This is a genomic window from Aliiruegeria sabulilitoris, from assembly GCF_001558155.1.
In the GTDB taxonomy this organism is placed as follows: domain Bacteria; phylum Pseudomonadota; class Alphaproteobacteria; order Rhodobacterales; family Rhodobacteraceae; genus Tropicimonas; species Tropicimonas sabulilitoris.
In genome coordinates this window covers 54,922-111,723 of record NZ_LOAS01000011.1, presented here as the reverse complement: position 1 = coordinate 111,723, position 56,802 = coordinate 54,922, and the positions used below count along the sequence as shown (strand labels likewise).

The window sequence follows — 56,802 nt, the reverse complement described above, 5'->3', positions numbered from 1 at the left end:
CTTCATCGTGAAACGATCCAGGCCGACAAGGCCCTGGAGATGCCGGCGCTCTTCGGGGCTCTCTGGCGGGTGCGGGGAACGCCAAAGGTCGAGGACACGCCTTGCCAGACGCCCGGCAGCGCCCAGTTCCTGCGGGCCAGCCGCAAGGTCCGGGCCATTGGCGGACCGGCTAGCTGGCTGCGCTTCAGCCTGAGCAAGACGGCCCCGGAGCCCGATGGCCTGCTCCATGTCGAGCAGGTCGAAATCGCGCCGGAGCAGGTTCTGCTGCGGCTGGACACGGTGACCTTCCCGCCCGGTGCCAATGCCTGGCGCCATGTCCATCCCGGGCCGGGCATCCGCTACCTTTTGCAGGGAGAGCTCGAATTGCAGGCCGACGACCACCGCGCCACGATGCGGACCGGCGACTGCTGGTTCGAGGCGGCGGATTCGCCGGTCAAGGCGACGGCGAGCGACACCCACGGCAAGTCCGGCTTCGTGCGTTTCATGGTGCTGCCGGTCGCGCTGCAAGGGCAGCCCAGCATTCGGATCCTGGACGCGGCCGACGCCGCGAAGCCGCGCATGCAGGTGACCCACCGGCATATCGACCAGGTGGTCCGCCTGCCTCAAGGGTAATGATCCGATAGCGAGGAGTTGCGCCAACCCGGGTCGGGCTCGGCCGGCTCCGAGGCGAGCCCCGCGGCGTGAATGGCCTTGATGGCGCAATACTCGTCCTTGTCCGAGGTGTCGCCGCTGATGCCGACCGCGCCGATGGTGATCCCGTCCGAATCGCGGATCAGAACGCCCCCCGGCACCGGGATCAGGCGGCCGTCGGAGGCCGTCGCGAGCGCGGATTGAAAGGTCGGTCGGTTCGACAGGCGGTCGCGGATCAACCGGCTGGAAATGCCCATGCCGAGCGCGCCCCAGGCCTTGCCGAAGGCCACATCGAACCGGATGATCCCCGAACCGTCCTCGCATTTCATCGCCACCATCTTGCCGCCAGCATCCAGCGCCACCACCGTCAGGGGCAGGAGCGCTTCTTCGCGGCCCAGGCGCAAGGCCTCGTCGACAATGGCGGAAGCGGTTGCAAGCGGCAGGCTGGTTTGCAGGCGCATCGGGAGTTTCCTTCTAGTTTCGCATCAGGTCCGGCAGCCAGGTAACGATCTCGGGGAAGGCCAGCAGCACGGCGATGGTGATGACATCGGCCACGAAAAACAACGCGATCCCCCGGAAAACATCCGTCAGCGCGATATCGGGCCGCACTCCGTTCACAACGAAGCAGTTTAGCCCGATGGGCGGCGTGATCAGGCACACCTCGGCCATCTTCACGACGATGATCCCGAACCAGATCGAGTCGAAGCCGAGCGCGATGACGGCGGGGTAGACCACCGGCAGCGTCAATAGCAGCATCCCGATCGCGTCCATGAACATGCCAAGGACGGCATAGGCCAGCAGGATGCAGATCATGATCACCATCGGCGGCACGTCGAGCGTGGTGATCCAGCCGGTGAAGGCCTCGGGCAGGCCGGAGAAGCCGAGAAACCGGACGAAGATCAGCACGCCCCAGATCAGCGAGAAGATCATCACCGTGAGCTTGGCCGATTCCATCAGAGACCCGCGGATCGACTTGAAGGAGGTGCCGCGCAGGATTGCTATGACGAAGACCACCGCCGCGCCGAGCGCGCCGGCCTCGGTGGGGGTCGCCCAGCCGGCATAGATGGCCGAGATGATGATCGCGACAACGAGGAAGATCGGCGAGACACCCGGCAGGGACTTGAACCGGTCGCCCCAGGTATAGCCGGTGACGGCGGGGGCGTGCTCGGGCTTGATCATCGCCCAGACGATGATGATGCCGGCATAGATCAGCGCCGATACGATGCCGGGCAGGAAGCCTGCGAGCAGAAGCGCGCCAACGGATTCCTCGACGATGATGGCGTAGATCACGATGATCGCCGAAGGCGGGATCAGCGTGGCAAGCGTGCCGCCCGCGGCAACGACACCGGCGGCCATTTTCCGATCATAGCCGTATTTCAACATCTCCGGGATGGCGACGCGGGAGAAGACGGCCGCCGTGGCCGTGGAGGCGCCGGAGACGGCGGCAAAGCCAGCGGTTGCAAAGATCGTCGCAACGGCAAGCCCGCCCGGCACCCAGCCGACCCATTTGCGCGCGGCGTCGAAGAGTTGCTGGGTCATCCCCGCGTGAAAGGCGAGAAAGCCGATGAAGATGAACATCGGCAGAACCGAAAGCGCATAGGTGGAGGATTTGGAATGTGGGATCGTGCCGACGATGCCCGCCGCCGGCCCCCAACCCAGCAACTCGATCAAGCCCAGAAGGCCCACCACGGCCGCGGCGAAGACGACCCGCACGCCCAGAACGATCAGCACCAACAGAAGGCCGAGCGCGAGAAGGCCAACGAGGAACGGGTCCTGGAATCCGATACCGAGGATCATTTGCGGCTCTCCTTGCCAAGGGTGGCATCCCCACCGGTGGCTTCCAGGATTTCGTCCTGGGCCTGTTCGGCCACGTCCTTGACCGTGACGACGGCGACTTTTGCCTTCGACGGATCGAGAAACAGGCGCAAATAGCCAAAGAGCTGCAGCAGCAGTCGCAGCCACCAGATTGAGAAGGCCACCGGGACCAGCAACTTGGACGGCCAGACCGGGAACTCCGCGTCAATCGTCGTGTCGCCGAGCGTGTAGGCGCGCAGGAAATGCCCGGCGCTGTACCAGATCAGTACCCCGACGATAAACAGGCCCACCAACGTGGCAAAGACCTCTACTGCCCAGAGCGTGCGCCCGCGCAGGTTGCCCACCAGCATCTCCATTCGGATATGCGCGCCGAGCCGTTGGCAATAAGCCGCGCCCAGAAAGGCCATGGAGGCCATGGAGAGCTCGACAAGGTCGATATATCCGGTGATCGGGGTGTTGAAGACCGTCCGCAGAACGATCTGGGCCACCCCGAGCAGCATCAACAGAAGAATGGCGGCCGCAGCCACCATGTTGGCGGCGTCCTCTAGCGGCGCCAGAGTGCGGCTTGCCCCGGCAAGCGCCCCTTTCGAGCTCGTACTGTCCGACATGTGCATCCCTTGGGCCAGTGGGTCGCCACGTCTGGGTGGCGACCCTGATTGGTCTTACTTCGCGGCCTCTTCGGCATATTGCCAGACGGCGTCGAACACGCCCTGAGCGTCAAACTTGTCCTGGTTCTCGGCAATCCAGGCATCCCAGACCGGCTTGCCGGCGATCTCGCGGAACTCGGCAAGCTGTTCGTCGGAATAGGTCACCTTGGTCAGGTTTTCCTCGAACATCGGCAGGTTCACTTCATCCTGCGCGGCATAGGCGGCCTGCGTTACGTCCATCACCATGTCACGCTGGCTCATCAGGAAGTCCTGATATTGCGGCGGAAGCGCCTCATAGGCGGTCTTGTTGAAGACCCAGCCGCATTCGGAGGTTCCCGGCGCCATGTTCGAGGTGAACCAGTCCGCCTCCTCGTTGATCTTGAACGACACGTGGGCGTAGGTGTACGGGAAGGCCGCCGCGTCGACCGCGCCGCGCTGGAAGGCGGTCGAGGTCTCGCCGGCGGGCAGTGTCTGCTTCACCGCGCCGAGCTTTTCCATGGCATCGCCGAGGCCGCCACCGGCCCGCACGCGCAGCCCTTCCCAATCGCTTAGCTCCATCGGCGGCTTGCCCTTGCCGAGGACTTCGTATTGGGGCAGCAGGCCGGAGACGTAGGGAATGGCGTTCCACTTCTCCATGTCGGCGATGATCGCGGGATGTTCGAACATTTTCGAGCGCACCGCCTTGTCGACCGCGGGGTCGCCCAGCGGCAGGAAGGGCAGCGAGAACACCATCCAGGCGGGGTTCTTGCCCGGGTGGTAGAAATTGCAGATCGCCGCGCCTTCGAAAGCGTTCAGCTTCAGCCCGTCGAGATTTTCGCGCGCCTGGCTGAGCTGGCCGCCATAGAAAATCTTGATCTCGAAATTGCCGTCGGTTTCCTCCGCGGCCTTCCTGGCCATTTCTTCCATGCCGACGGACAGCGCCCGCGGATTGCCCCACATCGAGATTTTCCAGAAGACCTTCGGGCCTTCGATATTTGCCGCCAGTGCACTGGTGGCCGGCAGGATCGTGCAGAGCGACAGGGCGCCGGCAACGAATGTGCGCAGTTTCATGATGTCCTCCCAGACTTGTGCTGGCGCGTCAGACCTGGCACGCCTTGCGACGGACAATAGCATGTTTATCGATTTTTTTTCAATTACCTTGTTTTGTCGCTAAAAAAATTCCAAAGTGAGGCCATTCGGAGTAGGCTACGGGACTGAAACTGCTGGAAGGTCCGTCTTTGACGACGGCGTCGCCATTGGGGGCGACAAGGTCGCGCTGGATTGGGCTTTCCATCGATTGCTGAGGAAAGAAAAAACGATATTATGGAATTCATGAAGAACGGAATCCAAAAATCATCGTCGGATGCGACGTCTCAGGAGGTCTCGGCGACGCACAAGGCTTATCTGGCCTTGCGGCGAATGATCGTCGTCGGAGAGTTGCAGCCGGGCGAGAAGCTCAAGATCGACCGGTTGCGCAGCATACTCGATACGGGCGCGTCGCCGGTTAGGGAGGCGTTGAGCCTCTTGACGTCCGACCTGCTGGTTGAACGGCTCGATCAGCGTGGATTTCGGGCCGCCGAGACCAGTCACGAGAATTTCGTCGAGATCCTGACGCTGCGTTGCGAGCTTGAGGAAATGGCTCTGCGCCAGAGCATTGCCAATGCCGACGAGACCTGGGAAGACGCGTTGGTGCTCGCCCATCACAAGATGGTCCGTCAGGATCGCGCCGACCTGGAAGCTTTCGAAGCGCGCCACAAGGATTTCCACATGGCGCTGCTGGATAACTGCCGTTCTCCAATCCTGATGAAGTTCTGTAGCCAGCTCTATGATCTGAACATTCGCTACCGTTACCTCGCGGGAAAGGCGCTGGACTATCAGAAGCGCGATGTATCGGCCGAGCATGAGGCGATCCTCGAAGCTGCGCTCGACCGCGACCCCGATCTCGCTTCGGAACGGCTTCTTAGCCACTACCGCCAGACCGGCGCGTTTCTCAATGGGTTGTTCAGCCGGGAAGAGGGCGAACCCTGAACCTCGCGGGCCAGGCCTACGGGAGGCCGGAAATTGCCGCCGCCCGGTCCCGAACGACGGCAATCGCGGGCTCTCAGCGTGTGCCGATCTGGTCCATCGAGATACGGCGCCCGAAATACCGTTCGGCATTGCGATACGCGATCTTCTCGGCCACATCGCGCGGCAGCTTCGCCAACCAGGTTCGATTGGACTGGATGATCGCGTCGTAGTTGTCCCATTGGCTGTTGACCCAGGTGTCCGAGCCCACCATCAACCGGTCCTGAAAGTCGTAGATGATGCGGACCCAGTCCGGGTCCAGACCGCGGCCGTCGGCATCGATATCCCATTCCCGCAAAGAGGTGTCTGCAAGCAGATCCGGAAATTCCGTCATCAGGGCATGGACGCCGTCGGCTGGTGTTGAAAGCCCGGCATGGGCCCAGATGATCTTGACCTCCCGGTCGAGCGACTTGAGCCAGCGGATCGGTTCGGGGCCGGAGTGGACATGAAGGTAAATGTCCCGCTCCTTCGCCATGCCGATCACAGCCCGAAACAGCGGCTCGTCCGCGGTATCCAACCGGTGGATATGGAACTCGCCAATCCCTTCATGCGGATAGGTTTCCAGCCGTCCACGCAGATACGCTTCCATTCCCTCCGCCTTGGCCCAATTGGAGGAGTTGGCCGCCCCGTGATAGGGCCGCAACTCGGGAACGATACGGTTGGGAGCAAATTCCCAAAGCATGATCGTGCCTTCGTCCGGCGTCGAAGAGACGAGCCCCATCGCAACCCCGTTGCGATCCATCAGCTCGATGATGCTCTCGACCGGATAGGGTTCCCAGGCCGGCTCCTTGTAATGGATATGCGCATCGAAGATCGGCAGATCCTTGACCGCGGCACCAATCGGAGCCTCGTCGCTACCCGCCGGCCCGCAGGAGAGCGTGAACAGAAGGGGCAGGGCCAGAACCCCGTGTGTCTTCATGAGATACTTCATCGCGTTGGCCCTCCTGTGCGCCCGGTTTGGTCCGTTTCGTCAGTCCGCCCCGAGCGGCGCAAGCACTAGGTCGAAATCGACGCGGGAATAGGGGCCGTCCACCTGGCCCGACAGCGCGAACCCGTCCGGGAAACTGCCTGCCGGCTGCGGAACGTATGTCATCACGAGGTCGTCGCGCACTCCGAAAACGGTGTCCTGATCCAGATAGGGATCATCGTCGGGGAAAACCTCGGTGACAAGCTGCCGGTGTCCCTCCGCCGAGACGATGTAATGTAGATGCGACGGCCGCCAGGGGTGGCGCCCGGCCGCGCGCAGGATCTCTCCCACGGGGCCGTCATCGGGCACGGTGTAGCTGACCGGGCGAACGGTCGTGAAGGCATAGCGGCCGTTCTCGTCGCAGGTCATCAAGCCATGGAAGGAGTGAATGTCCTGATCCGGATCCTGGCTGGAATACATGCCGTTGGGAGCGGTCTGCCAGATATCGATGGTCGCTCCGGGCAACGGATTGCCCTTCGTGTCGCGCACGGTCCCCGTTACAAGAAGCACTTCCCCTTCGAAATCGCGCTTGAGGTCGCCACCGACCGGGATCGGCGGCGGGTTGGAGACGTGGAACGGCCCGAGCACCGAAGAGGAGGTCGCGTCGGGGCGGCTGTGCTGCATGTCGACCAGCGAGGAGAGGCCCAATACATCGGAGAGCAGCACGAATTCGTTGCGCTCCGGAGTGGTGATCCTGCCCGCCCATTCGAGGAACTCCAGCCCCTTGCGCCACTCGTCATGGGTGAGGTTCGTTTCGCGGGCGAAGTCGTGAACGTGACGGGCCAGCGCGATCAGCACTTCGCGGGTGCGCGGATCGGTGTCCTCTCCGAAATAGGCGGCGAAGACGTCGGTGATGTTGTCCTTGGTAACGGTACGCATGTGAGGGACCTCAGTTCAGGATTGCGAGGCTGAGCGACGGGAAGCGGATCAGCAGGATCAGCACGACCAGCATGACGATCGCGAAGGGGAAGGCGCCGATGAAGACGTCCTTGAGCGAGATGCGGTGGTCGTCCAGCGTGGCCTTGATGACGAAACAAGAGATGCCGAGCGGTGGGGTCAGCAGCCCGATTTCGGCACCGACGACGGTGATGATACCGAACCAGACGAGCGAGAGGCCCATCGGTTCGATCAGTGGCAGGAAGAGCGGCACGACGATCAGGATGATCGAGGCTGTGTCCAGCAGCGTGCCGAGAAAGATCATCAGCACCACATAGAAGAACATGATCCAGAAAAAGCTGAACTGCGCGGACTCAAGGAAATCGCCGAGCGCGTTGGGCACGCCGGCAAGGCCGAGCATGCGGCTGTAGATCGAGGCCGCCGTGATCAGGAACAGGATCGCCGCAGTGATATGGCCGGTCTCGAGCAGCGCCTGCCAGAACCCCTGAAGGCTGATCTTCTTACGCACGACGGCGATGGCCAGCCCGAGCAACGAGCCGGTCGCGCCTGCCTCGACCGGCGTCAGCCAGCCGGTGTAGATGCCCCCCAGCACCACGACGATCAGGGTGGTGATGGGTAGGGTCTTCTCGGCGATCTCGCCCCAGCTCATCCATTCGGTTTCATCGAATGGGCGTCCGCCGATATAGCTGGGGGCGAATTTGCCCATGGTCCAGATCCAGGCGACATAGGCCGCCGCCAGCATCAGCCCCGGCACGATGCCGGCCTGGAACATCTCGCCCACCGACTGCTCGGCGACGAAGGAATAGATGATCAGCATGGCGGAGGGCGGGATGATCATGCCGAGTACCGAGGAACCCGCTACGACCCCAACCGCGAAGCGCGGGTTGTAGCCGTAGGAGAGCATCTGCGGCACGGAGACCTTGGAAAAGACCGAGGCCGAGGCGATGGACGAGCCGGTCACGGCTGCAAAGACGGCATTGGCGCCGACGGTTGCCATGCCGATTCCGCCCTTCACTTTCCGGAACCCGGAATTCATGACCTCGTAAATGTCCGCGCCAAGCCCTGCCTTGGAAACGATCAGCCCCATGAAGGTGAAGAGCGGAACGGTGGCGAAGGTGTATTCCATCACCGAGTCGCCCACGGCGATCTTCAGCAGGTTCATGGCGAGGTCGAAATTGTCCCGCATCAGCCAGATCGAGACGAAGGAGACGACGCCAAGAGCGATCGGGATATAGACCCCGAGATAGACGAGGATGACAATGGCGCCGACGGAGGTCAGGCCGATCTCGATTGGGCTCATTCCGTCGCCTCCTCATGCTCGGGTGCGCGGATCATCTCGGGGCGGTCTCGGCCGGTGAGCACCTTCAGTGCGAATATGACGACGCAGAGGGCGGCGGAGAGGAAGATCACGAGCTTGATCGGCCACCACGGCGCCGTGAAGACGCCGGGAATTCCGAAGAAATCCTTGCTCTCCCACATCTCGGTGAATTCCGGCCAGATGGCGATGGCGATCAGCGTCATGAAGGTACCGGAGATGAAGTTGATGACCCGTCGCATGTTGCGCGCGAGCCTTGGCCTGCGCTCGCCGATCACGGCGAGAAACCCGTCCGAGCGTGTCAGGCGGTTGACCCGCACGACGTCGGGCAGTTGCAGGAAGACGATGAGGACCATCGAGAATTGCACGACCTCGACGGCGCCGAGGAAGGGCTTGTTGAAGATGCCGCGTGCGACGACGTCGTAGTTCACGACGAGGACCAGCAACAGCACGACGATCGTGCCAACGGCATTCGCCGATATGGCGATGCCGTTGGCCATTTTCGACAGGCCGGCCGCGGTGGTCTTGAGTACCCCGTTGTTCATGTGAGTGGTTCCGGCTCTGCCCGATGTTCCGGGGCGTGTCAGTTCATGGCGGCTTCGGCGGCCCAGTCACGGACCGGCTCGAACCCGGCCGCCTTGAGCTTGGCCATGTAGGCCTCCAGCATCTCGGTGCCCGGCTCTCCCGCATCGTCGAGAGACTTGGCCCATTCCGCCGCGATGTTCGGCATCGCGTCGGCCCAGGCCTTGCGATCCTCCGCCGACATCTCGACGATCGTGCCGCCGGCGGCGACATAGGCGTCCTGGCTCTCGCCTGCGCGGTCCATGGCAATGCCGGCCACATGGTCACGGTAGAGCACGGCGACGTCCTGAAGCACGCCCTTCACTTCGTCGGGCAGCTTTTCCCAGTAATCCTTGTTGACGGTGATGGTCTTGGAATTCACCGCGCCAAGATCGGCCTTGAGCATGTAGGGCGCCACTTCGGCGATCTTGAAGGTCTTGGCCGCTTCCGGCCAGAGCAGCGCACCGTCGGTCAGGCCGGTCTGCACCATGTTGTAGAAGTCGGTCAGACCGCCGCGCACACCGGCTGCGTCCTTGATCCCTTCGAGGTAGCGCAGGTTCATCCCCGCGCCGGCGATCTTGCTGCCCTCGAGATCGGCCAGGCCGGTGATCTGCTTGCTGAGGAACGGCTGATAGGTGTCGAGCACCACGCCCGTGGCGAGGTAGACCTGGTTCTCGTCCCCGAATTCCTTCTGCATGGTCGGGAATTCCTTGGCGATCTCGTCCACCGCCTTGGCCACTGCACGCGCATCCGAAGACACGAACGGCGTGACCGCCGCGAGCGCCTGGCTGGGCAGCTTGGAGTTGTGGAAGATCGTGGTGACGATGCCGATATCGCCCAGGCCCAGCTTCACGCCTTCGAGCACGCCCTTGGGCTTGACGATAGCGCCGCCATAGCTCTCCTGCCAGTCCATCTCGTAATTGCCGCTCTCGGCCAGCCGTTTGTCGACTTCCGGAATGAAGAAATCGGAAAATTCCTTCACCCAGAGCGCTTTGGCGGGGTAGCCGTCGATCACCACCGCGGTGATCTTTTCGGCCGCGAAGGCCGGTGCTGTCAGCGCCGTTGCCGCCAGCAGGCCAAATACCGTTGCCTTGGTCCAGAGTGTCATTTTGTCGTCCTCCCTTGATGTCTGTGTAGCGGCGTCAGTTCTTGCGCCAGCGGATGTCCAGGTTGGTCCCGGCTCGTTGGTAAAGTTTCGAGATCGCGCAGTATTTCGCGGTCTCCTCTGCAACCCGATCAAGCGCCTCCTCGCTTGCCGGGCCGTCCGATGTCACCTTGAGGCGAATGGCCGTGAAGGGCACATCGACCTCCTCCATCAGCAACACACCGCGCCGGTCGAAATCAACTTCCATATCGAAGGAGAGGTTGCCGATATCGACGCCGAGCTTGTCGGCGCATTTGTGGCCGATGGTGTTCGTGCAGCCGATGAGTGCGCCATAGGCCGTCTCTGTCGGCGAGAAACCGAGATTGGTGCCACCCCGTTCCACGGGTTCGTCGATTTTCGATGTGAGGTCCCGCGTTGCGAGCTCCACAAGGGAATGGCTCGACGCGTTGCCGGACATTCGGATCGTGACGACGTTTTTCTGTCGAATAGCCATGGTCCACTCACAAGAACTTGCAGGCCTTGTCGAACGGGAAGCGGGGCAGTTTCTGGAACAGTGCCGTCTCGTCCGCATAGCCGAGATTGAGGAGGAAGTTTGAACGCAGTGTGGAGCCAGCGAAGAATTCCGCGTCCACGATTTCGTTCGAGAAGCCGGACATCGCCCCGGTATCGAGCCCCACGGCCCGCGCGGCGATCATGAAATACGCTGCCTGAAGGGTGCCGTTCCGGAAGGCCGTGACCTCGGAATGCCCGGGCTTGCCCTCGAAATGGGGGCGGCGGTCTTCATGGGGAAAGAGGAACGGAAGCTCTTTCCAGAATTCGAGGTCATGGGCGATGATGACGGTCACCGGCGCGGACATCATCTTGTCGATATTCTTGGCCTTGAGCGATTTCGCGAGCTTCTCCTTGGCCTCGATGCTCTCCACGAACAGGAATCGCGCGGGGCAGCAGTTCATCGAGGTCGGGCCATTTGAGGCGATGTCGTAGATCGTCTCCAGCAAGTCACGCGGCACGGGTTTGTCGGTCCATGCATAATGAGAGCGCGCATCCCGCAGGATGAGGTCAATGGCGGCGCCATCCAGCCGAGGGCAGGCCGCGCGCACCCTGCGCACCGCTTCCTGTGCCTCGGCCCGCGCCAGCGCCAGCGCCTCTCCGGTCAACGCCGTCACTGGGCGGCCTCGGCGCCGATGTCCTCTTCGGCGACGATCGGATTGGCGCAGATGCCGATGCCTTCGACCTCTGCCTCGACAACTTCGCCCGGGCGCAGCCAGCGCGGCGGCGTCTTGGCATGGCCAACGCCCGGAGGTGTGCCCATGGCGATCATGTCGCCCGGCTCAAGCGTGGCATATTCGGAGATCGTGGCAATGGTCCGGGCCACCGACCAGAGCATGTCCGACGTTGTCGCGCTCTGCAGGATCTCGGAGCCGACACGGCTCTCGATCTTCAGTCCGACAGCGCCTTCCGGAAGCTCGTCCGGCGTCACGGCATCGGGGCCGATCGCGCCGGTAGCGTCGAAATTCTTGCCCGGCGTCCATTGGTGTGTCTTGCGCTGGTAATCGCGCACCGAGCCGTCATTGAAGACCGTGTAGGCGAAGACATGATCGAGCGCATCTTCTTCGGTGATATGCTTGCCGCCCTTGCCCACGATCACCATCAACTCGACTTCGTAGTCCAGCCGTTCGGAACAACTGGGGCGGATCATCGGCTCGCCCGCCGCCATGAGCGAATTGCGGCCGCGCATGAAAAGCGCGGGATAGCTCGGGATCTCGTAGCCGCCTTCCTTGATGTGATCGACATAGTTGAGGCCGAGACAGATTACCTTGCCCGGGGAGTCGATCGGCAGCGCCGGCGTCACATCGGCCGCGGAGACTTTTTCCGCGCCTGCGATCGCTTCTGACAACGACGATATATCGACCTCTCCCCGTGCGAGCGACATCAAGTCCTCGCCAATGGCCGGATCCAGTGCCGACAGGTTCACTGCCTTGTCTCCGTCCACGAGGTGGACGCCATATCCGGCGGCGCTCTTTCCAACTCTGAATCGCATGGTTGCTCCTCTCAACATTTCTTCCGTTTTTGCGGATTATTTTTACTGTTGTCAAATAAAATCGATAATTTTAAAAAGAAGTAGAAAAAAGCGGAGAGAAGCATGCCGGCTTGGACAGACTATAAGCGAGAAGCCCGCGAACGTGGCGCTTTGGCGCTGGAGCTATTTGTGGCGAGGACGTTGCCGTCAAAGTCACCAGAGGAGCTGCGCGAGATGTTGCCCGCGCATCTCACTTACCAGGCAGAGTTGGAAAAACAGGGCAAACTCGCATTTGCCGGGCCGGTGTCGGATGAAACCGGGGAAAACCTGCTTGGCGAGGGGATGATCATTTACCGTGCCGACACGCTGGAGGAAGCCCGTGCGCTGGCGGATGCCGATCCGATGCATAGCAGTGGAGCGCGTCGTTACGATCTCCGCCGCTGGCTGGTGAACGAGGGCAGCTTTACCCTGAGTGTCGGCCTTTCCGGCCAGACACTGAGCTTGCGGTGATCGCCGGATGGCCGGAACAGGCGTGATACGCGGCGTGCGCCCACTGACCAGCTTCCTGTCCGGCTTCTTCCTGCCAGATCCGGACGTTCGGGCGGCGGCGGATGACCGGTCGCTGGTGGAGCTTTGCCGGAGCCTGATGTCGGCCAGGGGAGAATCATCGACCTTCCGCCTCGCGGTCTCGGCCCTCTCCGCCTATGAAGGGCTCTCTCACGAAGGCCGACTAGCCTTTTTCCGCTACCTGCTGGATGAGCTGGATGTCAGCCCGGCCGACATTCAGGTCGCGGCATCGGAATATGCCTCGGCGCCCGGTCCGGCGACTCTCGCCCGGCTGCAGAGAGTTTCCGAACCCTTGCGGCAGGAGCTATTCCGAAAGCTGAACCAGGCGGATGGCGCGACGACAAAGCTCGTGCAGATGCGCAAGGATTTGCTCCGAATGATGCCCGACAATCCCGATCTCGGGCGGATCGATCTCGATTTCATGCATCTCTTCACCTCGTGGTTCAATCGCGGTTTCCTGATGCTGGACCGGATCAACTGGAGCACGCCGGCCACGATCCTGGAGAAGATCATCGCCTATGAAGCGGTTCACGAAATCGACGATTGGGAGGATCTGCGCCGCCGCACCCAGCCCTCGGACCGGCGCTGCTACGCCTATTTCCATCCCCGAATGCCCGACGAGCCGCTGATCTTCGTGGAAGTGGCGCTGACCAAGGGCGTTCCGGGCTCGGTGCAGGATGTGCTCGCCGAGGGGCGCGCGCCGATTCTGGCAAGCCAGGCCGATACGGCCGTCTTCTATTCCATCTCGAACTGTCAGGCCGGCCTGAAGGGCATTTCCTTCGGAAATTCGCTCATCAAGCATGTCGTGTCGGACATGTCGTCGGAGCTGCCGAATCTTGAGACCTTCGTCACGCTGTCGCCGATCCCGGGCCTGCGCCGCTGGTTCGAGGAGCAGGCCGGAACGGACGCGTCGGAACCGGAGGGCGAAGAATTGCGCCAGATCGCGGCGACGTATCTTGCCGATGCCAAGCATCGGGAGACGCTGCCCCGTGATCCGGTCGCCCGGTTCCACCTGTCCAACGGGGCGCGGATCGAAAACGTCCTTGCCGGTGCCGATCTCTCCGTCAATGGCCGGCGCCAGTCCTTCGGGGCGATGGTCAATTACCGCTACGACAACGCGCAGGTCGAAAGCCGAAGCGAGAGCTTCGCGACCGATCACGCTGTCAGCTTGTCGCGCCAGGTCCAGGCCCTGCTGCCGGCCGGCCGGTCGCTCCTGACCTCCAAGAAGTGGAACGAGAATGCCCAATCACCTTCATGACGCCATGTTCGCGCTGCGCAGCGGAAGTCCCAAGACCTTTCTTCACCTTGCGGACGGCAGCTCGCTCTCCCATGCCGATTTCGCCGAACTCTCTGCGCGGCAAGCAGCGATTTTCGCCGATTTGGGAGTGGAAAAGGGCGATCGCGTCGCCCTGCAAGCCGCAAAGACGCCCGAAGCGCTGGCGGTTTACGCGGCCTGTATCCGGATCGGTGCGGTCCTGTTGCCGCTCAACACGGCCTACACGCCCGACGAGGTCTCCTATTTCCTCACCGATGCCGAACCGAAACTGCTGATCTGCGATCCCGCGGCGGAAGGGGCGATAGCCGCCGTTGCGCAATCGGTCGGAGCGGGCGTTCTGACCTTGGATGCGAACGGCGCCGGCAGCTTTTCCGATAGGGTGTCCTCGGCCGCCCCGCTCGAAATGGTGACAGATTGCGCGCCGGAGGATCTCGCCGCGATCCTTTACACTTCCGGCACCACGGGCCGTTCCAAGGGCGCGATGCTGAGCCACGACAACCTGCTTTCAAACGCGCGCGCGCTGACCGATCTGTGGCAATTCACCGAGGCAGACACGCTGATCCACGCGCTACCGATCTTCCACACGCATGGTTTGTTCGTGGCGGTCAATGTGAGCCTGCTTTCCGGCGCTGCGGTTCGCTTCTTCCCCAAGTTCGACATCGATCTGATCATCAAGGCACTGCCGCATTCCACCACGCTCATGGGGGTGCCGACCTTTTATTCCCGGCTTCTCGACGATCCGCGCCTGACACGGGACAGCGTGGCAAACATGCGCCTCTTTGTCAGTGGCAGTGCGCCCTTGCTCGCGGCAACGCACGAGGCCTTCGAGGCACGGACCGGGCACAGGATCCTTGAACGCTACGGGATGACGGAAACGAACATGAACGCGTCCAACCCGTATACGGGCGAGCGACTTGCCGGGACGGTTGGCCAGCCCTTGCCCGGCGTCGAGATCCGCATCACCGAGCCGGGAACTGACCGGGAACTGCCGCAGGGAGAGACTGGCATGATCGAGGTGCGCGGCCCGAATGTCTTTCAGGGATATTGGCGGATGCCGGAGAAGACGGCCGAGGAATTGCGGGCGGACGGGTTCTTTCTCACCGGTGATCTCGGGCTGTTTGACGCCAAGGGATATCTGCAAATCGTGGGACGGCAAAAGGACCTGATCATTGCTGGCGGGTACAACATTTACCCCAAGGAGATCGAAGTTTTGCTCGACGGACTCGATGGCGTCCAGGAGAGCGCGGTGATCGGCGTGCCGCATCCGGACCTCGGAGAGTCCGTGGTGGCGCTTGTCGTTCCCGAGCCCGGCGCATCGCCGGACCCCGAAGACCTGATTGCAGCGCTGGCTGAGCGGCTGGCCCGCTTCAAGCATCCCCGAAAGGTGGAAATTGTAGACAGCCTGCCGCGCAACACCATGGGCAAGGTCCAGAAAAACGTTTTGCGTGAGACCTTTGCGGATTGCCGCTTCTGATACCGGAGAGGCGGCTCGGTTGACCTGAACGGAACGCCGTTTGGTCGGCCGGAGCGGGTTGTCTGCCCGTGCCGGTCAATCGGTGATCGGGCCTTGTTTCCAATCGCCTTTCAGGAGCCGCTTGTGGAATAGCGGGAACTTGAACAACTCTTCCGCCAGAAACAGGCAGACGATCCAGAACACGGGCAGTTCCAGAACAAGGATGAACAAGGCGGTCAGCGGCACGCGGAACAGCCACTGGGCCGAGATGAAGATGTTCATGACGTAGAGCGTATCGCCGCCAGCGCGCAGCGTGTGCCCGCACATTGCATTGGACCCCTTCGGGAACGGCAACAGCAGCAGAATGGGCAGGAAAGCCTGCAGGGCGGCAATGGTTTCCGCTTCCAGAGCGGTGTAGATCCGCTCGATGGAAAAATCGAAGGCCACGAAACAAAGGGAAACCATGGCCGCCGCTATGAGAGCGCCCCGCCAGACCCGCCAAAGGAAGGCATCCAGTTCCGGTCCGCGGCAATCCCGCCCCAGAAGCTGCGCCACGGCGATGCCGGTCGCCATTGCCCAGGCAATTCCGATCTGGCCTGTCACCATGATCCATGGCTGGATCACGGTCATTGCGGCGAATGCGTTGACGCTCATTTTCGCGAACAGAAGCGTCGAGACATAGTTCGCGACGGTATTGCTCGAAAACGTGCCGGCGATCGGCAGCGCGAACCACAGATGGCGGCGGATGGACTCCGAAAAGCTGCCGTTGCGCCAGCCCGCGGTCGTGCGATAGCCGCCGGTGAGTCTGATGAAACCTGTGCCGAGAAACAGAACGCGGGCGAGCGAAGCCAAAGCGCTCCCAACGGCGGCCCCTGTCACGCCGAGTTCCGGCATGCCGTAGAGACCATGGATCAACGTGTAGCTGGCGGCGATATTCAACGGGATTGCAATGAGATAGCTGAGAAACGGCAACTTGGTCCTGCCGCAGCCGTTGAAGTAGCTCCCGATGCACTGGCCGAAGGCCTCGACGAAAACGACCCAGAGGAAGACGCCGAGATAGCTTTGCGCTTGTGCCGCGATCCAGGGAGTATGTGCAAAGACCTCGATCAGCCGGTCGCCGAAGGTCCAGATCGCGACGAAGCCGAGTGCGGCGGCGACGAGGTTGATGAGCAGGCCGACATAGAAACCGGTCTTCAGGGCCACCGGATCTCCGGAGCCGAAAGCCTGGGCGATGCGGATCTGGGTCGCGCTGGAAAACGCGAACATGATCCCCAGCATCAGCCCCCCAAAGGAGGCGGCAAGCCCCATGGCGGCAAGCGCGGGTTCGCCGAGAGCTGAAACGAGGTAAGCGTCGATGACGACAATGCCATGCAGCATCATCGCCTTGAGGGATAACGGCCACGCCATGTTGAAGATGGCAGCAGTGGAGGGCGTGGATGGTTGAGCCGCGCTAGCAGACATCGAAACTCCGCCGTTTGATCCGTTTGAAACAATAACAGCCCGGATCGCACCGGCTGCTTCTCCTTCCCCAGTCAACCGTCGCCACCATGGTCTCCAGTCTATTCGGCCAGCAGTCGCGAACGGACCTGCAACATCGGTCGTCAGAACCTCTTAGACTGCCATGAGATCCACATATCGAACAAAGACTCGGTTCCGAGGAGGTTAGGTTTGAAACAATTGATTACAAATTGCAACGGTGCCGAAATTTGAAATGCAGGTTGCAGGTTTCGGCCAAGGCTCCAGGCGGCCTTCATGACGCAGGCGCCAAGACATCGGACCAAGGTCCACGACGGGCCAAATATATAAGAACTCAACCCGAACGTGCGCCAAGGTGATTTCAGTCGCGTACTTCCAGCACCTTCAGATGGTGAGATTGACCTCAGCTCGTGCGACGTATTTGATCATATTTGTAATTTTGCGCCATCAGGTCTATAACGTGGGCCAAACCGCGCCCTTCTGCGTCGAGCAGGGGCCGGGTGCGGTGCCGTCGGGTTCTGGAGTTGGCTGGCATGGTGGATACCCAATTTGATGATGAGGCGAGGGCAATCAAGTCTGCGACGCTCTCTGACCATGTCTACGAGAGAATCCTCGCCTCGATCTGCGATGGTAACTTTCCGATCGGAGGAAAGCTGCCCTCCGAACATGCCATGTGCGAGGAATTCGGGGTGTCCCGTCCGGTATTGCGCCAGGCGCTGCGTCAATTACGGGAGGATGATGTCATCCAGTCCCGCCAGGGCTCCGGCTCCTATGTGATGCGGCGTCCGGAAGCTGCGGCAATGAAATTCGCCCCCGTCGGCTCAATTGCAGACATCCAAAAAACCTTTGAATTTCGGGTGGCTACGGAGGGTGAGGCCGCCTGCTTGGCCGCGCGGCGCCGCACGGATGAGGATCTTGCCGCGATTCGCGCTGCAATCAAGGAGCTTGATAGATGTGTGCGCGAGGGGGAGCTTGGCGTCGATGCGGATGAGGATCTGCATGCCTTGATCTGTCGCGCCTCGGATAACCAGTATTTCATGGCGGCAAGAACGTCGATGCGAGAGAATATCCAGAGCGGTATGAACTTGACCCGCAGCTTGTCCCTCACGAAGACGCAGCAACGCCTCAACCTGGTTCAGGCGGAACACTATGCCATCATGGACGCCATCGAACGCCAGGATGGGGAAGGCGCACGGCGCGCAATGCGGGAGCACCTGGAGAATGCGCGAAAGCGTGTCTTCGAAGGAGAGTGACGGCTGAGCCGATCCGGAGGCCGGCAGGGATTCCGAAACGACAACACGCGATCTGAAGCTGCAAGATGCAAAAAAAGTTACGCGCTGCGGCCCCCGCTTAACTGAATAATTCAAAACAACAATTTTGAAAGATGCACACTGCCTGCGGCAGGTGCCTTCGCCCATTGTTGTCTAATTTGTAAAAATTCATATAGACACGGCCTCTCCTGAGATATTACAAATCTGTCAACCATAGGCCCGAGGAGGGGCCGGATTGGCGGAGGAATCTATGGAAAATGCGCCCTTGGTGCAGCCCAAGACCATCTCGGAACTGCTTCTGGGAAAACGGCTGTCGTCCAATAAAAGCAAGGTTTCACAGATATTTGGTATCCTTCGTGCGATGATTGTCGAGATCAGGATGTTACCGGGACAGCAAATTTCCGAGCTTGAGGTCGCCGAGATTTTGCATACAAGCAAGACGCCCGTTCGCGAGGCTCTGATACGTTTGGAAGATGCAGGACTGGTAAACATTGTTCCAAAGAGGGGAACTTTTGTAACGCCAATCCGGATCGACCGTTACCTCGAAGCTTGCTTCATCCGGGTCAATCTCGAGATCGGAGCGGTGCGCAAGGCCGCACGGCGATCGCTTTCTGCATCCGGGGCGTTCTGTGAGCGGCTCGATGCGAACCTGTCCCAGCAGGAAGACGCGATCGAAAGAGACGACTACCGCGCCTTCTTCGAGTTGGACGAGGATTTTCACCGGGCGCTCTACGAGCTCGCCGGTGTGCCTGGCGTGTGGTGGACCGCGAAGGGCGTACAGGCGGATGTCGATCGCGTCCGCCACCTCAAGACGCAGAACAATATCCGCAGGGGGCCGGAAATCATTCGGCAGCATCGTTCCATCAGGGATGCGGTCTGTGCCGGAAATCCGGCGGAGGCGGAAGCCACCCTTCTGGCCCATATCGGAGGGTTGGGCAGCGAGATCGAGACGCTCTCGCGACAGCCCGGCCTGCTTGAACACATCGAAAAGCTCAACGCCGCCGTGAAGCGGCCCCAATTGCTCCGCGCTTGACGCGGGCAAAACCCCAGATCGGGAGGAATGATGTCTGGCGTTTTTCTGGAACAGATCGTGAAGAGATACGGTGCCATCGAGGTCGTCCACGGGATCGACCTTGAAATCGATCCAAAGGAATTCGTGGTTCTGGTCGGCCCGTCCGGCTGTGGCAAGTCCACCACGTTGCGCATGATCGCCGGCCTGGAGGAGATTTCGGACGGAACGCTTCGCATCGGCGACCGGGTGATGAATCGTGTTGCCCCGAAGGATCGCGACGTGGCGATGGTGTTTCAGAACTATGCGCTCTATCCGCATCTGAACGTCGCCGAGAACATGGCCTTCGGCCTCCGAATTCGGAAGGTGCCCAAGGACGAGATCGCCAAGTCGATCGACGAGGTCGCCAAGATTCTCGGTTTGACGGAATATCTCGAACGCCGCCCGGCGGACCTTTCGGGCGGCCAGCGTCAGCGTGTTGCCATGGGCCGCGCCATCGTGCGCCATCCCGAGGTGTTCCTCTTCGACGAACCGCTCAGCAACCTCGACGCCAAGCTGCGCACGCAGATGCGGGCGGAAATCAAGCGCCTGCACAACCGGCTCGGCGTGACGTCCGTCTACGTGACCCACGACCAGGTGGAAGCAATGACACTGGCCGACCGGATCGTAGTGATGTGCGACGGACGGATCGAGCAGATCGGCACGCCGATGGAGCTGTTCAACAACCCGGCCAATGTCTTCGTCGCCGGTTTCATCGGTTCGCCGCCGATGAACCAGTTCGAGGCGAGGCTGGAAGACAGTGACGCCGGCCCGATTGCCCACGCCAATGGCACCATTATCCAGTTGCATGGCCAGGAAGCGCTACGCGGCTCGGCCGGGCGCGAAGTGATCGTCGGAATACGCCCCGAGCATGTGATGCTGACTGCCGAGGAGGGCACTGCCGAGATTCCGATCAGCCTCGACCTGATCGAGACGCTGGGGTCGGAGGCTCTGCTGCATACCCATGTCGGCGATCAGCCCTTTGTCGCCAAGGTGGAAACCCATGGCGAGATTGGCCACCTGCAAGGCGTGAACGCGCTGCATGTGAAGCCCGAGCGCGTCAAGCTCTTCGACAAGGAGTCCGGCCGAGCACTCGGTCAGGCGGCCTGAGGATAAACCAATGGCAATGATCGATAAAGAATCGTCAGCCGGGACAGAAACGATCGTCCCCAAACTGACCATGTCGCAGCGGCTCGATCGCATTCAGATGCATCTTCGCCGTGAGTGGCAGATCTACCTTATGCTGGCCCCGGTCATCATCTGGTTCCTGCTCTTCCTCTATCGCCCGATGTACGGGCTCCAGATCGCGTTCAAGGATTATTCCGTTTTCCTCGGCATCGACGGCAGCCCCTGGGTCGGCCTCGAACATTTTCAGACGCTGTTCCAGAGTGACCAGTTCCTGCGGGCCCTGAAGAACACGCTCATCATCTCGGCGATGACCCTGTTCATCGGCTTCCCGATGCCGATCATCCTGGCGCTGATGTTCAACGAGATCCTGAACGAGACCTTCAAGCGGACGGCACAGACCATCGTCTACCTGCCGCACTTCATCTCCTCGGTGATCATCGCCGGTATCATCATCACGGCTTTCTCGCCTTCAGCTGGTATCGTGAACACCGTTTTGGGGTGGTTCGGCGTCGATCCGATCTACTTCCTGACGAAACCGGAATGGTTCCGGCCGATCTTCATCGGCTCGGGTATCTGGCAGGAGGCGGGCTTCCAGTCCATCGTCTTCCTCGCGGCCATCGCGGGCGTGAACCCTTCGCTTTATGAATCGGCCGTGGTCGACGGGGCGAACCGTTGGCAGATGATGTGGAAGATCACCATACCCTGCATCCTGCCGACGATCATCATCATGCTGATCATCCGTATCGGCAACCTGCTCGAGGTGAGCTTCGAGATGATCATCCTGCTCTACCAGCCGGCAACCTACCAGACCGCGGACGTGATCAACACGTATATCTACCGCCAGGGTCTGATTGGAGGTCAGTACGACCTTGCCGCCGCCGCCGGCCTGTTCAACGCGATCGTGGCCTTCTGCCTGGTTATGAGCGCCAACACAATCGCCAAGCGCGTTTCCAAGACATCGCTTTGGTAAGGGTATAAGCACATGAAAAACATGAATCTTTATTCCCGCGGCGACAAGCTGTTCGTCTATATCAACATGGCGTTGATCGCGGTCTTCGCGATCTCCGCGCTCTACCCGTTCATCTATATCACGGCGATGTCCTTGTCCTCCGGCTTCGCGGCGCGGGCAGGGACGGTGGTGCTGTCTCCGGTCGACCTGACATTGGCCGCCTATGAGCGGGTGATGTCGGATCCGGCCTTCTGGAACTCCTACAAGAACACCTTCATCTACACCTTCGGCGGCACGTTCACGTCGCTCCTGCTGGTGATCCCCGGGGCCTACGCGCTGTCGCGGCCCAATCTCTGGGGGCGGCGCTTCTGGAACCTGATGGTGGCGTTTACGATGTGGTTCCATGCCGGCATGATCCCGTTCTGGCTGAACATCCGGGACCTCGGGCTTCTGGACAGCTATTTCGGCATCATCATCGCCTTCGCGGTCAACGCCTTCAACATCATCCTGCTCAGGAACTTCTTCGAAAGCATCCCGGATTCTTTCCAGGAAGCGGCACGGATGGACGGCGCCAACGAGTTCCAGATCCTCTGGAAAGTCTTCGTGCCCCTTTCGAAGCCGGCCATCGCCACGATCACGCTCTTCTGCATCGTGGCCCGCTGGAACGGCTTCTTCTGGGCCATGGTGCTGCTGACAGATGAGGGCAAGATCCCGCTCCAGGTCTATTTGCGCCATACGATCTCGGCGCTCTCTGACGACGAGGAATTCTCCTCGACCCTGCTGAGCGCACCCTACTCGGTCGAGACGGTCACGGCGGCGATCATCGTCTGCTCGATCATCCCGGTCCTGCTCATCTACCCCTGGGTACAGAAGTACTTCAACAAGGGCATCATGCTCGGAGGGGTGAAGGAATGACGACAATAATCGCATACAGGGAGGTTTCTATGCGAAAACTGACTCTCACGGCAGCTGCTATGGCTACGACGGCACTGATTACAGTGTCGCCGGCGCTGGCCAATGACGATCACAAGATCGTCGACGATCCGCTGGAGTTGACGATCCACCTGCACCATGTGCGCTCCACCGCCTATGATGAAGACTGGCCGGTCGAGAAGGTCGCCCGCGAGATGACCAACATTCATCTCAAGAACGCGACGGTCGGGTCGAACTCGACCAACAGCGCGGAGGCCATGAACCTGCTTCTGGCGACCGGCAAGCTGCCCGACATCATCGGCAGCGCCCGGATCAAGGAATCCGTCGACCAATATGGTCCGCAAGGTGCCTACGTGCCGCTCAACGACCTGATCGAAGAGCATGCGCCCCATATCAAGGCGTTCTTTGACGAGCGTCCGGAACTCATGGCGGCGGCCTCCTCCTCGGATGGCAATCTCTACTACATTCCCTACCTGCCGGACGGGAAATACGGTCGGGCCTTCTTCATCCGCTACGATTGGCTGGACAAGCTCGGGCTGGAAGTTCCGAACAATGTCGAGGAACTGCACGCCGTCCTGACCGCGTTCAAGACGCAGGACCCGAACGGCAACGGCATGGCTGACGAGGTTCCCTATTTCGCGCGCCAGTGGGAAGAACTCCCGCGGCTGGTGACGCTCTGGGGCGGCCGTTCCTCGGGCTCGGACACCTATCACGACTTCTATGTCGACGAAGGCAAGATCAAGTATCCCTACATGGGAGAAGGCTACCGGGAAGGCGTCAAGAACCTGGCCCAGTGGTACGAAGAAGGACTGATCGACGCCGAAGTCTTCACCCGTGGCTCCTCCGCGCGTGAATACCTGTTGTCGGAGAACCTCGGCGGCATGACCCATGATTGGTTCGCCTCCACGTCCGGCTATAACGACACGCTCGCCGAACCGATCCCGGGCTTCGAGTTCAAGGCCTTTGCTCCGCCGGAGAACGTCAATGGCGACCGCATCGAGGAGCACCGCCGCATTCCGGTCAAGCCGGACGGCTGGGCCATCGGTGGCACCAACAAGCATCCCGTGGAGACCATCAAGTATTTCGACTTCTACTTCTCGCCCGAAGGCCGCCGCCTGGTGAATTTCGGTGTCGAGGGGCAGACCTACAACATGGTCGACGGCAAGCCGCAGTTCACCGAGGAGTTCCTGACCAACGGTCGTCCGGTAAACTCGCAGCTCTACGAGATTGGCGCGCAGCTTCAGGCCCGCGGCTACTTCCAGGACTACGAGTATGAAAAGCAGTGGTCCAACAAGTACGCGCTCGAAGGCATCGCGCTCTATGACGAAGGCGATTACCTGATCGACCAGTTCCTCGGCGTCGCAATGAATGCCGATGAGCAGAAGGTGTTCGACAAGTATTTCGCCTCCGCCCGGACCTACATGCTTGAAAAGCAGCAGGCGTGGATCCTCGGCTCCTCCGACGTGGAGGCCGAATGGGACGACTACATGTCCCAACTCGACCGCATGGGCATGAACGAAGTGCTCGAAGTCATGCAATCGGCCTACGACCGCCAGTACGGCGGCTGACAGGTCGTCTCCCGTCGCCGCCCGGATGAGCATTGCGGGCGGCGGCACCAAGACCTGGCGTCGCCCGACACTCCCTCTCCCCCGAGGGCGGCGCCAGCCATTCGCAACTCCCGATATCCAAGGACGCCCGTCGATGACTTCGACTGCCATGAAAGACGCCACCGCCTATCTCGATGAACCCCGCGCCGGCCGGTTGAACATTCATTACGCGCCCGCCGGCGGCGAAGAGGTTGTCGAGAATCCGCCACGCTTCATGTGGCTGCCCGTGGTGGAGGATGACGCGCGTTACGTCCTGCGGATCTCCCCGGATCCGACGTTTCCGAACAAGACAACACGGGTCTTTGCAGATATTCCGCTGAACTTCATGACGCCGGACGTGGTTCTGGAACCCGGCGCGTATTTCTGGAGCTATGCCGTCTGGGATGCCGAGGCGAAGGGCCCGGCGACGGCCTGGAGCTCGGTGCGCGATTTCGTGGTGCCCGATGGGGTGCCGGAAGTGCCGCTTGCCGCGCGCAAGTCACGTTATTCCAAGGCTGAGATGGCCCATCCGCGGCTCTGGCTCGGGCCCAGGGAGCTTGCCGCCTTCAAGGATGCCGTTGCGGCCGATCCCGATCATTGCACTTGGTCGACCTTCTACGAGAAAAGCGTCAAGCCGTGGATCGACCGCCCCATCACGCCGGAAATCGCCCCTTATCCGAACAACCAGCGCACCCCGCCGGTCTGGCGGCAGGGCTATATCGACTGCCAGGAGGTGATTTATGCCATCCGTCACCTGGCCATCGCCGGGCAGGTGTTGGGGGATCAGGCCCTGCTGGACAAAGCCAAGGACTGGCTTCTTTCCGTGGCCGAATGGGACCCCAAGGGCACGACCTCGCGGTCCTATACCGACGAATGGGCCTTCCGCATCACCGACGCGCTCGCCTGGGGCTATGACTGGCTCTATGACGAGCTGACTGAGCAGGAACGTGACAAGGTGCGTGCCGCGTTGCTCGAACGTACCCGCGAGATCGCCGATCACATCATCAAGCACGCCAATATCCACCTGTTCCCCTATGACAGCCACGCCGTGCGGGCCGTCTATGCGGTGCTGATCCCCTGCTGCATCGCCATGCTGGGCGAAGAGGAAGAAGCCCGCGAGTGGCTCGACTATTCCATCGAGTTCCTGTTCACCGTCTATTCGCCCTGGGGCGACCCGGATGGCGGCTGGGCCGAGGGGCCGCATTACTGGATGACGGCGATGGCCTATCTGATCGACGGGGCCAACTACCTGAAGAACTTCACGGGCCTCGATCTTTACCAGCGGCCGTTCTTCAAGAACACGGGCTATTTCCCGCTCTATACAAAGCCGGCGGATACGCGGCGCGGCACCTTCGGTGACGATTCCACGATGGGCGACCAGGTCTGCCTGAAGGTGGCCTATAACCTGCGCCAATATGCGGGCGTCACCGGTAACGGTGCCTTCCAGTGGTACTATGACGAGGTGAAGAAGAACGACCCCGGGACCGAGGGGATGTTCTACAATTACGGTTGGTGGGACCTGAATTTCGACGAGATGTGCTATCGCCACGACTGGCCGACCGTCGCCGCCGAACCGCCGTCGGATGCCGAGCGTCTGAAATGGTTCAAGGGCGTCGGCTGGGCCTCGATCCAGCACCGGATGGGCAATCCGGACGAGCATATCTCGTTCATCTTCAAGTCCAGCCCCTTCGGCTCGATCAGCCACAGCCACGGGGACCAGAACGCCTTCTGCATGTCGGCATTCGGCGAGGATCTTGCCGTTCAGTCGGGCTACTACATCGGCTTCAATACCTCGATGCACCGGAATTGGCGCCGCCAGACACGATCCAAGAACGCCATTCTGATCAATGGCAAGGGCCAGTATGCCGACCGCGACAAGGCGATGACTGCGCGCGCCACCGGCAAGCTGATCACCGCCGAGGAGCGCGGCGATCACTTCTATATCAAGGGCGATGCGACCGAGGCCTACAAGGTGCTCTCGCCAGAGGTGACGAAGGTCGAGCGCGAAGTCTATTTCGTGCATGACAGTTACTTCGTCCTCGTCGACAACATCGACGCCGAAGAGCCAGTATCCATCGACTGGCTTTGCCACGCCAACGGCCCCTTCCAGCTGGGATCCGACAGCTTCCGCTACACCGGTGAGCGGGCTGGGTATTATGGCAAGTTGCTCTACTCTGAAGCCGGCGCGCCGACCCTGACGCAGCAAGAGGGCTACCAAGACGTCGATCCGGCTGAAATCGAGGGCCTGCCTGTCGGCAGCAACGTGCGGGCAGCATTCCCGAAGGCCATGCGCCACCGGATCGCGACCGTTCTTGTGCCCTATCCCAAGGACGCGCCGCGCCGGGTTTTCAACTTCATCGACGACCAGGGTTACGACTGCGACATCTACCTCACCGATGCCGACGAGCGCAGCTTCAAGGTCGTGGTGCAGAAGCTGATGAAGGCCTGAAGCTGGGCGCGCAGTTCGCGTACAACACGATCGGCCCCGGCGTGAGAGACGCCGCGGCCTCTCCGACAGTGGAGCGCGAGGAACTCATACCTCACCATGGAGCCAAGCAATGGACGTAACGAACTTCTTCTTCGGCAAGGATCATCCGCTCGAAGATCTCGGCGGTGGAATCAAGCGACGGATGGCCGCCCACAATGACAACGTGATGTGCGTTGAAGTGCATTTCGAAAAAGGGGCGGTGGCCGCGCTTCACAGCCATCCGCACGAGCAGATCAGCTATGTGCTTTCCGGCGCGTTCGAGTTCGAGATCGGCGGCGAGAAAATGGTGGTAAAGGCCGGGGACACGACCTACAAGCAACCCAATATCGAGCATGGTGCGACCTGCCTCGAAGAAGGGGTATTGCTCGATTTCTTCACCCCGCACAGGGAAGATTTCATCAAGTAGGGACACGCAGACGTCTCGATGATCAAGACCGCGATGATCACCGGCGGAACCGCCGGGATCGGCCTGGCGACGGCCGAGGCCCTGGGGAATCAGGGCTTTCGCATCATTCTAAACGGTTTTCAGGAAAGCCGGGCTGCCGATGCAATGGCGGGCCTGAAGGCGAAGGGGATAGAGGCTGACCTCTTCCTCTTCGACGTTTCGAAGGAAGAGGCCGTTCTGTCCGCCTTCGAGCGGATCGAGCGGGCCTATCCCTCGCTCGACGTGTTGGTGAACAATGCCGGTGGCCTTGTCGGGCGTTCGCGCTTCGAGGACATGGAAACCGACTTCTACCGCAAGGTGATGGCGCTCAATCTCGACAGCGTCTTCTATGTCACCCGCTCGGCAATCCCCTTGCTGAAGGCGGCCGACAGCGCAACCATCGTCAACATGACCTCAATCGCTGGCTCGAACGCTGGCGGACCGGGGGCCGGGATCTACGGGACTGCGAAGGCGGGTGTTGTCACCCTGACGCGCGCCATGGCCAAGGATCTGGCCGAATATGGTATCCGGGTCAACGCGGTCTCGCCGGGCACGATCGACACGGATTTCCATGCCGATATCAAGGCAAACCGGCCGGAAATCTTCGAATCCTGGAAGAACGATATCCTGATGAAGCGCGTCGGCAATCCGGAGGAGGTGGCGTCGGTCATCGAGTTCCTGGTGAGCGACAAGGCGTCCTTTATCACCGGGGAAATCGTCCAGATCAACGGTGGCCAGGGTTTCCTCTGACCGAGAACGTGTGTCTGCGGGCAAAGGGGGCATTGCGATCTCTATCGCCGAGACGGTCGTTCTGCCGCCGCTGAACCCGCAGCCAGAGCATGAATCCGCTGGGGCGCCCGGCATCGCTCGGGCCCTTGGCCGCGTTCTCGTCACCGGATCGCTTCCGAGGCTTTTCGCCCGGCAGCGCGCCAGGGTGGAAAGCGCAGTCGCTTTCGTCAGACGTGCCGCCGGTCGAAACGTGTTTCGTTCGCTACTCGGACGCGAGTAGCGCCTGGATCCCGGCCTCTGCGACTTCCTGATCCTGCAGCGGGGTGCCGGAACTGGCGCCGATGCCACCAACCACGACACCATCGACGATAACGGGAAGACCGCCGCCAACAGTGACCATCCGCCCGCCGAGGGTAGACGAGATGCCATAGGCAGGCTTTCCCGGTTGACTGGCCGCGCCGAGCTCATGCGTTCCCTTCCGGGTTCCCGTGGCGGTGAAGCTCTTGTCGATGGCCAGAGAGATGCCGGGCGTCTTTGTGCCGTCCATCCGCGCGAAAGCGATCAGGTTACAGCTTTCGTCCGTTACGGCGATGCTCATCGGCACACCGATCTCCTCCGCCTTGGCCTTTGCGCCTTCGATCATGGTCAGGGCGTCCTTCAGGTCCAGCCGTTTAACTGTCAGCATTCGCTTTCATTTCCTTTCGATAGACGACGGCAAGCTTGCCGCGTTTCGTGCGGCAACCGCCTGCCAGAATGTCCGTGGCTCCCGGAAGGAAGCCACGGACCTTGCCTGTCAGCGACACGACACTGCCCCCCCCGCGCCGGGCGTAGGGTGGCGTCATGAATGTCCTTACGTCACTGCTCGAGCTTGAGAAAATAGTCGAAGATTTCCGGCACGTTGCCGTCACCCATGCCGGCATCGAATGCGGTTTGCAGGTTATGGGAAGTACCTTCGGCGATTTCGGCGCGGGTGCCCAGATCCTCGACCATCTTCAGGAAGTAGCCCAGGTCCTTGTTGGCATTGGCGATGGAGAAGCCCAGATCGCTCACGCCGTCCACCGCGTAATTCTTGCAGAAATGCATGAAGGGCGAGTTGGACGGGCCGGTCGACATGATGTCGAAAAGCTGCTGACGGTCGACGCCGGCCTTGGTGGCAACGGCAAAGGCCTGCGACATGGCGCAAACGGTGGTCATGCCCATGAAATTGTTGATCAGCTTGGTGGTGTGGCCGGCACCGAGCGCGCCGAGGTGGAAGACGTTTTCGCCCTGCTCGTCGAGCACCGGCTTGACCTTTTCGAAGGTTGCCTGGTCGCCGGCGGCCATGATGTTCAGCAGCCCGTCCTTGGCATGCGCCGGAGTGCGGCCGAGCGGCGCGTCGATCATGCCGGCGCCCTTTGCGGCGAGGTCGGCGCCGATCTTGCGGGTGGAGGCCGGGATCGAGGTACCGAAATCGATCAGCACGGAGCCTTCCTTGATCCCCGCGAGGATCCCCTCATCGCCATAGACGACCTTCTCGACGACAGCCGAGGTGGTCAGGCAGAGCATCACGATGTCGGACGCCGCGGCCAGCTCCTTGGGGGAGGCGGCCTCCTTGGCATTGCCGCGCGCGAGAACCGACGCCACGGCATCCTTGTTGAGGTCCATGACGACCAGCTCGTAGCCGCGGTTTTGAAGGTTTTCGACCATGTTGCCGCCCATGAGGCCGAGGCCGATGAAACCGATGACGGGTTTGCTCATAGCTAACTCCTGAAGAGATTGGTGTGTTTGGTCGAGGCTGATATACTAATTTTTACAAATTTACCAGAGCCAGAATTGGATTGAATCCGTTTTCCTGGTGGAGCGCCGGCTACAGGTCTTTCAGCAGGTTGGAAAACCTGCTGTCAGGGGGAGGAGGTTCTGTGCGAGGCGTGACGATATCCAGACCAACATGGCGGGTTGGGGCAAAATACTTGTTAATGTCTGTTCTGATTTTCGGCGCGCGGTGCGCCCATATCAACTGGTGCTAAGGGAAGCTTTCATCAAGACCTCGTATCAGGGAAGTCCAGTCAATTTGGTGAAAACAGGAAGCTTCCGGATTTCAGGGTGAGTTCTTCTTGCAGATGGAAAGCGCGGTGTCGTCCCGCTGTCCTCACTATTTGTAACAATTTGGGCTTCAATTTGGAACAAATTGATATATCAAATTGCGCGACGGGCCATGTCAGTCCCTCTCGATGATCGTAGGAAAAAGCATTGCGACAGCAACGAAAGCGGCTCCCGGCGCAAAAGAAATCGACGCCGACACTCACGGAAATCCTTGCGGGTGCACGGCTGGATAGCGAAAAAAACTATACATTTCAAATATTCGATATTCTGCGGGACCTGATTGTCTCTGTGAGGTTGCTGCCCGGTCAGAGGTTGTCCGAGCAGGAAATCGCTTCCGCGCTTTGCGCCAGCAAGACCCCGGTCCGTGAGGCCCTGATCCGATTGGATGAGGTCAGACTTGTTAGAATTGTTCCGCAAAGCGGCACATATGTGACGCAGATTTCGGTCAGTCGATACCGGACCGCCTGTTTCATACGCCTTCAACTCGAGATTGGTGCCGTGCGGGCCGCGGCTTGCGCTGCGCCGCCGCTGGATGGGATCGGTGATCTCGAGGCCAACCTTGAGCAGCAATCGGAGGCGCTCGCGAAGGACGACCATGCGCGTCTCTTCGAACTCGATGAGGAATTCCACCGACAGCTCTTTGTGCTGGCCGGGTTGGAAGATGCATGGGCGACGGCGCGAAGCACGCAATTCGACGTGAATCGCGCACGTCACATCCGAAGATTGTACCGGATCCTGCAAGGACCCGCTCTGCTGACGGAACATGCCGCGATCGTGGAGGCTATCCGGGCGCGCGATCCGAGCCGGGCCGAGGCCGCCCTGCGCGCGCATATCGGCAACCTAGATCAGCAGATCGACCTGCTCTTCAAGGACAGCAGGCTGTTCGGGTTCATCGATACGGCGCAGGCGCCTCTCGGGCCGCTTCCGAGCGGCCACACCCTGCGGGGAGGAACAACGGCATGACGTCAATCATCGCAGACAAGGCCCGGGGAGGATGTCATGCGACGCGGGAAACGCGCGGCTGTTGCACTGGCGAAGTCGCGGCGGACCGGGATGCGTACATGGCCCAGTTCGACAAGATGGGACTGCAAGATGAGCTCAGCGTTACTCCGTACGCTATTGGCCGCCCATACGAGGGTTGATCTCTGCGATCCGACCCGACGCGCTCCGCCCATTCCGGGCGGGGTTCCATGCAACACCAGATGCCCGCCCCGCGCGGCTTATAGGGAGACCCAATGTTGAAAGTCCTGATTTCCGGAACCGGTTTTGCCGGGCAAGGCCACGCTGAAGCGTTTCGGGGCGGCGGCGCCGATGTGGTTGGCATGGTGGGCCGCACGCCGCATGTCGTCGCCGAGGTGACGGAGAAGATGGCGATCCCCTATGGCGGCACCGACTGGCAGGAAGCGCTGGAGGCCTGCAAGCCCGACATCGTTTCGATCGCGACCCCGGGCGGGGCGCATTACGTGCCGATTAAGCAGGCGCTGGAAGCCGGTTGCCACGTTTTCGTGGACAAGCCGATGACGGAGAGCGGCGAGTCGGCGCAGGCGCTTTGCGAACTGGCCCGACAGAAAGGCGTCAAGACCGCCTATGCCGCGAGCTTCCGTTACACGCCGAGCGTGCTTCATGCCAAGCGCCTCGTGGCAGAGGGGGCCATTGGCGAGCCAACCGAGGTCGAATGCATCTCGCATTTCAACCTTGAGCGGGAAATCCCTTTCGGTTGGTCGCACCGCAAGGAGGATGGCGGCGGACGGTTGAACAACAATTTCACCCATACGCTGTCGATCGTGACGTCCGTCCTGGGGGGCGAGGTCCGCGCGATCATGGGCGAAGTTCGGGACGATCTTGGCCGGGCGCCCATCGTCGAGGGTGTGCACAATTTCACGACCCGTCGGAACTTCATCCCGAAGGATCTGAGCGATCCGTCGCTCCAATGGGGCGAAAGCAATGTCGAGTGGTCCTATACCGTTCTGGCGCAACTGGAGAGCGCGCTATCGGCCAAGCCTGTTTCGGTACTGTTCAAGCATGGTGGGCTGGTGCCGCGGTTCAACGAGGATCATATCGTCTTCTATGGCCGCGAGGGCGCGATCTACATCAAGGGCCATTACGGCAGCGGCCAGCTCTATCTCCATGGACAGGACAAGGCCTGGAAGGCTTTGCCGGTACCGCAGGAGATCGCGGCCACCATTCCCGCGGTCGAAGGCGAGACGGAACAATGCTGGCATTACCTCGTGCGGGAATTCCTGGGGGACATCCGTGGAGAGACGGTCGCGCCCTATCCGACCTTCAAGGAAGGCAGCCAGTACCAGCAACTGATCGACCTGATCCGCAGGAATGACAACTGGACGGATGTATCCGACCTGCTGTGAACGGCAGTGCGCGACCGGTCGGGGGCACCTGACCGACCTCGCCCGCTTTGGAAGGAGAGCGTTCCCATGAAAATCACCGATGCCAAGGTTTTCCTCGGCGGCCCCGGCAAGAACTATGTCACGCTGAAGATCATGACCGATCAGGGCGTTTACGGCCTCGGCGACGCCACGATCAATGGCCGCGAGACGCTGACGGCGGCGTACCTGACGGATTACCTTATCCCGAACCTGATCGGGAAGGACCCGCGCAATACCGAAGACATCTGGCAGTTCTTCTATCGCGGCGCCTATTTCCGCCGTGGCCCATTGGCCATGACCGCCTTTGCCGCCGTCGATATCGCGCTCTGGGACATCAAGGCCAAGCTGGCCGGCATGCCGCTCTATCAACTTCTCGGCGGCAAGAGCCGCGAGGGAGCGCTGGTCTATGCCCATGCCACCGGTTCCGATCTGGAAGACCTGATGGACTCCATCGCCTATTATGTCGAGCAGGGCTACAAGGCCGTGCGGGTCCAATGCGGAATGCCCGGCATGCCGAGCGCGAGCTATGGCGTGGCCGAGGGCAAGGGGCAGAACCGCAACTACATCACCGATTTCAGCGGCATCATCCCCAAGGAAGAGATCTGGGACACCGACCGCTACATGCGCTTCATGCCCGGCGCGCTGGCCGAGATCCGCGACCGGTTCGGCCCGGACCTGAAGATCCTGCATGATGTGCACCACCGCCTGCTGCCGCGTGAAGCGGCTGAGTTCGCCAAGGCGGTCGAGCCGGTGCGCCTCTACTGGCTGGAAGATCCCACCCCGGCTGACGATCAGGACGCGCTGAAGCTCCTGCGCCAACATTCCACCGTGCCCATCGCCATCGGCGAGGTCTTCAACTCGATCTGGGATTGCAACAAGCTGATCGAGAACGAGATGATCGATTTCATCCGCGTGGCCGTGACCCATGCTGGCGGCATCACGCACACACGGCGAATCGTCGACCTTGCAGGGATGCACAATGTGCGCACCGGTTTTCATGGCGCGCCCAGCCATTCGCCGATCTGCATGGCGGCACAGGCGCATCTGAATGCCTGGGCCCCCAATTTCGGCATTCAGGAATACCTCGTCCTGGGCACTCCCGAATGCGATGCGCTCTTCCCTTCGGAGCATTTCCTCCGGGATGGGTTCTTCCATGTCAGCGATGCCCCTGGCCTGGGCGTCGATTTCGACGAGACCGAAGCCGCGCGCTACAGCTATTCGCCCGGCAGCCTGCCCGTCGCCCGCCTGACGGACGGAACGCTTTGGAACTATTGACCGAGCCTGCCACCGCGCTGACGGCAGAATGCCTGTTCGACTTGCCCGGGTTTGGAAGGCGCAGCGTGGGCGGTCCCGCTTGGGAACCGCCCGCGCCGGGATGCATCGTTCGGGGGCGCCCGTCTTAGAAAGACAGCTTTTCGTAGCGGATGCGCTGGCGAGAAACGCCCATGGCCCGGAGGCTCCTGACAACAAGGCGGGTCATCATGGGGGGGCCGCAAACATAGATGGCGGCATTTGCGATCTGGCTGTCCGAAAGCATGCGTGAGAGCAGCATCCGGTCAAGAAGTCCGCTTTCGGTGCTATCGTCGGGGGCGTTCTCCAGCACCAGCGTTGCCTTGAAATCCGCCATTTCCGTCTCGGCGGCGGCGATTTCATCCCGCGCAACGACGTCTTCGGGGTTGCGGCTTCCATAGATCAGCCGGACCGACCGTTCGCAGCCTTCGGAGCGCAATTGGCGCAGAAGGCCGAGGATGGGGCCGATGCCGGCGCCGCCAGCGATCAGGACGATGTCCTGCACCGGGGCGTTCTCCAGCGTGAAATCTCCAAACGGGCCATCGAGATAGACCCTCTGGCCAGTTTCGATCGCCGCAAGGTTGGCGGTGTAGTCGCCGAGGTTGCGGATGATGAAGGACAGGCGCGGCAAGTCCTGTGGGGTGGAGGCGATGGAGAACGGGTGTTCCGCAAGGTTGCCTGTATGGCCGCTGGTGTTGATCCAGGCGAACTGGCCCGCCTTGAAGTCGAACGGGAAATCGCCGTCTTTCTCGATGGTCAGCAAGCTGTCGCGGGCACTAACCCGTTCGACGGCGGCCACGCAGAAGGGGCGGCGCTTTCGCCGGTAGGGTTGCCACAGATAGGTGTCGAGCAGCGAGGCGACGGCAGCAGCGCAGAGCGCGATCCACATCGCGTCAAACCAGTGATTGTAGACGCCATGACGACCGTTGGTAATGGCGTGGTCGGTGGCGAGGATCGCCACGATGGCGAAGCCTGTCCCGTGGGAGAGCCGCCAGGCCTCGTAGCTGATCGGCAGCCGGTCCTTGAACACAGAGGTCAGCACCAGCACGACCAACAGCGCCATGGCATAAAAGCCGGTGGCTGTCTCGGCCGCGGTGAAGGTCAACCAGATATCATGGGCGGCAAGTTGCGGCGCAACGATGAAACGCGGCAGCACGATCAGGAACGGGTGCAGGAGGAACAGCGCCGCGATGCACTGCCCGGCCCTGCGGTGCAGCAACATGGACTGGTCGAGCCCGGCATGGCGGATGAACCAGCCGATACGGCCCGCCAGCACGAATTGCAGCAGCATGGCGGCCAGCCCGGCGATGGAGAGCGCGGTGACGAGTTCCGTGTAGATGTTTCGGATTTCCAGCCCTTGCGAGAGCGCGAGGCCATAGGGCACCAGCACCAGCACGCCGAGCCACATCAGCAGGCGCGGGAAGGCGAGGGGGGCGGAGCGGGGGGTGTCGGTTGAGAGTTTGGTCATGGCATTTTGCTCCGTCAGGCCCAGGAAACCATTGGCGGGATGGATTTGTCAGGGGTCAGGGTAATGGCATCCACCGGGCAGGAAAGCCGGCAGAGATGGCAGATCTGGCAGGCCTTCTGGTGCGCGATGAAGGCCAGCCCGGTTTCCGGGTCCATCCGGAGCACGTCGGTCGGGCAGGCTTTCACGCAGTTTTCGCAGCCGGTGCAGCCGTGGATACGTTCGATGGGCATGTCTGGTGTCTCCCTCAGCCGGCCTGCATTGCGGCGCGGTAGGCATCCTCGCCGGGATAGGATCGGGGATAGCTGTCGCGGTAGCTGGCGGTGGCATCAGGCTTCCACGCCTCGGGCAGCATGTGCTTGGAGGTCTCCATGGATCCGTCCGCGCCCTTGCGCAACAGCACCCAGCAATGCCACGCGTCGTCGTCGCGCGCCGGGTAATCCTCGCGGAAATGGGTACCGCGGCTCTCGGTGCGGAACAGACCCGCCCGCAGCTTCATCTCGGCGTTGAGCAGCATGTTGGCCGTCTCGTGTGCCAGCCGCAGCTCGTGACCGGAGCCGGCGATCAGGTTCGGCACCATGTACTGACGCATGTATTCGATCGAGGAGAGTGCTCCGGCCAGGCGGCGTTCCTCCTTGATGTAGAGGATGTGAAACGGTGTCATTGTGCCCTGCAGGACCTGCGTGACCCAGTCGGGCGAATAGCCTTGCTGGCGCTCGCGCGGCGCCCACATGGTGGCGATATTCGCGTCGATCTCGGCTTGCGAAACCTCGGCGGGCTCCATCCCACCCACGGCCTCGCTGGCGAATTGGGCCGCGCGCCGCCCCTGGATGGCCGAGCCGTTGGAGGAGAAACCACGCCCCGGATAGGACGCCCCGCAGAGCATCGAGCCGAGCGCGTCTCCGGCGACATAGAGCCCGTCGAGCCCGTCGGCCTTGCAAGAGTAATCCGCGCAAAAGACGCCCTCGGATTTGTGCACCCCCATGCCAGCTGTCGCGCCTCCGACCTGGTAGCCCTTGTCGAGCCCGTTATCCGGCGGCGGGCCTTCGGGCGGCTGACCGAAATCGAGGATGAGATCGTTGCGCGCCAGGAAACCCTTGCCCTTGTAGGCGAGGTTCTTCTGGGCAGATCTGGCCATGGCTTCGAATTCCGGGGGCATGTTGCTGCCGCCGCCGGGAGCCCCGCCGCCCGGACCGCCAGGCCCGCCGCGCGACACGCCGCTTGTCGCCGCCTGAAGCGCGGAATCGATCGTCAGGCCGCCCGATGCGCGGTCGGGCGCGCCGACCATGATGAAGGCGCCGGTGACGTTCTGCGCCCAGCTCCAGTTCTGGAAAGAGGCGGCGGAATAGTTGGAAAAGGTGCCGTGGGTATCGTGGAATTCCTTGCCGGTGATCGCGGCACCGGCTTCATAGGCCATCGCGTCGCCATCGAAGGTCTGGCCCCAGTTGGGGAAGCCGGGGCTCTTGTAGCCGCCCGCCCCGGTGCACAGGATGGTGGCCTTCGCCTTGACCGTCACCGCGCGGCATTCCTGGGACGTGTCGTCGAAGGTGAAGCCCACGGTGCCGGCAACCCGGCCGGACATGTCCTTGAGCAGGCTTGTCACCATCACCCGTTCAACGATCTCGACGCCTGCGTCTTCCAGCACCCGGCGGAAGACCCTCGAGCGTTCGAAGGGTTTGCATTTGTGCACGCCCCAGCCGTCTAGCGTCTCGAAGATCGAAAGAGAGTCGTCCATGAAGATGTCGAACCAGCCGCGGTCGTTGATGTATTCGCAATTGGTGGACATGTTCGCCATCCACTCGTCGCGGTCATAGATCGCCGGATCAAAGGGCCGGCTGTCGGAGGCCCAGGGCGAGAGGCCCGAATATCCGACCGATCCCTTGTCGAGCATCAGGACACGCTGCCCTGTCCGGCTGGCCTCGGCGGCGGCAAAGGTCCCGGCAAAGCCGCTGCCGATAACGAGAATATCGGTGTCGTAGCTGTCCTTGACGGTCGCTCCCATCGGGTGGGCGCCGGCATTGCGGAGGATCATCGGGGTGGCGAGCGCCGTGGCGCCAATGGCGCCAATGGTGAGAAGGTCCCGGCGGGACAGTGTGGCGAAAGGGGTGCGACCGGGCCGCCTGGTCTTGGTCATCGGGTTTTCCTTGGGCTGGAGAGCAGGGCTGGCGTGGCCAACCGCGTCGGGGCTCTGTGAAAGCGCAAGGGTCAGGTAGGGCGCCGCGCCCACCCGGTCGATTTAGCCGCTGATCGCGAACGCTCGGCTGTGCCAAGGCTGGCGTCCGGCTTCGGCTGCGCGCCGGAAAACCTCTTTCTGGTCAGTCTGTTGTGCTCGCCGCTGAATCAGGACATCCGGGTCCGGTATTGCGAGGGCGTCATCCCCGTCAGCCGTTTGAAGGCCGTGTTGAAGGTCGATTTGGAATTGAACCCGGAGGCGTAGGCGATGTCGAGCAACGTCCGATCCGCGCCCTCGGGCGCTCTCATTGCCCGCTTCACGGCCTCTATCCGATATTCGTTGACGAACAGGTAGAAGTTCTTGCCGTGGCGTTCGTTGATCACCTGTGTCACGTGGTGGCGAGGAACGGCCATCCGCTTTGCGAGCTTCTCGATGGTCAGCTCGGGGTCGAGGTAAGGTCGCTCCGCGCGCATGTACCGCTCCAAGCGTTCGGTGATGGTTTCCGCACGCTCTTCGGTCAACCCGGAGCGGCTATACCGCGCCTTCGATTCATCCCGCATGTCATCGTCCTGAGTGCCATCTTGCCGCGCTCTCGGCCCGGTTGGCTCCGGCGCAAGGCGGGCCGGGCGGTCCATGCTCCTCACCGCAATGGCGTCGTCCGGCGGCGAACTTGGCACTGTCTGCCGATCGAAAATCTGCCCTTGTCTCAGACCGGCGAAACTCAGCGCAAGGATGAAGGCGACAAGTGCGAACATGTGGATTTCGAGCAGGACTGGCAGAGACAGGACGGAGCCCAGAAACAACAGAACAAAGACGCCGAATACGCCCAGTGTGATCCAGTAGAGCCAATTCAGCGTGATGTTGCTGGACAGTTCGGAGAAATGCTCGACCACCTCCTTGCCGTGCAGGCGCAATCGCCAGATCACCGCAACGGTATAGGCCAGCAACAGCGCAAGGTTGACCGCGCCGATGCTGCGTATCGCTGTGCCGAAAGCCAGTTTCTCCGGACCCGGCAGTGCGGGCGTCCAGTGGAAAATGAGTTGGTAGAGGCTCACGACCGCAAAAGGCAGGAAATGGACGAGATTGCGAGGTCGGAGGCGGCCGATGTCTCCGGTCAGCGTTCCGACATAGAGCCACATGAACGGGCCGTAGGTGAGCGGGTAGATCAGGTTGGATCGCAGCACGGGGATCTGGATGTCCGGCAGCAGGTGGCCGGACAGGCCGGACAGAAGCGGCAGCGCCATGAAGACCATCCATGCGGCGAGAACCGAGTCGTTCAGCGTTCTGTCGCGCTTGGTGGCGAGGAAAAGCGCGGTGAAGCAGGAATGGACGATTCCAATGGAAATGAGTTCGTTCATGATACCCGACCGTCTTTCCGAGCCTTTCGAGCCTGTTGCCACGGATCGCGCGATGCCACAATCCGCAATCCCGAACCTTTCCTGACGAACCCGCGCGGCCCATGGTCTTGCGATTTTAAGTGATCCCATTGCCCGGCTGGAACGTAGGTAATTTCAAACAAGGAGGAAACGAGATGTCGCGGATGTTGTTGCTCATGTTTCTGATCGGGTTGGGCCACCAAGTGAATGCGGGTGCCGTGTCGGGAGAATTTCCCTCGATTGATGGCGGAACGATTTCGCTCGAGGATTGGCGCGGGGGGCCTGTTCTGGTGGTCAACACGGCGTCACGTTGTGGCTTTACCCATCAATATGACGACCTCCAGGCGCTCTATGACCGCTACCGGACGCGCGGGTTCGAAATCCTTGCGGTGCCGTCCAACGACTTCAAGCAGGAGCTATCAAGTGCCGAGCAGGTCAAGGATTTCTGCGAGATCAATTTCGACCTCGACCTGCCGATGACTGATATCACCCATGTGCGTGGGTCGAAGGCGCACCCTTTCTACAAGGAAGTCCGCGAGAAGACCGGGTTTGTTCCGCGCTGGAACTTCAACAAGATCCTGCTCGACTCCAAAGGAGAGGTCGTCAAGACGTGGGGCGCACGGGTAAATCCGACCTCGCAGAAGATCACCGGCGAGATCGAGGCCCTGTTGCAGTCGTCTCCAAAGGAAGCAGCTAGCAACCCTTGATCGGCTGTCCGGCGAGACACCTACTTATCGTCGTGGCACCGGCAGGGAGCGTTCAGCCCAGGCGGAATGCGACGAAGTCCGGCAAGAATTGAATGGCACGCATCACCCAGGAGAAGGGTGCCGGGAAGTCGGTGCGGAAACGGCGGGACAGCATGGCGCGCACCACGTGCCGGGCGGCCTGATCGGGCGACATCAACATCGGCATCTTGAAGGTGTTCTTTTCCGTCAGGCGCGTGCGGATGAAGCCCGGATTGACAAGACGGACAGTGACGCCACTTCCTTTCAGGTCATAGCGCATGGTCTCCGCCAGGCTGATCAAGGCCGCCTTGCTGGCGCCGTAGCCCACTGCTTTGGGCAGGCCACGATACCCGGCGAGCGACCCGACGAGCGTGATGTCACCGGACCCGCGCTCGACAAAATCGGGCAGGACCTCGCCAATCACCCGCAGGGCGCCGAGATAGTTGACGTCACACATGTTCAGCGCCTGTTCGGTGTTCCATTCGCTTGCAGGCATCGGATCATAGGCGCCGGCATTGAATATCACGCCGTCGATCGGCCTGACCGTCTCTGCTGCCCGTCGCACGGATGCTGAATCCGTCACATCCATTGGAACCGCCCAAGCACCGGGGATTTCGGCCACCAACGCCTCCAGACGCGCGGCATTTCGGGACGAAACCACCAGGTTCGCGCCTTCCTGCGCAAGCTCTTTCGCGAGAGCACGGCCCAAGCCTTCGCTGGCGCCAACGAGCCAGTAGGTTTTTCCTTGAAGTTTCATGCCTCGTTCTCCGACAAGGCATGGCCATTGGAGACCAGGGTCTCTGGCGGTTTCTGCCGTTTAAGGAATGGTGCGCGTTTCAGGTACAGGATCAATGCCTGCCAGTGGATCAGCGCCAGCACACGCGCAGCACCGAACGGTCGGCGCAGGGCGGCCCAGGCAAGTGAGCGGGTCGTCGCCGGGCGCCGGGAGCCCTGCAGTGTGGCGATCACCCCTTCGCGCCCGTTTTCATAGGTGATGCGGATATCCACCGAACTGTCGGTCAGTCCGAAATTGAAATGGTATTCCCCCGCGACCTGCTGAAAGGGTGAGACATGCATCAGCTTCGTCGCTGTGAGCTTGTCGGTTCGCTCGATCGGACGAAATTCCTCATGGGCACAGACATAGCAATGACGCTGGCCGAAGGTGCTGTTGACCTCCGCGACGAAGGCGCAGGGCTGGCCTTCGCGTAGCGCGATCCAGAAGCTTACCGGATTGAAATGGAACCACAGGAAGCTCGGCTGGGTCAGCAGGACAAGCCGAGCGCCCTCAAGGGGGAAACCGCGCGACTCCAGTATCTCCCGGAACCAGTCGACGCCACGCCCACGGCCTCGCGGGCCGCCATGGTGGCGGTCGGAAAGGTGCCAGAGGTTGAAGCGGTTGAAAGACAAAAGCCTCGGCGCATCCTGCAAGGGAAGATCCGCGAGCACGAAATCCACGCCATATCGAAAGGCGTTTTTCAGCTGCCCGCGTCGGGCGTGGAATGTTTGTCCGGCGATATGATCGATCATGAAATCCATACGAAGCAGGCCGGCCAGCAGATCGAATTTTCTTGGAAACTTGTGGCGGGCCGTTCTATTTCGATCCTAGGGATCCGACGTTCGACAGGCAACGCGCATGTATTTGTGATCCGATCCAGTACAACCACCGTATTGTTTCGAAACACTGCTTGGGGGCCACATGTTCGACTGTCATCCACTGCCGAGGAAAAAGATCGCCATTGTCGGCGCTGGGATCTCTGGCCTTTCGGCGGCTTATTACCTTTCGCCCCACCACGATGTGACCCTTTTCGAGGCAGGCAGCCGGTTGGGCGGCCATGCCCGTACTGTCACTGCCGGGCTTCGTGGCGATCAGCCGGTCGATACCGGTTTCATCGTGTTCAACTATGCGACCTATCCCAACCTGACGAGGCTGTTTCACGATCTCGACGTTCCCGTGACCCGCAGCGACATGAGTTTCGGCGCGAGTATTGACGGTGGTCGCATCGAATACGGCCTTGGAAGCCTGAACGGTCTGCTGGCGCAGCGGAGCAACCTGATGCGGCCGCAGTTTTATGGCATGGTGTCCGATATTCTGCGGTTCGGGAAACGGGCCGAGGCGGCCGCGCGCGATGACAGCGTGACGATCGGCGAACTGGTTGAGGAGCTGAATCTCGGCCGCTGGTTCCGCGATTACTATCTCATGCCGATGTGCGGCGCGATCTGGTCGACCTCGGTCGACGAGGTCGATCGTTTCCCGGCGCGTTCCCTTGTGCGTTTCTTCCGCAACCACGCGTTGCTTGCGGGAACCGGTAAGCACCAGTGGTGGACGGTGAAGGGCGGCAGTATCGAATATGTGAGCCGTCTGCGAGCCTCCTTGCTGGTGCGTGGCGTCTCGATCCGTCTGAATGCTCCGGCTGTCAGCCTCACGCGCGACGCATCTGGCGCCAAATTGCGGATCGCGGGCGGACATGAGGAGGCTTTCGACGAAGTGATACTGGCCTGCCATTCGGATCAGGCGCTCGCGATTCTCGGCGCTGATGCGCGGCCTGAGGAGCGCGCCCATCTCGGTGCGATCCGTTACCAGACCAACAGCGCCGTGCTGCACAGGGACCCGGCCCAGATGCCCAAGCGTCGTGCCTGCTGGTCGAGCTGGGCCTATCGCTCGCAGGACGGAGCGATTGGCGTCACCTACTGGATGAATCGCCTGCAGAATATTCCCGAGAACGATCCGCTCTTCGTCACTCTGAACCCGTCTTCGGAGATTCCCGATGACTTGGTGTATGATCGCAAGGACTTCGCCCACCCGGTTTTCGACGGTCCGGCGCTGAAGGCGCAGCGCGGATTGCAGGCGATCCAGGGCGAAAACCACACATGGTTCGCCGGTGCCTATAACCGCCACGGCTTCCACGAAGACGGCATCGCCAGCGCGTTGCGGATAACACGCAGGCTCACCCCGACACAGACAGAGGATTCACGCAATGAACCTGACTTCGAAAGCACTGAAGACAGAATTCCTGTCGACCTGTGAACGCCTGAACGAAGGTCGCCTGACCATCCGCACACCCGACGGCGAGACCTATCGCTTCGGCAGCCGCGGCGACGAGGCTGAAATGGAGATCCGCGACTGGTCCGCCGTTGCAGCCATCGCTGCGCACGGACAGGTCGGGCTTGGCGAGGCCTATGTGCAGGGTATGTGGGACACGCCTTCCGTGGAGGGGTTGGTGACACTGGCGATGCGCAACCGGGAAGAGATGGGTTCCTACGACCACGCGGGCGCGTTCAACCGGTTCAAGTTCCGGCTGGTGGATACGGTCCTGCGGTCCAATTCCCGGCGCGGCGCTCGCCGCAACATTCGCGCGCATTATGATGTGGGCAACGAGTTCTACCAGCTCTGGCTGGACGAGGGCATGACCTATTCGTCGGCGTTGTTCGACAATGGCACCAACAGCCTTGCCGAAGGTCAGATGCGCAAGAATGCGCGCGCGCTGTCACGGCTTACGGAAGGCGCCCGGGTTCTGGAAATTGGTTGTGGTTGGGGTGGCTTCGCCGAACATGCGGCCGAAACGGGTCGGGACGTGTCCGCGGTCACGATTTCGCGCAATCAGCAGAGCTATGCAGAGGCGCGTCTGGATGGGCGGGCCGAGATCCAGCTTCGGGACTATCGCGATATCGAGGGGCAGTATGACAACATTGTCTCCATCGAAATGATCGAAGCGGTCGGAGAACGCTACTGGCCGAGCTATTTTGGTACCATCCAGCGCAGCCTTGCCGAAGGCGGGCGGGCGTTGGTGCAGGCGATTACCGTCCCGGACGCGTTTTTCGAGACCTATCGCAATTCGTCGGATTTCATCCGGCAATACGTTTTTCCGGGCGGCATGCTGCTGTCGGATCGCGTCATCGCCGAGCAGGCGCGCGCAGCAGGGCTGGCGGTTCAGAACAGTTTCGCCTTCGGTCAGGACTATGGCAGGACCTGCCGGATCTGGGCCGAGCGGCTGGCGCGGCAGAAACGTCGGATCATCGCGCTTGGCCATGACGAGTCCTTCTTTCGCAACTGGCAGTATTACCTCGAAATCTGCGCTGCCTCCTTCGCGGTCGGGCATACGGATGTCGTTCAGGTGGAGCTGGCACATGCTTCGTAGGGTCCTGCTGATTGCCGCGCTGCTTGCCGCAAATGTTGCATCGGTTTCTTCCGCGGACGCAGCGTTTTCGGGGGCCAGCGAGCGCGGCAGTGCCGTCTATCGTCACCTCGGGTTCCCGGTTTACGAGGCGCGGCTCTTTACCAAGGGCGGCGCGCCGCTCGACTGGAACCAGGATTTCGGGCTGGAGCTGCGTTACCTGCGCAACTTCACCCAATATGACCTCGTGGAGAGCACGATGCGCGAGTTAAACCGCACGGGCGCCCCTCTGCCGGTGCGTTCCCAGCTCGAAGCCTGCTTCTCCGACGTGCGCAAGGGCGACCGCTACCTCGCCGTGACGAACGGTCCGGACCGGATCTCTTTCCGGCTGAATGGCACCCAGACTTGCACCTTTTCGTATCCGCAGATCACCTATCGCTTCATGGGCATCTTCCTTGGCGAGAATAGCCGCTCCGCAAGCTTCACCCGAAAACTGCTCGGACAATGAGCGAACTCGCCCAGGCAGAGCCGGTGCGCGTCGCGCAGGCCTATCCGCGCGTGAGCCTTTATGCGCTCATGCTCGCGGCGGCCGGGCTTCCGCTCTACATCCACCTGCCGCGCTTTGCTTCCGTCCACCTTGAAATCGGGCTTGCGGCGATCGGAACCCTGCTGATGGCAATCCGGCTCGTGGATCTTGTGCAAGACCCGGCCCTTGGCTGGGCCATCGACCGCTGGCCAAATGCGCAGCCGGTTTTCGCGATGCTGGCCGCAGCCGGGCTGGCGCTCGGTTTTCCCCTCCTGTTCATTCTGGAGTCGGGAACGTATGTGCTCTGGCAATTGATTGCGGTGCTGGTGTTTCTCTTCTCGGCCTACAGCCTCGGGATGATACTGCTCTACGGACGCAGCGCCACGCTCGCCGGCAGCTCGGAGCCGCGTGCGCTGTTGACCCTCGCGGCCTGGCGCGAAGCGGGCATGCTGGCCGGTGTTGTGCTTGCCGCGATGGCGCCGGCGCTGCTGGCCGGCTCGGGCGGGGAGCTTTCGGGTTACCGCGCTTTTGGCCTGATGCTCGGCGGCATAGCCTGCATCGTCGCCGCGGCAACCCTGCCGATGTGGCGCCGTCCTGTGCGCCCCGGCTCGCAATTGACGATTTCGGGGCTTCGCGAGGCGGGGGCGCTGCGCCTGCTGGCGCTTGCTCTGGTCAACAGTCTGCCCGTCGCGATCACCTCGACGCTGTTCCTGTTCTTCGTGGAGGACAGGCTCGCGCTCTCCGGCATGGCTGGGCCCTTCTTGCTCCTGTTTTTCCTCTGTGCCGGGCTGAGCGTGCCGGGGTGGGCGCGGCTTAGCAACCGTATTGGCCCCCGCGCCGTGTTGCTGATCGCCATGCCTCTGGCCATTCTGGGCTTTGTCGGCGCCGCCTTCCTCGGCCCGGGTCAGGGCGTCGCATTCGCCCTGATCTGCATCGTTTCCGGTGCGGCGCTCGGCGCGGACATGGTGGTCCTGCCGGCGATGTTTTCAATTGCTCTGAGCCGGGCCGGACTCAATGCCTCCGCAGCCTTCGGCATCTGGTCCTTTGCCGGTAAGCTGGGACTGGCACTCGCCGCCTTTCTTGTCCTGCCCGCCCTGCAATCCAGCGGTTTCACCCCCGGGCAGGAAAACACTCCCGGCGCCCTGCGTGCGCTGACCATTGCCTATGCAATCATCCCCTGCCTGCTGAAATTCCTCGCCATGGCCTTCGTCCTGGCGCTTCCAACCGAGGAGCCTCCCCGATGAAGATGACGATCCTCCTGATATTGGTCATTGGCGCTGTCACCATCATGTCCGCGCGCTCGCTTTTGCTGAGCTTCCGCGCCCAGCGGCCCGCGGATTATGCCGCGACCTCCCCCGAATTCGACCTGCAAACGGTTCTGAACGGGCCGATCCTGTCAGAGGGGTTGATCTATGGTCCCAACGGCCGGATGACCAACAGTTTCGTCGCGCAGATGCATGGCGAATGGGAGGGCAACACCGGCACGTTGAGCGAGGACTTCACCTATTCCAACGGCAAGCGCATGCAGCGAAAGTGGTTCCTCACATTGGTCTCCGACAAGGAGTTCACAGCAACGGCCGACGATATCGAGGGAACGGCGACCGGTGAGGTCTCGGGCTCCACGGTGATGATGCGCTACCGCATTCGTCTGCCCGAAGATGCCGGCGGGCATGTGTTGAATGTGACCGACTGGCTCTATCTCACCGAGGATGGCGCGATCATGAACCGTTCCGAGATGCGAAAGTTCGGCATCAAGGTGGCGGAGCTGATCGCCACGATGCGGCCCGATCCCTCCGAGGCCCGTCAATCCATTGCAGCGCAATAGGTCCAGCAAAATGGGACGTATCATGATCAGAACTCTTCTCGCGATTGCCTTGCTTGTGACCCTTGCCGCCTGTTCCGGACGGCCCGGGCCGAAGGATGATGTGCTTTCGGACAGGCAACTCAACCTCGAGGAATTCTTCGAAGGCCGGACGATTGCCCATGGTCAGTTCCAGGACCGGTTCGGAACCGTGCAACGACGCTTCATTGTCGAGATCGACGGCACCTGGGACGGCAACACGCTGCGTCTGGTCGAAGATTTCACCTATGACGATGGCGAGACCGAACAACGGATCTGGACGCTCACCAAGACCGGCGAAGACAGCTGGACCGGAACGGCTCCCGGTGTGCTGGGTGAGGCCAAGGGCGTCGAGCGTGGTGACAGCTTCAACTGGGTCTACCGTATCGACCTGCCGGGCCGAAATGGCACCATGCGGGTCGATTTCGACGACTGGATGTGGCTGATGACGGATGACCGCCTTCTGAACCGGGCCTATGTCTCGCGCTTCGGTGTCACTCTCGGCGAGGCGATCATCATGTTCGAAAAGCTGTGATCGGCCAACCAGGGCACCGTCTGCAAATCTAAGCATGGCTCGCTGCTGGCGTGGCCGTCCACGCAGCGGCGATGTTCAAAAAATTTTGTGATCCGCTCCCGGCAACGGAACGTAAACGAACCATGCTGACCGAAGTTCTTGATATTCACGATACGCCTGCCCATTACTGCTCAGGGGCTGAGGAGAGCGTGAAATTGGGTTCTGAACCAGACATGGAAGCGTCGGTGGAAACAGTGTGGATGCTTGCCGTTCGCGACAGGCGTTGCCGCGAGTCCTTCGGGGCGCTGTTCGATCACTTCGCTCCACGGCTCAAGGGGTTCATCATGCGGTCTGGAACGACAGCGGATCAGGCAGAGGAAATCGTTCAGGACGTCATGCTGACGGTCTGGCGGAAAGCGTCGCATTTCGATCCGCACCGGGCGCAGGTTTCGGCCTGGATCTACCAGATCGCCCGTAATCGTCACATAGACATCAAGCGCAAGGAGCGGCGCCCCGTTCCGGAGGCTCTCAAGGAAGAGCCGAACACGGAACCGGATGCAGGCCAGATACTGGCGCTTGAACAGGAAACACGGGTACTGAAATTGGCCATCTCACGCCTCGGCGAGGATCAGCGGGACTTGATCGAAAAAGCCTATCTGGGCGAGTTGTCTCACGCGGAGATCCAGCAACAAACGGGTTTGCCGCTCGGAACCGTGAAATCGCGGATCCGGCTTGGACTGGAACGGCTGCGGCACGAATTGCGGGGTTTGCGCTAAAATGACATCGATTCAGCATCATATCCCTGACCATCTCTTGCTGGCATATGCTTCGGGCAACTTGTCGCATCCCTTGGCGGCCGTGGTCGCGACCCATGTCTCGATGTGCTTGGAGTGCCGCGCGGCCCTCGAAGCGCACCAGATGATCGGCGGCGAGTTGATCGAGGCAAGTCCGGATGTCGAGCTGTCCCGGGACCTGAAGTCGAGTGTTCTGGATCTGCTGGACCTGCCGGAAGCCCCGGTTCCGGAGTATTCACGCTCCGGGATCTACCCGGGCCCGGTGATGGAGGCTCTCAAGGGCCGTCAACCGAGCTGGAAGAAGCTTGGCGCTGGCGTGCGCCAATGCATCCTGTCCCACGGGGCCGAGGGGTCCGTCAGGCTTCTCCAGATCCCGCCGGGTATGGCGGTCCCGGACCATGGGCATAGCGGCCTTGAGCTGACCCTTGTCCTGCAAGGAAGCTTCAGCGACGAGACCGGGCATTTCGGGGTCGGCGATATCGAGATCGCCGATGACGATGTCGAACACACGCCCATTGCCGACCCGGGCGCCGCATGCATCTGCCTCGCGGCGACGGAAGCGCCGTTGCGGTTCAATGCATTCCTGCCGCGGCTCCTACAGCCGATTTTCCGTATCTGACTTTCGGTCCATAGAACCGGTCGGGTGCCAGTTATTGGCGCGGCGTATCCGGGCCGGTCTGTGTTTGAGTTGTTTGTACTCGGTGCGCTCGCTTCCGGCCAAGGCCTCCGAGGCGCGTGTCTTCATCATCCCCGCAAGGAAACGTCAGCCGACGCTTGACCGCGCTTGGCCCATGAAATAAGCAATCAAAACCCAGAGCGGGTATAGCTTAATGGTAAAGCCCCTGCCTTCCAAGCAGGCTATGTCGGTTCGATTCCGTCTACCCGCTCCAGGATTCCAAGCCCGACAGAACCCTTGCGAAGTTTGTGATTGTTGGCGTTCCTGCATGAAGTGAGCGACCGTAGTCCGCATACGATCACTGGCCTGACGGCGCTGACGATTCCAACGGGGGATCTAGGTCGCTCCGGACGGCTTCGGCCCGGTTGCGGTCTGTGCGAGTGTAGTGATGAAAAACTGTGCATCCGTTGTAACTTGGCGACGTTTTTCTTCAGAGATTCGGCCATTTCCCACGGGTTCCCTTCTGCGGAGAGCGAAATTCCGGGGAGACAGGATCTTTCGTTTTTTCCGCTGTGGCGGTTGTAATGTGTCGCTAAGTAATTTTCCGCATTTGGATGACGGTTGAACGAAACGAGATTACTCGAATCATTCTATGCAAGGGGCGCAATGCCGCCTCAACCGATCTGGCATCATATTGAAATTAAATGGAAAAAAATATGTTACCGGAAACAAGGGTAATTGAAGCATTATCCTGACTGACCCTATGTTTGTCGCAACGCGGCGTGATGCCGTTACGTAAGGGACGAGAGGGCGCCAAGTGGCTGGTGCGGTTTGATGCCTTCAGGACCCGGTTCGGATTTCAAGGACTGTCGCGGAGCAGTTTCGCGCAATGGATCGTCAGGAGACGAGAATGAACGTCATGACTCAAAGCACAATTTCCGATCCCTGGGATGGATTCTCCGACGGCGCCTGGCGCAGCAAGGTGGATGTGCGCGGCTTCATTCAGGAGAACTACACGCCGTATGAAGGCAATGACAGCTTCCTGGCGGGGCCGACCGAACGCACGACGGCGCTTTGGGCCGAACTGGGCGAATTGCTGAAAAAGGAGCGTGCGGCGGGCGTTCTGGATGTCTCTGCCGACAAGCCCTCGACCATCACCGCGCATGATGCCGGCTATATCAACAAGGATCTGGAGATCATCGTCGGCCTGCAGACCGATGCGCCGCTCAAGCGCGCCATCATGCCGAATGGCGGGCTGCGCATGGTCGAGAACGGGCTTGAGGCCTATGGTTTCAAGACGGACGAGACGGTCCACGAGATCTGGACCAAGTACCGCAAGAGCCACAACCAGGGCGTGTTCGACGTCTACTCCCCCGACATCATCGCCTGCCGGAAATCGGGCGTGATCACCGGCCTGCCGGATGCCTATGGCCGCGGCCGGATCATCGGCGACTATCGCCGGGTGGCGCTGTATGGAATCGATTTCCTCAAGGAAGACAAGCAGCGCGAGCATCGCGAGCTGGACGACGCCGTCTTCGACGAAGACACGATCCGCGACCGCGAGGAGCTGTCCGAGCAATATCGCGCGCTGGAAGAGCTGCGCGAGATGGGCCTGAAATACGGGATCGACATGTCGAAACCGGCCGAGACCGCCCGTGAAGCGATCCAGTTCACCTATCTGGCCTACCTTGCGGCGGTGAAAGAACAGAACGGCGCGGCCATGTCCATTGGCCGGATCTCGACCTTCCTGGATATCTATATCGAGCGCGACTTCGCCCAGGGCACGCTGACCGAGGAAGCCGCGCAGGAGATGATCGACGACATGGTCATCAAGCTGCGCATCATCCGCTTCCTGCGTACGCCGGACTATGACGAGCTGTTCTCGGGCGACCCGACCTGGGTAACCGAAGCCATCGGCGGCATGGGCAAGGATGGCCGCACGCTGGTCTCCAAGACGTCCATGCGGATCCTGCATACGCTCTACAACCTCGGCCCGGCGCCGGAGCCGAACCTGACGGTGCTCTGGTCCTCCAAGCTGCCGCGCGGTTTCAAGGATTTCTGCGCCAAGGTCTCCAAGGACACCTCGGCCATCCAGTACGAGAACGATGACCTGATGCGTCCGAAATGGGGCGACGACTACGGCATCGCCTGCTGTGTTTCGGCCATGGCCATCGGCAAGCAGATGCAGTTCTTCGGCGCCCGCGCCAACCTTGCCAAGGTTCTGCTCTACGCGATCAACGGCGGTGTGGACGAGAAGTCCGGCCAGTTGGTTGCCTCGGGGCTGGAGCCGATCACCGGCGATGTGCTCGAATATGACGAAGTTGTCGCCAAGTTCGAGATCGCCATGGACTGGCTCGCCAAGACCTATGTCAAGGCGCTGAACGTCATCCACTACATGCATGACCGCTACGCCTATGAGCGGATCGAAATGGCGCTGCACGACCGCGACATCCTGCGCACCATGGCCTGCGGCATTGCCGGCCTGTCGATCGCCGCGGACTCCCTTTCAGCCATCAAGCACGCCAAGGTGCACGTGATCCGCAACGAGGCCGGCCTGGCCGTCGATTACAGGATCGAAGGCGAGTACCCGGCCTTTGGCAACAATGACAACACGGTCGACAATATCGCCGTCTGGCTCACCGAGGTCTTCATGAAGAAGGTCGAAAGCCAGCCGCATTTCTACCGCAAGTCGATGCCGACCCAATCGGTGCTGACGATCACCTCGAACGTGGTCTACGGCAAGAAGACCGGCGCGACGCCGGATGGCCGCGAGGCCGGCGAGCCCTTCGCCCCGGGTGCTAACCCGATGAACGGGCGCGACAAGAACGGCTTCGTTGCCGCCGGGGCTTCGGTCGCCAAGCTGCCCTACGAGTTCGCAAAGGACGGCATCTCCTGGACCGCTTCGGCCACACCGGACTCGATGGGGCACACGGAGAAGGAGCAGATGCGCAACCTGTCGAACTGCCTTGACGCCTTCTTCGACGCCGATGGCTTCCACGTGAACGTCAACATGCTCAGCCGCGAAACGCTGATGCACGCGATGGATCACCCGGAAGAATACCCGCAGCTGACCGTGCGCGTCTCGGGCTATGCGGTGAACTTCGTCAAGCTCTCGCGCGAGCAGCAGCTCGACGTGATCGGCCGGACCTTCCACAACCAGATGTAAGTCAACCGGGCGGGGCGCTCTCCGGCGCCCCATCCAAACCGCCGGAGAAGACATCATGACCGCACTGGTCCCCGAGACGGCATTCGACGCCACGCATCAAGCGGATTGCCATGGCTTTCTGCATTCGGTGGACTCGGGCGCGGCAGTCGACGGGCCGGGGATGCGCTTCGTCTTCTTCATGGCCGGGTGCCAGTTCCGCTGCCTCTATTGCCACAACCCCGATACTTGGAAGCTCCACAACGGCATCCGTGTGGAACTCAAGGACATGCTGGCGAAGGTGCGGAAATACTCTTCCTTCCTGAAATTCGCCGGCGGCGTCACCTTTTCGGGCGGCGAGCCCCTCATGCAGGCGGAATTCGTCGGCCGCACGGCGGCGGCGATCAAGAAACGATGGGGTCTGCATATCGCGCTCGATACGCAGGGTTTCCTGCATGGCAAGGTCGAGGATTCGTGGTTCGACCCGATCGATCTGGTGATGCTGGACATCAAGCATATCGACCCGGAACGCTACCTGAAGCTCACCGCCCAGCCGCTCCAACCGACGCTTGATTTCGCCGAGCGCCTCGTGCGGCTCGGCAAGCAGATGCGCATCCGCTACGTGCTGGTGCCCGGCTGGACCGACGCGCCCGACGACGTGGCGAAAATGGCGGATCTCGTGGCCAGTTACGGCGATGCCGTCGAACTGGTCGAGGTCCTTCCCTTCCACCAACTCGGCACGTCCAAATGGGACCGGCTGGGTCTGGAATACAAGCTTCGCGAGACCCGTACTCCTTCCAACGATGAAACCGAGGCCGCGCGGGAGATTTTCCGCGCCCGTGGCCTGGAAGCGACCTGACACGCGGCAAAGAGGCGACAGCGCCCGACCGCATCAAAGAGAACACGCATGGACATGCAGCACCAACCCTTCGATCCCATATTGCCGCCGGAGATGGCCAAGAAGGCCGAGGATCTCGGCGTGGCAAAGGCAACGAAACGCCCACGCAACGCTTTCGCACTGGCGATCTCGGCAGGCTTCTTCATCGGCATCGCCTTCATTTTCTATACCGTGGTGACGACGGGAAATCCGAATATGGGCTGGGGCGCGAGCAAGATGCTCGGCGGCCTCGCCTTCTCGCTTGGCCTGATGCTGGTTGTGGTCAATGGGGGTGAACTTTTCACCTCGTCCGTGCTGACCGTGGTGGCCAAGGCCAGCGGCAAGATCACCTGGGGGCAGCTCGGAAAGAACTGGGTGCTGGTCTATGTCGGGAACTTCATCGGCTGCCTTGCGCTTGTCGCCATCATGCAGGTGGCGCAGCATTACGAGTTTGCCGGCGGACAGCTTGGCCTGAACTACATGAAGATCGCGCAGCACAAGCTGCACCATGATTTCAGCCAGGCCATCGCGCTTGGCATCATGTGCAATGTCATGGTCTGCCTCGGCGTCTGGATGACCTTCTCGGCACGCACGGTGACCGACAAGCTGCTGGCGGTGATGATGCCTGTGGCAATGTTCGTTGCCGCCGGCTTCGAGCACTGCGTTGCCAACATGTTCCAGATCCCGATGGCGATCCTGACCAAGAACGCGGTTGGCCCGGAATTCTGGGAAGCGACCGGTGCCACTGCAGCCCAGTTCGCCGACCTGACCTGGGGCCATTTCTTCCTCGACAACCTCTTGCCGGTGACGATCGGAAACATCATCGGCGGTGGGCTGTTCGTCGGGCTGCTCTACTGGTTCATCTATTTGCGGCCGGGCGAAGAGCAGCGCCACTGAGGGGCGCATCGCGGGCCGCGCGGCCGGCGCCTCTTGTGAAGCCGCAGGCGGCTAAATGCCGAGACATGAAACGGGCAGCCCTGGGGCCGCCCGTTTCGTTGGCGTGAGTGGTCAGAAGTTTATTCGGCCGGGACAGCGATGCCATCCTGATCGCTCGAGGAGCGGCCGAAATGTTGCTTGTTGAGCCGCAGGACCAGCGCGATCATGGCGACCTGGAAGGCCACGGCGAGGGCCGAGATCAGCCAGAAGGCGAGCGAGTACTTGTCTACCACACCAGCCGCGACCAGGCCCTTGTTCAGCCAGAATTGCAGCATGACCGAGAGCGCGACACCGGGGCAAACGAGGGCGTAGGAACCGGGCGAGGTCTTGGAGCCAAAGACGAAGTCTTTGAAATAGCCCTGGCGGCGCAGGACAAGCAGGCCGAGCATCAGGAAGATGACCTGGATCGTCAGCAGGCGGGAGAGCGCCATCAGTGTCTCGCCGGCGGTGCCATGCACCTCGAAGGTGGTGTGCAGCCCGTGGCTCTGGCGCAGGAAGGTGATGCCGAGCACGGTCATGATCGGAACGATGATCATCAGCGTCGGGCCGGACTCTTTGGCGGTGCCGTGATGCAGCATCGAGTTGAAGGCGGTGATCATGGCCACGACCATGTAGAGCGTCGCGGCGACCGCGAAGAAGGTCGAGAGCACCAGCGCGATACCGACGGTCACGGTGTTGTGGCTCATCGCGGCGGGCGCGGCAAAGCCGACGGCGACCATGGAGAGCGCGAAGGCGGGGGTGAGCTGGGCGAAGGAGTTGTGCGCCGTCACGTCGAAGACGCCACCCTTGGTCAACACACGACCGAGGAAATCGCCGATGATCTGGAGCGCGAGGATGCCGACGAGGCCGAAGGCGATCATCGCCAGCGGGAAGAGAAACTCGACGATGGACCACAGCCCCGGCACGAAGGCGAGCCCGGCCACGAACAGGCCGTTGATCGACATGGCCAGCGCCAGCGGCATGGCGGTGATGGTGGTTTCGGCGTTGGAGTTGCGTAGTTTGTCGTAGGCTTTGGTTTTCTTGAACGCCGAGAAGGCGCGCAGGTTCCAGACCAGGTATTTCAGGTTCAGGAAGACGAAGAAGGCGATGCCGGCCCACGCGATCAGCACCGCGGCTTGCTGTAGCGGGCCGCCGGTCGTCAGCGCCGCCCAGATATGTTCGAAGGTCGGCACAGGGATGCCCTTATGCGGCACCCACATGAAGAGATACATGAAGAAGGTCACCGACAGGCCTCCGGCGCCGAGCGAGCCGAGGAAGTAGAGTGGTGAATAATTGTCTGAAGGACGGGTGGGGGTGCTCATGGGGCGCTCCTTTCGTATTCATATTCACAAACATGAATACAGGAGGCGGGCCGTATTGCAAGAGATTTTGAACTGCACTGTTCAGTTTTGTTTCTGTGGTCACCTCATCATGGAAATCCGTAATAGATATTGTGGATAACTCGGTGGAAATCCCTACATTCTGGGCCGACACTTGACTCTGGTGCAGGCTTTGCAAAGATCCGGCACCATTTGACGACTCGAGCAGGACAGGCACTTGCGATTCTCACGGCTGCGACTCAACGGCTTCAAGAGCTTCGTGGACCCCACCGATCTGGTGATCGCGGACGGGTTGACGGGCGTTGTGGGTCCGAATGGTTGCGGCAAGTCCAACCTGCTGGAGGCGCTGCGCTGGGTGATGGGCGAGAACCGTCCGACCGCGATGCGTGGCGGCGGGATGGAGGACGTGATCTTTGCCGGAGCCGCCAGCCGTCCGGCGCGCAATTTCGCTGAAGTCGTTCTGAGCATCGACAACTCGGAACGGCTCGCGCCATCGGGCTTCAACGAGTCCGATGTGCTCGAAGTGGTGCGCCGGATCACGCGCGATGCAGGCTCGGCCTACAAGGCGAACACACGGGATGTACGCGCGCGCGACATCCAGATGCTGTTCGCCGATGCCTCGACCGGCAGCCAGTCGCCGGCGCTCGTCCGGCAGGGGCAGATCAGCGAGCTGATCAATGCCAAGCCGAAAAACCGCCGCCGAGTTCTGGAGGAGGCGGCCGGGATCTCGGGCCTCTACCAGCGTCGCCACGAGGCGGAGCTGAAGCTGAACGGCGCCGAACAGAACCTGTCGCGCGTCGATGACGTGGTCGAGCAGCTTGCCGGGCAACTCGCGCAACTGGCGCGGCAAGCCAAGCAGGCGGAGCGCTATCGCACCATCGGCACCGACCTGCGCAAGGCCGAGGGCATGTTGCTCTATCGCCGCTGGCGCGAGGCGGCCGATGCGCTGGAAGCGGCGCGGGCGGAACTGCGGGAGCGAGTGACGGCGGCTGCCAAGGCCGAACGTCTGGCCGTCGAGGCGGCGGGCAAGCGTGAGAAGACGGATGCAGCCCTGCCGGCGCTGCGCGAAGAGGAGGCGATCGCCGCGGCTGTCTTGCAGAGGCTCCAGGTCGAGCTGGGTGCCATCGGCGAGGAAGAGGCGCGCGCGCAGGAGAGCATCGCGACGCTGGAACGACAGATCCTGCAAATGTCCAAGGATATCGAGCGCGAGGCCGGTCTGAACCGGGATGCTGGCGAGACGATTTCGCGGCTGGCCGAGGAACGCGGGGAGCTTGCCGTGGCCAATGATGGTCACGAGGAGCACCTTGCCGCCGCGGTAGAAGCCGCCCGGATCGCGGCCTCGAACCTGCAGGGCAAGGAAAGCGCGCTGGCCGAGCTGACAGAGGACGTCGCGCGGCTCGCGGCGCGCCACCAATCCGCCGAACGGCTGGAAGCAGAAGCCACCCATGCCGTGTCCCGGCACGAGCAGGAGGCTCAGAAAGCAGCCGGAACGGCGGCACATGCCCGCTCGGTCCTCGAGGCCTCGGAAGAAGCCCTCGAGCTGGCCGAGGCAGGGCTATCGGAAGCGACCGAAGCCGCGGAGGCGGCGGAGGACGCGCTGGCCGAGGCCGACGCGGCGCGGGCCGATTGTGCCGGGCGCGAGGCCGAGGCGCGGGCGGAACGCTCCGGCGCCGAGGGCGAAGCGCAGGCATTGCGCGCCGAGGTGGCAGCGTTGGCGCGGCTCGTCGAGCGGGATGCGAGCGAGGGCGCGCAGGTGATGGACCACCTGCGGATCGATTCCGGCTATGAGAAGGCGCTTGGCGCGGCGCTGGCCGATGACCTGCGTGCGCCAGAGATCGGTGAGAGCGACGGTTCGGGCTGGGTGGCGCTGCCGCCCTATGATGCCTCCCAGGCGCTGCCGGAAGGCGTGCCGTCGCTGGCCGACAGGATGGATGTTCCGGAGGTGCTGCGCCGGCGGATGTCGCAGGTCGGCGTGGTTCCGGCCGAGCAAGGCGCGCGTCTGCAACCGAAGCTGAAGCCCGGTCAGAGGTTGGTCAGCGTCGAAGGCGACCTGTGGCGTTGGGACGGCCTGCGCGCCGCGGCGGAAGATGCACCCTCGGCGGCGGCCCTCCGCCTGCAACAGCTCAACCGCCTTGTCGAACTCAAGCGCGATCTGGAAGAGGTCTCGGCCCGTTCCGAAGGGGCCGCACAGGCCCACGAGATGCTCCATCGCCAGTTGCAGGATCTGACCGAGGCCGACCGGCGCGCGCGCCAGGCCCGCAAGGATGCCGATACGGCGGTGGCGGGGGCCAGCCGGGCGCTGTCCAAGGCCGAGAACGAACGCTCCATGGCCGGGGCGCGGCTCGAAGCTGCCGAAATGGCCGTCGCACGGCATCAGGAAGAGGCCGCTGCGGCGCGGGAGCGGCTGGAAGAGGCCGCCGAGGCACGGGCGGAACTGCCGGACCTTACCGAGGAACGGCTTCGGATCGAGCAGGCCAAGACCGAGGTTGAAGGCTCGCGGCGGGACATGATGGCCGCGCGGGCGGCGCAGGACGAATTGCGCCGGGTGGGCGAGGCGCGGGATCGCCGGATCAAGGAGATCCAGCGCGATATCGACGGCTGGCAGAAGCGGCTCGACAATGCCGAGGCGCGCACGGCGGATCTCGAAGAGCGCAAGGAAGACGCGATGGAGCAGATCGAACTGGCGCGCGCTGCGCCGGAAGAGATCGCCCTGCGTCGGGAGAAGCTCGCCGAGGGTCTGGAAACCGCCGAAGCGCGGCGTCGTTCTGCGGCGGATGCGCTGGCGGCAGCGGAGACCGTGTTCCGGGAGGCCGAGCGCGCCGAGCGCGATGCCGAGAAATTCGCCAGCCATGCGCGCGAGGCGCGGGCGGCCTCGGAAGCGCGCGCCGAGGCGGCGCGGGAGACGCTGGAAGGCGCCGTCACCTGGATCCGCGAGGAACTGGAGACCACGCCCGAGGCGCTGCTGGAAACGCTCGATGCCGACCCGGAGGAGATGCCCGCGACAGAGGCCATCGAGGCCGATATCGCCCGGTTGCGCCGCTCGCGCGATGCGCTTGGTGCGGTCAACCTGCGGGCGGAAGAGGACGCCAAGGAAGTTTCGGCCGAACACGGGGCGCTGGTCGAGGAGAAGCGGGACCTCGAAGAGGCGATCCGTACGCTGCGCAACGGCATTGCCAGCCTGAACCGCGAGGGGCGGGAACGGCTGCTGACCGCTTTCGAGGAGGTGAATGGCAATTTCCGGCTGCTCTTCACCCATCTCTTCGGCGGCGGCGAGGCGAAGCTGGAGCTGATCGAGAGCGACGA

52 protein-coding genes, 1 tRNA gene and 1 pseudogene (2 of these 54 cut by a window edge) are annotated in these 56,802 nt (G+C 61.7%); 32 read left to right on the top strand and 22 right to left on the bottom strand.

Features of this window, described 5'->3' with window-relative positions; genetic code table 11:
• Positions 1-612, top strand: partial view of a cupin domain-containing protein gene (locus tag AX756_RS11720; protein ID WP_068311374.1) — the 3' portion only. 21 nt of this gene lie to the left of the window's left edge; the window shows 612 of its 633 coding nt (coding positions 22-633); the start codon falls outside the window, past its left edge; the stop codon is at positions 610-612.
• Here the strand turns inward: AX756_RS11720 and AX756_RS11715 are convergent.
• Genes AX756_RS11715 through AX756_RS11700 form a run of 4 tightly spaced genes read right to left on the bottom strand, consistent with a single transcriptional unit; the run spans position 603 to position 4,142 of the window.
• A complete protein-coding gene (locus AX756_RS11715; protein WP_068311373.1) occupies positions 603-1,091 on the bottom strand; it encodes a GlcG/HbpS family heme-binding protein in 489 nt (162 codons plus the stop codon). The genes AX756_RS11720 and AX756_RS11715 overlap by 10 nt on opposite strands.
• Before the next feature lie 13 nt (positions 1,092-1,104).
• Positions 1,105-2,427: a TRAP transporter large permease gene (locus AX756_RS11710; RefSeq protein WP_068311371.1), complete on the bottom strand. Its 1,323-nt coding sequence runs from the start codon at positions 2,425-2,427 to the stop codon at positions 1,105-1,107.
• Positions 2,424-3,053, bottom strand: a complete 630-nt coding sequence (locus AX756_RS11705; protein ID WP_068311369.1) for a TRAP transporter small permease — start codon at positions 3,051-3,053, stop codon at positions 2,424-2,426. Before AX756_RS11705 ends, AX756_RS11710 begins: the two co-directional genes overlap by 4 nt.
• A gap of 54 nt (positions 3,054-3,107) precedes the next feature.
• Positions 3,108-4,142, bottom strand: a complete 1,035-nt coding sequence (locus tag AX756_RS11700) for a type 2 periplasmic-binding domain-containing protein (protein WP_068311367.1) — start codon at positions 4,140-4,142, stop codon at positions 3,108-3,110.
• 261 nt (positions 4,143-4,403) lie between these two features.
• Between AX756_RS11700 and AX756_RS11695 the strand changes: the two genes are divergently transcribed.
• The gene (locus AX756_RS11695; protein WP_068311622.1) at positions 4,404-5,099 is read left to right on the top strand and encodes a GntR family transcriptional regulator; all 696 of its coding nucleotides are present in this window, start codon (positions 4,404-4,406) and stop codon (positions 5,097-5,099) included.
• Between the two features lie 73 nt (positions 5,100-5,172).
• Here AX756_RS11695 and AX756_RS11690 read toward each other — a convergent pair whose 3' ends face one another.
• Genes AX756_RS11690 through AX756_RS11655 form a run of 8 tightly spaced genes read right to left on the bottom strand, consistent with a single transcriptional unit; the run spans position 5,173 to position 12,021 of the window.
• A complete protein-coding gene (locus tag AX756_RS11690) occupies positions 5,173-6,066 on the bottom strand; it encodes an amidohydrolase family protein (RefSeq protein WP_231701042.1) in 894 nt (297 codons plus the stop codon).
• Positions 6,067-6,105: 39 nt separating this feature from the next.
• Positions 6,106-6,981: a dioxygenase family protein gene (locus tag AX756_RS11685; protein ID WP_068311366.1), complete on the bottom strand. Its 876-nt coding sequence runs from the start codon at positions 6,979-6,981 to the stop codon at positions 6,106-6,108.
• Between the two features lie 10 nt (positions 6,982-6,991).
• Positions 6,992-8,299, bottom strand: coding sequence for a TRAP transporter large permease (locus AX756_RS11680; protein ID WP_068311362.1), 1,308 nt, complete (start codon positions 8,297-8,299; stop codon positions 6,992-6,994).
• Positions 8,296-8,859 carry a TRAP transporter small permease subunit gene (locus AX756_RS11675; protein WP_068311360.1) on the bottom strand — a complete coding sequence of 188 codons (564 nt, stop codon included), beginning with the start codon at positions 8,857-8,859 and terminating at the stop codon, positions 8,296-8,298. The genes AX756_RS11680 and AX756_RS11675 overlap by 4 nt, the downstream gene beginning before the upstream one ends.
• Before the next feature lie 38 nt (positions 8,860-8,897).
• A complete protein-coding gene (locus AX756_RS11670; RefSeq protein WP_068311358.1) occupies positions 8,898-9,983 on the bottom strand; it encodes a C4-dicarboxylate TRAP transporter substrate-binding protein in 1,086 nt (361 codons plus the stop codon).
• A 34-nt stretch (positions 9,984-10,017) separates the two neighbouring features.
• On the bottom strand, positions 10,018-10,473 hold the full coding sequence (locus AX756_RS11665; RefSeq protein ID WP_068311355.1) for an OsmC family protein: 456 nt from the start codon (positions 10,471-10,473) through the stop codon (positions 10,018-10,020).
• Positions 10,474-10,480: 7 nt separating this feature from the next.
• On the bottom strand, positions 10,481-11,146 hold the full coding sequence (locus AX756_RS11660; protein WP_082739072.1) for a malonic semialdehyde reductase: 666 nt from the start codon (positions 11,144-11,146) through the stop codon (positions 10,481-10,483).
• On the bottom strand, positions 11,143-12,021 hold the full coding sequence (locus AX756_RS11655) for a fumarylacetoacetate hydrolase family protein (protein ID WP_068311353.1): 879 nt from the start codon (positions 12,019-12,021) through the stop codon (positions 11,143-11,145). Before AX756_RS11655 ends, AX756_RS11660 begins: the two co-directional genes overlap by 4 nt.
• A 102-nt stretch (positions 12,022-12,123) precedes the next feature.
• Between AX756_RS11655 and AX756_RS11650 the strand changes: the two genes are divergently transcribed.
• The 3 genes from AX756_RS11650 to AX756_RS11640 are packed head-to-tail and all read left to right on the top strand — an operon-like array spanning position 12,124 to position 15,317.
• A complete protein-coding gene (locus AX756_RS11650) occupies positions 12,124-12,510 on the top strand; it encodes a YciI family protein (RefSeq protein WP_068311351.1) in 387 nt (128 codons plus the stop codon).
• Between the two features lie 7 nt (positions 12,511-12,517).
• Positions 12,518-13,825, top strand: a complete 1,308-nt coding sequence (locus AX756_RS11645) for a malonyl-CoA decarboxylase (protein WP_082739071.1) — start codon at positions 12,518-12,520, stop codon at positions 13,823-13,825.
• On the top strand, positions 13,806-15,317 hold the full coding sequence (locus AX756_RS11640; protein ID WP_068311349.1) for a malonate--CoA ligase: 1,512 nt from the start codon (positions 13,806-13,808) through the stop codon (positions 15,315-15,317). The genes AX756_RS11645 and AX756_RS11640 overlap by 20 nt, the downstream gene beginning before the upstream one ends.
• 75 nt (positions 15,318-15,392) lie before the next feature.
• Here the strand turns inward: AX756_RS11640 and AX756_RS11635 are convergent, their stop codons facing one another.
• A complete protein-coding gene (locus AX756_RS11635; protein ID WP_082739070.1) occupies positions 15,393-16,757 on the bottom strand; it encodes an MATE family efflux transporter in 1,365 nt (454 codons plus the stop codon).
• Positions 16,758-17,305: 548 nt separating this feature from the next.
• Between AX756_RS11635 and AX756_RS11630 the strand changes: the two genes are divergently transcribed.
• From AX756_RS11630 to AX756_RS11590, 9 genes are all read left to right on the top strand, one after another.
• Positions 17,306-18,025: a FadR/GntR family transcriptional regulator gene (locus AX756_RS11630; RefSeq protein ID WP_068311345.1), complete on the top strand. Its 720-nt coding sequence runs from the start codon at positions 17,306-17,308 to the stop codon at positions 18,023-18,025.
• A 268-nt stretch (positions 18,026-18,293) separates the two neighbouring features.
• Positions 18,294-19,076 carry a GntR family transcriptional regulator gene (locus tag AX756_RS11625; protein ID WP_082739069.1) on the top strand — a complete coding sequence of 261 codons (783 nt, stop codon included), beginning with the start codon at positions 18,294-18,296 and terminating at the stop codon, positions 19,074-19,076.
• A gap of 30 nt (positions 19,077-19,106) precedes the next feature.
• On the top strand, positions 19,107-20,201 hold the full coding sequence (locus AX756_RS11620; protein WP_068311343.1) for an ABC transporter ATP-binding protein: 1,095 nt from the start codon (positions 19,107-19,109) through the stop codon (positions 20,199-20,201).
• Positions 20,202-20,211: 10 nt separating this feature from the next.
• The gene (locus AX756_RS11615) at positions 20,212-21,189 is read left to right on the top strand and encodes an ABC transporter permease (protein WP_082739068.1); all 978 of its coding nucleotides are present in this window, start codon (positions 20,212-20,214) and stop codon (positions 21,187-21,189) included.
• Between the two features lie 12 nt (positions 21,190-21,201).
• Positions 21,202-22,083, top strand: a complete 882-nt coding sequence (locus AX756_RS11610; protein ID WP_068311342.1) for a carbohydrate ABC transporter permease — start codon at positions 21,202-21,204, stop codon at positions 22,081-22,083.
• Positions 22,084-22,112: 29 nt separating this feature from the next.
• Entirely contained in the window at positions 22,113-23,669 is a 1,557-nt protein-coding gene (locus AX756_RS11605; protein WP_068311340.1) for an extracellular solute-binding protein, read from the top strand.
• 133 nt (positions 23,670-23,802) lie between these two features.
• Complete coding sequence (locus AX756_RS11600; protein WP_068311338.1) at positions 23,803-26,136, top strand: DUF4962 domain-containing protein; 2,334 nt, start codon at positions 23,803-23,805, stop codon at positions 26,134-26,136.
• Positions 26,137-26,245: 109 nt separating this feature from the next.
• A complete protein-coding gene (locus tag AX756_RS11595) occupies positions 26,246-26,581 on the top strand; it encodes a cupin domain-containing protein (RefSeq protein ID WP_068311337.1) in 336 nt (111 codons plus the stop codon).
• 18 nt (positions 26,582-26,599) lie between these two features.
• Positions 26,600-27,349 carry an SDR family NAD(P)-dependent oxidoreductase gene (locus AX756_RS11590; protein WP_068311336.1) on the top strand — a complete coding sequence of 250 codons (750 nt, stop codon included), beginning with the start codon at positions 26,600-26,602 and terminating at the stop codon, positions 27,347-27,349.
• A 241-nt stretch (positions 27,350-27,590) separates the two neighbouring features.
• Here AX756_RS11590 and AX756_RS11580 read toward each other — a convergent pair whose 3' ends face one another.
• Both AX756_RS11580 and AX756_RS11575 read right to left on the bottom strand, forming a co-directional pair.
• Positions 27,591-28,013 carry a GlcG/HbpS family heme-binding protein gene (locus AX756_RS11580; protein WP_068311329.1) on the bottom strand — a complete coding sequence of 141 codons (423 nt, stop codon included), beginning with the start codon at positions 28,011-28,013 and terminating at the stop codon, positions 27,591-27,593.
• A gap of 170 nt (positions 28,014-28,183) precedes the next feature.
• Positions 28,184-29,107 carry an NAD(P)-dependent oxidoreductase gene (locus AX756_RS11575; RefSeq protein WP_269432951.1) on the bottom strand — a complete coding sequence of 308 codons (924 nt, stop codon included), beginning with the start codon at positions 29,105-29,107 and terminating at the stop codon, positions 28,184-28,186.
• A gap of 450 nt (positions 29,108-29,557) precedes the next feature.
• Here AX756_RS11575 and AX756_RS26775 point away from each other — a divergent pair.
• From AX756_RS26775 to manD, 4 genes and pseudogenes are all read left to right on the top strand, one after another.
• Positions 29,558-29,830, top strand: a pseudogene (locus AX756_RS26775) (GntR family transcriptional regulator); the annotation flags it as partial.
• Between the two features lie 9 nt (positions 29,831-29,839).
• Positions 29,840-30,373 (top strand): GntR family transcriptional regulator, encoded by a 534-nt coding sequence (locus AX756_RS11570; RefSeq protein ID WP_231701041.1) that lies wholly within the window; start codon positions 29,840-29,842, stop codon positions 30,371-30,373.
• Positions 30,374-30,645: 272 nt separating this feature from the next.
• Positions 30,646-31,776 (top strand): Gfo/Idh/MocA family oxidoreductase, encoded by a 1,131-nt coding sequence (locus AX756_RS11560; protein WP_068311322.1) that lies wholly within the window; start codon positions 30,646-30,648, stop codon positions 31,774-31,776.
• Positions 31,777-31,842: 66 nt separating this feature from the next.
• Positions 31,843-33,069: a D-mannonate dehydratase ManD gene (gene manD / locus AX756_RS11555; RefSeq protein WP_068311320.1), complete on the top strand. Its 1,227-nt coding sequence runs from the start codon at positions 31,843-31,845 to the stop codon at positions 33,067-33,069.
• A 124-nt stretch (positions 33,070-33,193) separates the two neighbouring features.
• On the opposite strand, the gene AX756_RS11550 is transcribed toward manD, so the two are convergent.
• From AX756_RS11550 to AX756_RS11535, 4 genes are all read right to left on the bottom strand, one after another.
• Positions 33,194-34,552 (bottom strand): ferredoxin reductase family protein, encoded by a 1,359-nt coding sequence (locus AX756_RS11550; protein WP_068311318.1) that lies wholly within the window; start codon positions 34,550-34,552, stop codon positions 33,194-33,196.
• A 14-nt stretch (positions 34,553-34,566) separates the two neighbouring features.
• Positions 34,567-34,782: a 4Fe-4S dicluster domain-containing protein gene (locus tag AX756_RS11545; RefSeq protein WP_068311317.1), complete on the bottom strand. Its 216-nt coding sequence runs from the start codon at positions 34,780-34,782 to the stop codon at positions 34,567-34,569.
• A 14-nt stretch (positions 34,783-34,796) separates the two neighbouring features.
• Positions 34,797-36,683, bottom strand: coding sequence for an FAD-dependent oxidoreductase (locus tag AX756_RS11540; protein WP_068311316.1), 1,887 nt, complete (start codon positions 36,681-36,683; stop codon positions 34,797-34,799).
• A 206-nt stretch (positions 36,684-36,889) separates the two neighbouring features.
• Complete coding sequence (locus tag AX756_RS11535; RefSeq protein WP_068311314.1) at positions 36,890-38,080, bottom strand: helix-turn-helix domain-containing protein; 1,191 nt, start codon at positions 38,078-38,080, stop codon at positions 36,890-36,892.
• 173 nt (positions 38,081-38,253) lie between these two features.
• Between AX756_RS11535 and AX756_RS11530 the strand changes: the two genes are divergently transcribed.
• Positions 38,254-38,805 (top strand): glutathione peroxidase, encoded by a 552-nt coding sequence (locus AX756_RS11530; RefSeq protein WP_068311312.1) that lies wholly within the window; start codon positions 38,254-38,256, stop codon positions 38,803-38,805.
• A gap of 52 nt (positions 38,806-38,857) precedes the next feature.
• On the opposite strand, the gene AX756_RS11525 is transcribed toward AX756_RS11530, so the two are convergent.
• Both AX756_RS11525 and AX756_RS11520 read right to left on the bottom strand, forming a co-directional pair.
• Positions 38,858-39,580, bottom strand: coding sequence for an SDR family NAD(P)-dependent oxidoreductase (locus tag AX756_RS11525; protein ID WP_068311310.1), 723 nt, complete (start codon positions 39,578-39,580; stop codon positions 38,858-38,860).
• Positions 39,577-40,350: a DUF1365 domain-containing protein gene (locus AX756_RS11520; RefSeq protein ID WP_156461471.1), complete on the bottom strand. Its 774-nt coding sequence runs from the start codon at positions 40,348-40,350 to the stop codon at positions 39,577-39,579. The genes AX756_RS11525 and AX756_RS11520 overlap by 4 nt, the downstream gene beginning before the upstream one ends.
• A gap of 169 nt (positions 40,351-40,519) precedes the next feature.
• Here AX756_RS11520 and AX756_RS11515 point away from each other — a divergent pair, with 169 nt between their 5' ends.
• The 12 genes from AX756_RS11515 (at position 40,520) to focA (ending at position 52,141) form a co-directional block, all read left to right on the top strand.
• Positions 40,520-41,848, top strand: a complete 1,329-nt coding sequence (locus tag AX756_RS11515; protein WP_068311306.1) for an NAD(P)/FAD-dependent oxidoreductase — start codon at positions 40,520-40,522, stop codon at positions 41,846-41,848.
• Positions 41,799-42,959, top strand: coding sequence for an SAM-dependent methyltransferase (locus AX756_RS11510; protein ID WP_068311304.1), 1,161 nt, complete (start codon positions 41,799-41,801; stop codon positions 42,957-42,959). Before AX756_RS11515 ends, AX756_RS11510 begins: the two co-directional genes overlap by 50 nt.
• The gene (locus AX756_RS11505) at positions 42,949-43,443 is read left to right on the top strand and encodes a hypothetical protein (protein ID WP_082739066.1); all 495 of its coding nucleotides are present in this window, start codon (positions 42,949-42,951) and stop codon (positions 43,441-43,443) included. Before AX756_RS11510 ends, AX756_RS11505 begins: the two co-directional genes overlap by 11 nt.
• Positions 43,440-44,705, top strand: coding sequence for an MFS transporter (locus AX756_RS11500; RefSeq protein ID WP_068311301.1), 1,266 nt, complete (start codon positions 43,440-43,442; stop codon positions 44,703-44,705). The genes AX756_RS11505 and AX756_RS11500 overlap by 4 nt, the downstream gene beginning before the upstream one ends.
• Before the next feature lie 2 nt (positions 44,706-44,707).
• Positions 44,708-45,286, top strand: coding sequence for a DUF3833 domain-containing protein (locus AX756_RS11495; RefSeq protein WP_068311611.1), 579 nt, complete (start codon positions 44,708-44,710; stop codon positions 45,284-45,286).
• A gap of 22 nt (positions 45,287-45,308) precedes the next feature.
• Positions 45,309-45,836, top strand: a complete 528-nt coding sequence (locus AX756_RS11490) for a DUF3833 domain-containing protein (RefSeq protein ID WP_068311300.1) — start codon at positions 45,309-45,311, stop codon at positions 45,834-45,836.
• A 212-nt stretch (positions 45,837-46,048) separates the two neighbouring features.
• The gene (locus tag AX756_RS11485; protein ID WP_068311299.1) at positions 46,049-46,591 is read left to right on the top strand and encodes a sigma-70 family RNA polymerase sigma factor; all 543 of its coding nucleotides are present in this window, start codon (positions 46,049-46,051) and stop codon (positions 46,589-46,591) included.
• Position 46,592: 1 nt separating this feature from the next.
• Complete coding sequence (locus AX756_RS11480) at positions 46,593-47,228, top strand: ChrR family anti-sigma-E factor (RefSeq protein ID WP_068311297.1); 636 nt, start codon at positions 46,593-46,595, stop codon at positions 47,226-47,228.
• A 197-nt stretch (positions 47,229-47,425) separates the two neighbouring features.
• Positions 47,426-47,499: transfer RNA gene (locus tag AX756_RS11475), tRNA-Gly, on the top strand.
• A gap of 636 nt (positions 47,500-48,135) precedes the next feature.
• Positions 48,136-50,391 carry a formate C-acetyltransferase gene (gene pflB, locus AX756_RS11470; RefSeq protein ID WP_068311296.1) on the top strand — a complete coding sequence of 752 codons (2,256 nt, stop codon included), beginning with the start codon at positions 48,136-48,138 and terminating at the stop codon, positions 50,389-50,391.
• A gap of 55 nt (positions 50,392-50,446) precedes the next feature.
• Positions 50,447-51,226 (top strand): pyruvate formate-lyase-activating protein, encoded by a 780-nt coding sequence (gene pflA, locus AX756_RS11465; RefSeq protein WP_068311294.1) that lies wholly within the window; start codon positions 50,447-50,449, stop codon positions 51,224-51,226.
• A gap of 48 nt (positions 51,227-51,274) precedes the next feature.
• Positions 51,275-52,141 carry a formate transporter FocA gene (focA, locus tag AX756_RS11460; protein ID WP_199288114.1) on the top strand — a complete coding sequence of 289 codons (867 nt, stop codon included), beginning with the start codon at positions 51,275-51,277 and terminating at the stop codon, positions 52,139-52,141.
• Between the two features lie 119 nt (positions 52,142-52,260).
• On the opposite strand, the gene AX756_RS11455 is transcribed toward focA, so the two are convergent.
• On the bottom strand, positions 52,261-53,481 hold the full coding sequence (locus AX756_RS11455; protein WP_068311292.1) for a TsoY family (seleno)protein: 1,221 nt from the start codon (positions 53,479-53,481) through the stop codon (positions 52,261-52,263).
• Positions 53,482-53,716: 235 nt separating this feature from the next.
• On the opposite strand from AX756_RS11455, the gene smc reads away from it, so the two are divergent.
• Positions 53,717-56,802: the 5' portion of a chromosome segregation protein SMC gene (gene smc, locus AX756_RS11450; protein ID WP_068311290.1), read on the top strand. Its footprint extends 370 nt past the window's final position; only the first 3,086 of its 3,456 coding nucleotides appear in the window; the start codon lies at positions 53,717-53,719; its stop codon lies off the right edge, out of view.

Excerpts from the sequence above, each read along its gene's own strand:
- AX756_RS11615 (WP_082739068.1), top strand. The coding sequence starts at position 20,212 with ATGGCAATGATCGATAAAGAATCGTCAGCCGGGACAGAAACGATCGTC.
- AX756_RS11670 (WP_068311358.1), bottom strand. The coding sequence starts at position 9,983 with ATGACACTCTGGACCAAGGCAACGGTATTTGGCCTGCTGGCGGCAACG.
- AX756_RS11520 (WP_156461471.1), bottom strand. The coding sequence starts at position 40,350 with ATGATCGATCATATCGCCGGACAAACATTCCACGCCCGACGCGGGCAG.
- AX756_RS11630 (WP_068311345.1), top strand. The coding sequence starts at position 17,306 with ATGGTGGATACCCAATTTGATGATGAGGCGAGGGCAATCAAGTCTGCG.
- AX756_RS11690 (WP_231701042.1), bottom strand. The coding sequence starts at position 6,066 with ATGAAGTATCTCATGAAGACACACGGGGTTCTGGCCCTGCCCCTTCTG.
- AX756_RS11480 (WP_068311297.1), top strand. The coding sequence starts at position 46,593 with ATGACATCGATTCAGCATCATATCCCTGACCATCTCTTGCTGGCATAT.
- AX756_RS11490 (WP_068311300.1), top strand. The coding sequence starts at position 45,309 with ATGATCAGAACTCTTCTCGCGATTGCCTTGCTTGTGACCCTTGCCGCC.
- AX756_RS11455 (WP_068311292.1), bottom strand. The coding sequence starts at position 53,481 with ATGAGCACCCCCACCCGTCCTTCAGACAATTATTCACCACTCTACTTC.
- AX756_RS11655 (WP_068311353.1), bottom strand. The coding sequence starts at position 12,021 with ATGCGATTCAGAGTTGGAAAGAGCGCCGCCGGATATGGCGTCCACCTC.
- pflA (WP_068311294.1), top strand. The coding sequence starts at position 50,447 with ATGACCGCACTGGTCCCCGAGACGGCATTCGACGCCACGCATCAAGCG.
- AX756_RS11695 (WP_068311622.1), top strand. The coding sequence starts at position 4,404 with ATGAAGAACGGAATCCAAAAATCATCGTCGGATGCGACGTCTCAGGAG.
- AX756_RS11650 (WP_068311351.1), top strand. The coding sequence starts at position 12,124 with ATGCCGGCTTGGACAGACTATAAGCGAGAAGCCCGCGAACGTGGCGCT.
- AX756_RS11525 (WP_068311310.1), bottom strand. The coding sequence starts at position 39,580 with ATGAAACTTCAAGGAAAAACCTACTGGCTCGTTGGCGCCAGCGAAGGC.
- AX756_RS11645 (WP_082739071.1), top strand. The coding sequence starts at position 12,518 with ATGGCCGGAACAGGCGTGATACGCGGCGTGCGCCCACTGACCAGCTTC.
- AX756_RS11620 (WP_068311343.1), top strand. The coding sequence starts at position 19,107 with ATGTCTGGCGTTTTTCTGGAACAGATCGTGAAGAGATACGGTGCCATC.
- AX756_RS11580 (WP_068311329.1), bottom strand. The coding sequence starts at position 28,013 with ATGCTGACAGTTAAACGGCTGGACCTGAAGGACGCCCTGACCATGATC.
- AX756_RS11685 (WP_068311366.1), bottom strand. The coding sequence starts at position 6,981 with ATGCGTACCGTTACCAAGGACAACATCACCGACGTCTTCGCCGCCTAT.
- AX756_RS11635 (WP_082739070.1), bottom strand. The coding sequence starts at position 16,757 with ATGTCTGCTAGCGCGGCTCAACCATCCACGCCCTCCACTGCTGCCATC.
- AX756_RS11665 (WP_068311355.1), bottom strand. The coding sequence starts at position 10,473 with ATGGCTATTCGACAGAAAAACGTCGTCACGATCCGAATGTCCGGCAAC.
- AX756_RS11510 (WP_068311304.1), top strand. The coding sequence starts at position 41,799 with ATGAACCTGACTTCGAAAGCACTGAAGACAGAATTCCTGTCGACCTGT.
- AX756_RS11640 (WP_068311349.1), top strand. The coding sequence starts at position 13,806 with ATGCCCAATCACCTTCATGACGCCATGTTCGCGCTGCGCAGCGGAAGT.
- AX756_RS11505 (WP_082739066.1), top strand. The coding sequence starts at position 42,949 with ATGCTTCGTAGGGTCCTGCTGATTGCCGCGCTGCTTGCCGCAAATGTT.
- AX756_RS11535 (WP_068311314.1), bottom strand. The coding sequence starts at position 38,080 with ATGAACGAACTCATTTCCATTGGAATCGTCCATTCCTGCTTCACCGCG.
- AX756_RS11515 (WP_068311306.1), top strand. The coding sequence starts at position 40,520 with ATGTTCGACTGTCATCCACTGCCGAGGAAAAAGATCGCCATTGTCGGC.
- AX756_RS11680 (WP_068311362.1), bottom strand. The coding sequence starts at position 8,299 with ATGAGCCCAATCGAGATCGGCCTGACCTCCGTCGGCGCCATTGTCATC.
- manD (WP_068311320.1), top strand. The coding sequence starts at position 31,843 with ATGAAAATCACCGATGCCAAGGTTTTCCTCGGCGGCCCCGGCAAGAAC.
- AX756_RS11485 (WP_068311299.1), top strand. The coding sequence starts at position 46,049 with ATGGAAGCGTCGGTGGAAACAGTGTGGATGCTTGCCGTTCGCGACAGG.
- AX756_RS11595 (WP_068311337.1), top strand. The coding sequence starts at position 26,246 with ATGGACGTAACGAACTTCTTCTTCGGCAAGGATCATCCGCTCGAAGAT.
- pflB (WP_068311296.1), top strand. The coding sequence starts at position 48,136 with ATGAACGTCATGACTCAAAGCACAATTTCCGATCCCTGGGATGGATTC.
- AX756_RS11715 (WP_068311373.1), bottom strand. The coding sequence starts at position 1,091 with ATGCGCCTGCAAACCAGCCTGCCGCTTGCAACCGCTTCCGCCATTGTC.
- AX756_RS11700 (WP_068311367.1), bottom strand. The coding sequence starts at position 4,142 with ATGAAACTGCGCACATTCGTTGCCGGCGCCCTGTCGCTCTGCACGATC.
- AX756_RS11625 (WP_082739069.1), top strand. The coding sequence starts at position 18,294 with ATGGAAAATGCGCCCTTGGTGCAGCCCAAGACCATCTCGGAACTGCTT.
- AX756_RS11590 (WP_068311336.1), top strand. The coding sequence starts at position 26,600 with ATGATCAAGACCGCGATGATCACCGGCGGAACCGCCGGGATCGGCCTG.
- AX756_RS11495 (WP_068311611.1), top strand. The coding sequence starts at position 44,708 with ATGACGATCCTCCTGATATTGGTCATTGGCGCTGTCACCATCATGTCC.
- AX756_RS11550 (WP_068311318.1), bottom strand. The coding sequence starts at position 34,552 with ATGACCAAACTCTCAACCGACACCCCCCGCTCCGCCCCCCTCGCCTTC.
- AX756_RS11675 (WP_068311360.1), bottom strand. The coding sequence starts at position 8,859 with ATGAACAACGGGGTACTCAAGACCACCGCGGCCGGCCTGTCGAAAATG.
- AX756_RS11600 (WP_068311338.1), top strand. The coding sequence starts at position 23,803 with ATGACTTCGACTGCCATGAAAGACGCCACCGCCTATCTCGATGAACCC.
- AX756_RS11530 (WP_068311312.1), top strand. The coding sequence starts at position 38,254 with ATGTCGCGGATGTTGTTGCTCATGTTTCTGATCGGGTTGGGCCACCAA.
- AX756_RS11500 (WP_068311301.1), top strand. The coding sequence starts at position 43,440 with ATGAGCGAACTCGCCCAGGCAGAGCCGGTGCGCGTCGCGCAGGCCTAT.
- focA (WP_199288114.1), top strand. The coding sequence starts at position 51,275 with ATGGACATGCAGCACCAACCCTTCGATCCCATATTGCCGCCGGAGATG.
- AX756_RS11705 (WP_068311369.1), bottom strand. The coding sequence starts at position 3,053 with ATGTCGGACAGTACGAGCTCGAAAGGGGCGCTTGCCGGGGCAAGCCGC.
- AX756_RS11605 (WP_068311340.1), top strand. The coding sequence starts at position 22,113 with ATGCGAAAACTGACTCTCACGGCAGCTGCTATGGCTACGACGGCACTG.
- AX756_RS11610 (WP_068311342.1), top strand. The coding sequence starts at position 21,202 with ATGAAAAACATGAATCTTTATTCCCGCGGCGACAAGCTGTTCGTCTAT.
- AX756_RS11710 (WP_068311371.1), bottom strand. The coding sequence starts at position 2,427 with ATGATCCTCGGTATCGGATTCCAGGACCCGTTCCTCGTTGGCCTTCTC.
- AX756_RS11540 (WP_068311316.1), bottom strand. The coding sequence starts at position 36,683 with ATGACCAAGACCAGGCGGCCCGGTCGCACCCCTTTCGCCACACTGTCC.
- AX756_RS11545 (WP_068311317.1), bottom strand. The coding sequence starts at position 34,782 with ATGCCCATCGAACGTATCCACGGCTGCACCGGCTGCGAAAACTGCGTG.
- AX756_RS11560 (WP_068311322.1), top strand. The coding sequence starts at position 30,646 with ATGTTGAAAGTCCTGATTTCCGGAACCGGTTTTGCCGGGCAAGGCCAC.